The sequence below is a fragment of the Tardiphaga sp. genome, from assembly GCF_041424195.1.
Classification (GTDB): domain Bacteria; phylum Pseudomonadota; class Alphaproteobacteria; order Rhizobiales; family Xanthobacteraceae; genus Tardiphaga.
The window spans coordinates 1-45,336 of the sequence record NZ_JBGMOE010000172.1; the positions used below are offsets into that span (position 1 = coordinate 1).

At 61.6% G+C, this 45,336-nt stretch carries 39 protein-coding genes and 1 tRNA gene; 18 read left to right on the forward strand and 22 right to left on the reverse strand.

The window, feature by feature from the left end; translation table 11 throughout:
• Positions 1 to 69: 69 nt before the first annotated feature.
• Positions 70 to 624 (reverse strand): ActR/PrrA/RegA family redox response regulator transcription factor, encoded by a 555-nt coding sequence (locus ACEK02_RS23290; protein WP_371423911.1) that lies wholly within the window; start codon positions 622 to 624, stop codon positions 70 to 72.
• 215 nt (positions 625 to 839) lie between these two features.
• Here ACEK02_RS23290 and ACEK02_RS23295 point away from each other — a divergent pair, with 215 nt between their 5' ends.
• A complete protein-coding gene (locus tag ACEK02_RS23295; RefSeq protein ID WP_371423912.1) occupies positions 840 to 2,090 on the forward strand; it encodes an MFS transporter in 1,251 nt (416 codons plus the stop codon).
• A gap of 95 nt (positions 2,091 to 2,185) precedes the next feature.
• On the opposite strand, the gene ACEK02_RS23300 is transcribed toward ACEK02_RS23295, so the two are convergent.
• Positions 2,186 to 2,683, reverse strand: coding sequence for a VOC family protein (locus ACEK02_RS23300; protein ID WP_371423913.1), 498 nt, complete (start codon positions 2,681 to 2,683; stop codon positions 2,186 to 2,188).
• A 139-nt stretch (positions 2,684 to 2,822) separates the two neighbouring features.
• A complete protein-coding gene (locus tag ACEK02_RS23305; RefSeq protein WP_371423914.1) occupies positions 2,823 to 3,368 on the reverse strand; it encodes a carboxymuconolactone decarboxylase family protein in 546 nt (181 codons plus the stop codon).
• A gap of 178 nt (positions 3,369 to 3,546) precedes the next feature.
• Between ACEK02_RS23305 and ACEK02_RS23310 the strand changes: the two genes are divergently transcribed.
• Entirely contained in the window at positions 3,547 to 4,731 is a 1,185-nt protein-coding gene (locus tag ACEK02_RS23310) for an acyl-CoA dehydrogenase family protein (protein WP_371423915.1), read from the forward strand.
• Between the two features lie 163 nt (positions 4,732 to 4,894).
• Positions 4,895 to 6,031: an acyl-CoA dehydrogenase family protein gene (locus ACEK02_RS23315; protein ID WP_371423916.1), complete on the forward strand. Its 1,137-nt coding sequence runs from the start codon at positions 4,895 to 4,897 to the stop codon at positions 6,029 to 6,031.
• Between the two features lie 267 nt (positions 6,032 to 6,298).
• Here ACEK02_RS23315 and ACEK02_RS23320 read toward each other — a convergent pair whose 3' ends face one another.
• The 11 genes from ACEK02_RS23320 to ACEK02_RS23370 form a co-directional block, all read right to left on the reverse strand.
• A complete protein-coding gene (locus tag ACEK02_RS23320) occupies positions 6,299 to 7,339 on the reverse strand; it encodes an amino acid ABC transporter substrate-binding protein (protein ID WP_371423917.1) in 1,041 nt (346 codons plus the stop codon).
• An 82-nt stretch (positions 7,340 to 7,421) separates the two neighbouring features.
• Positions 7,422 to 8,024 (reverse strand): L,D-transpeptidase, encoded by a 603-nt coding sequence (locus ACEK02_RS23325; RefSeq protein WP_371423918.1) that lies wholly within the window; start codon positions 8,022 to 8,024, stop codon positions 7,422 to 7,424.
• A 160-nt stretch (positions 8,025 to 8,184) separates the two neighbouring features.
• Positions 8,185 to 8,283, reverse strand: a complete 99-nt coding sequence (locus ACEK02_RS23330; protein WP_371423919.1) for a DUF2474 domain-containing protein — start codon at positions 8,281 to 8,283, stop codon at positions 8,185 to 8,187.
• A gap of 50 nt (positions 8,284 to 8,333) precedes the next feature.
• Positions 8,334 to 9,335, reverse strand: coding sequence for a cytochrome d ubiquinol oxidase subunit II (cydB, locus tag ACEK02_RS23335; RefSeq protein WP_371423920.1), 1,002 nt, complete (start codon positions 9,333 to 9,335; stop codon positions 8,334 to 8,336).
• Complete coding sequence (locus ACEK02_RS23340) at positions 9,332 to 10,741, reverse strand: cytochrome ubiquinol oxidase subunit I (RefSeq protein ID WP_371423921.1); 1,410 nt, start codon at positions 10,739 to 10,741, stop codon at positions 9,332 to 9,334. Before ACEK02_RS23340 ends, cydB begins: the two co-directional genes overlap by 4 nt.
• An 80-nt stretch (positions 10,742 to 10,821) precedes the next feature.
• The gene (locus ACEK02_RS23345; protein ID WP_371423922.1) at positions 10,822 to 11,373 is read right to left on the reverse strand and encodes a thioredoxin family protein; all 552 of its coding nucleotides are present in this window, start codon (positions 11,371 to 11,373) and stop codon (positions 10,822 to 10,824) included.
• A 24-nt stretch (positions 11,374 to 11,397) separates the two neighbouring features.
• On the reverse strand, positions 11,398 to 12,087 hold the full coding sequence (locus tag ACEK02_RS23350; protein WP_371423923.1) for a cytochrome c biogenesis CcdA family protein: 690 nt from the start codon (positions 12,085 to 12,087) through the stop codon (positions 11,398 to 11,400).
• Between the two features lie 223 nt (positions 12,088 to 12,310).
• Positions 12,311 to 12,922, reverse strand: a complete 612-nt coding sequence (locus ACEK02_RS23355) for a sigma-70 family RNA polymerase sigma factor (protein ID WP_371423924.1) — start codon at positions 12,920 to 12,922, stop codon at positions 12,311 to 12,313.
• Positions 12,923 to 13,116: 194 nt separating this feature from the next.
• Positions 13,117 to 13,854 carry a response regulator gene (locus tag ACEK02_RS23360; RefSeq protein ID WP_371423925.1) on the reverse strand — a complete coding sequence of 246 codons (738 nt, stop codon included), beginning with the start codon at positions 13,852 to 13,854 and terminating at the stop codon, positions 13,117 to 13,119.
• Complete coding sequence (locus tag ACEK02_RS23365) at positions 13,851 to 15,605, reverse strand: DUF3369 domain-containing protein (protein ID WP_371423926.1); 1,755 nt, start codon at positions 15,603 to 15,605, stop codon at positions 13,851 to 13,853. Before ACEK02_RS23365 ends, ACEK02_RS23360 begins: the two co-directional genes overlap by 4 nt.
• Positions 15,575 to 17,602: an ATP-binding protein gene (locus ACEK02_RS23370; protein WP_371423945.1), complete on the reverse strand. Its 2,028-nt coding sequence runs from the start codon at positions 17,600 to 17,602 to the stop codon at positions 15,575 to 15,577. Before ACEK02_RS23370 ends, ACEK02_RS23365 begins: the two co-directional genes overlap by 31 nt.
• A gap of 414 nt (positions 17,603 to 18,016) precedes the next feature.
• Here ACEK02_RS23370 and ugpB point away from each other — a divergent pair, with 414 nt between their 5' ends.
• On the forward strand, positions 18,017 to 19,339 hold the full coding sequence (gene ugpB, locus ACEK02_RS23375; protein WP_371423927.1) for a sn-glycerol-3-phosphate ABC transporter substrate-binding protein UgpB: 1,323 nt from the start codon (positions 18,017 to 18,019) through the stop codon (positions 19,337 to 19,339).
• A 53-nt stretch (positions 19,340 to 19,392) separates the two neighbouring features.
• Here ugpB and ACEK02_RS23380 read toward each other — a convergent pair whose 3' ends face one another.
• The 4 genes from ACEK02_RS23380 to ACEK02_RS23395 all read right to left on the reverse strand — a co-directional run bounded on the left by ACEK02_RS23380 (position 19,393) and on the right by ACEK02_RS23395 (position 23,682).
• On the reverse strand, positions 19,393 to 20,235 hold the full coding sequence (locus ACEK02_RS23380) for a TonB family protein (protein ID WP_371423928.1): 843 nt from the start codon (positions 20,233 to 20,235) through the stop codon (positions 19,393 to 19,395).
• A complete protein-coding gene (exbD, locus tag ACEK02_RS23385) occupies positions 20,232 to 20,669 on the reverse strand; it encodes a TonB system transport protein ExbD (RefSeq protein ID WP_371423929.1) in 438 nt (145 codons plus the stop codon). Before exbD ends, ACEK02_RS23380 begins: the two co-directional genes overlap by 4 nt.
• A 3-nt stretch (positions 20,670 to 20,672) precedes the next feature.
• Entirely contained in the window at positions 20,673 to 21,473 is an 801-nt protein-coding gene (gene exbB / locus ACEK02_RS23390; protein ID WP_371423930.1) for a tonB-system energizer ExbB, read from the reverse strand.
• Between the two features lie 130 nt (positions 21,474 to 21,603).
• Positions 21,604 to 23,682, reverse strand: coding sequence for a TonB-dependent receptor (locus tag ACEK02_RS23395; protein WP_371423931.1), 2,079 nt, complete (start codon positions 23,680 to 23,682; stop codon positions 21,604 to 21,606).
• Between the two features lie 321 nt (positions 23,683 to 24,003).
• On the opposite strand from ACEK02_RS23395, the gene ACEK02_RS23400 reads away from it, so the two are divergent.
• The 8 genes from ACEK02_RS23400 to ACEK02_RS23435 all read left to right on the forward strand — a co-directional run bounded on the left by ACEK02_RS23400 (position 24,004) and on the right by ACEK02_RS23435 (position 32,464).
• Positions 24,004 to 25,623, forward strand: a complete 1,620-nt coding sequence (locus ACEK02_RS23400; RefSeq protein WP_371423932.1) for an ABC transporter substrate-binding protein — start codon at positions 24,004 to 24,006, stop codon at positions 25,621 to 25,623.
• 103 nt (positions 25,624 to 25,726) lie between these two features.
• Complete coding sequence (locus ACEK02_RS23405; protein WP_371423933.1) at positions 25,727 to 26,740, forward strand: ABC transporter permease; 1,014 nt, start codon at positions 25,727 to 25,729, stop codon at positions 26,738 to 26,740.
• A 10-nt stretch (positions 26,741 to 26,750) separates the two neighbouring features.
• A complete protein-coding gene (locus ACEK02_RS23410; protein ID WP_371423934.1) occupies positions 26,751 to 27,671 on the forward strand; it encodes an ABC transporter permease in 921 nt (306 codons plus the stop codon).
• A gap of 208 nt (positions 27,672 to 27,879) precedes the next feature.
• Entirely contained in the window at positions 27,880 to 29,721 is a 1,842-nt protein-coding gene (locus tag ACEK02_RS23415) for a dipeptide ABC transporter ATP-binding protein (protein ID WP_371423935.1), read from the forward strand.
• Between the two features lie 21 nt (positions 29,722 to 29,742).
• Positions 29,743 to 29,922 carry a DUF4089 domain-containing protein gene (locus tag ACEK02_RS23420; RefSeq protein ID WP_371423936.1) on the forward strand — a complete coding sequence of 60 codons (180 nt, stop codon included), beginning with the start codon at positions 29,743 to 29,745 and terminating at the stop codon, positions 29,920 to 29,922.
• Complete coding sequence (locus tag ACEK02_RS23425) at positions 29,912 to 31,327, forward strand: AtzE family amidohydrolase (RefSeq protein WP_371423937.1); 1,416 nt, start codon at positions 29,912 to 29,914, stop codon at positions 31,325 to 31,327. The genes ACEK02_RS23420 and ACEK02_RS23425 overlap by 11 nt, the downstream gene beginning before the upstream one ends.
• A 1-nt stretch (position 31,328) precedes the next feature.
• The gene (gene hpxZ / locus ACEK02_RS23430; RefSeq protein WP_092148911.1) at positions 31,329 to 31,727 is read left to right on the forward strand and encodes an oxalurate catabolism protein HpxZ; all 399 of its coding nucleotides are present in this window, start codon (positions 31,329 to 31,331) and stop codon (positions 31,725 to 31,727) included.
• Between the two features lie 50 nt (positions 31,728 to 31,777).
• Positions 31,778 to 32,464: a GntR family transcriptional regulator gene (locus ACEK02_RS23435; protein ID WP_371423946.1), complete on the forward strand. Its 687-nt coding sequence runs from the start codon at positions 31,778 to 31,780 to the stop codon at positions 32,462 to 32,464.
• 18 nt (positions 32,465 to 32,482) lie between these two features.
• Here the strand turns inward: ACEK02_RS23435 and ACEK02_RS23440 are convergent, their stop codons facing one another.
• Positions 32,483 to 32,893 (reverse strand): DUF3175 domain-containing protein, encoded by a 411-nt coding sequence (locus ACEK02_RS23440; RefSeq protein ID WP_371423938.1) that lies wholly within the window; start codon positions 32,891 to 32,893, stop codon positions 32,483 to 32,485.
• A 231-nt stretch (positions 32,894 to 33,124) separates the two neighbouring features.
• On the opposite strand from ACEK02_RS23440, the gene ACEK02_RS23445 reads away from it, so the two are divergent.
• The 5 genes from ACEK02_RS23445 (at position 33,125) to ACEK02_RS23465 (ending at position 40,487) form a co-directional block, all read left to right on the forward strand.
• Positions 33,125 to 34,603, forward strand: a complete 1,479-nt coding sequence (locus ACEK02_RS23445) for an MFS transporter (protein ID WP_371423939.1) — start codon at positions 33,125 to 33,127, stop codon at positions 34,601 to 34,603.
• Between the two features lie 10 nt (positions 34,604 to 34,613).
• The gene (gene otsB / locus ACEK02_RS23450; protein ID WP_371423947.1) at positions 34,614 to 35,429 is read left to right on the forward strand and encodes a trehalose-phosphatase; all 816 of its coding nucleotides are present in this window, start codon (positions 34,614 to 34,616) and stop codon (positions 35,427 to 35,429) included.
• Positions 35,430 to 35,587: 158 nt separating this feature from the next.
• Complete coding sequence (locus tag ACEK02_RS23455; RefSeq protein WP_371423940.1) at positions 35,588 to 37,060, forward strand: trehalose-6-phosphate synthase; 1,473 nt, start codon at positions 35,588 to 35,590, stop codon at positions 37,058 to 37,060.
• A gap of 223 nt (positions 37,061 to 37,283) precedes the next feature.
• Positions 37,284 to 37,373, forward strand: a tRNA-Ser gene (locus tag ACEK02_RS23460).
• A 915-nt stretch (positions 37,374 to 38,288) separates the two neighbouring features.
• Positions 38,289 to 40,487, forward strand: coding sequence for a hypothetical protein (locus ACEK02_RS23465; protein WP_371423941.1), 2,199 nt, complete (start codon positions 38,289 to 38,291; stop codon positions 40,485 to 40,487).
• Positions 40,488 to 40,856: 369 nt separating this feature from the next.
• Here the strand turns inward: ACEK02_RS23465 and ACEK02_RS23470 are convergent, their stop codons facing one another.
• A complete protein-coding gene (locus ACEK02_RS23470) occupies positions 40,857 to 42,503 on the reverse strand; it encodes an amidohydrolase (protein ID WP_371423942.1) in 1,647 nt (548 codons plus the stop codon).
• 244 nt (positions 42,504 to 42,747) lie between these two features.
• Between ACEK02_RS23470 and ACEK02_RS23475 the strand changes: the two genes are divergently transcribed.
• Complete coding sequence (locus ACEK02_RS23475; protein ID WP_371423943.1) at positions 42,748 to 43,131, forward strand: nitrile hydratase accessory protein; 384 nt, start codon at positions 42,748 to 42,750, stop codon at positions 43,129 to 43,131.
• Between the two features lie 110 nt (positions 43,132 to 43,241).
• Here the strand turns inward: ACEK02_RS23475 and ACEK02_RS23480 are convergent, their stop codons facing one another.
• Both ACEK02_RS23480 and ACEK02_RS23485 read right to left on the reverse strand, forming a co-directional pair.
• Positions 43,242 to 44,444, reverse strand: coding sequence for a serine hydrolase domain-containing protein (locus tag ACEK02_RS23480; protein WP_371423948.1), 1,203 nt, complete (start codon positions 44,442 to 44,444; stop codon positions 43,242 to 43,244).
• A gap of 197 nt (positions 44,445 to 44,641) precedes the next feature.
• The gene (locus ACEK02_RS23485) at positions 44,642 to 44,839 is read right to left on the reverse strand and encodes a hypothetical protein (RefSeq protein WP_371423944.1); all 198 of its coding nucleotides are present in this window, start codon (positions 44,837 to 44,839) and stop codon (positions 44,642 to 44,644) included.
• Between the last annotated feature and the right edge of the window lie 497 nt (positions 44,840 to 45,336).

Here is a 45,336-nt window from a genome sequence, read left to right on the forward strand (position 1 = left end):
AAAAACTACTTTGCCAACGCCGGATACGCTTCAATAAAAACGTGAAACGCTCTAGTTTTTAGGGAAGGCTCAGCGCGGCGCGCGCTTGGCGAGAATGCGCTGCAGCGTACGGCGATGCATGTTCAGACGACGTGCGGTCTCGGAGACATTGCGATTGCACATCTCATAAATGCGCTGGATGTGTTCCCAGCGCACGCGGTCGGCCGACATCGGATTGTTCGGCAATTCGGACTTGTCGTTGTCGATCGCGAGCAGGGCCGCAACGACGTCGTCGGCATCGGCCGGCTTCGACAGATAGTCGACGGCGCCCATCTTCACCGCGGTCACGGCGGTGGCAATGTTGCCATAGCCCGTGAGCACGATGGCGCGCGCATCAGGGCGTTGCTGCTTCAGTGCCGATACGACATCGAGGCCGTTGCCGTCACCGAGGCGAAGATCAACCACGGCAAAAGCGGGCGCCGATTTGCTGATCTGGGCAAGACCTTCGGAAACGGAGCCGCAGGAGGTGACCGTGAAGCCGCGCGTTTCCATCGCACGCGAAAGACGCTCCAGAAACGGCTTGTCGTCCTCCACGATCAGGAGCGAGCGGTCGGTCTGTTCAGTCACTTCGGCGAGCGCATTCACGGTTCAAAATCCTCCATATCCAATACCCTATCATATGGCGGCGCTGAATGCAGCTGCCAAGGGTGTGAAGATTTGAATGGCTTGATTGTGAAGTTAATCCAATCGCGATTTTCACCGGTAAAACGGGTGGTTAATTCCGATCAGGATGGTACATCAGCGCGGCGTGTTGTCGCACAGCGGCATCATGGAGGAAACGTAATGAAAGCAGATCCGGAATGGACGCGACTTCACCTGAGATAAATGACGAGACATCGGCTCGTTACGACGGCTGGCGTATCGTCGGTGTTTGTTTCCTGCTCGCAACATTTGGCTGGGCGCTCGGCTTCTATGGCCAGAGCGTCTATCTCGCGGAACTTCAGCGCGTGCATGGCTGGCCGGCCTCGACCATCGCAACGGCCACCACGTTCTTCTATCTCGTCGGTGCATTGCTTGTCGCATTTGTGAGCGAGGCGATGCGTGCGCTCGGGCCGCGCAACTGTTTGCTGGCCGGCGTCGGTGTGATGGCCTTTGCTACCATTCTGCTCGGACAGATCACGTCGCCGTGGCAACTCTACGCGGTGAATGTGCTGCTTGCATTCGGTTGGGCCGGCACCAGTCTCGGTGCGATCACCAATACGCTTGGTCTGTGGTTCGACAAGAAGCGCGGCATGGCCATCAGCCTTGCGCTGAATGGTGCCAGCTTCGGTGGCATCGTCGGCGTGCCCCTGATGGTCGCGGCAAGCAACGCCTTCGGCTTCGGCGGCGCAACCATCGCCGCAGCCGTCGCGATGCTCGTGCTGCTCGTCCCGGTGATCATCATCTTTGTCGGCCATCCGCCGCATCGCGCACTATCCGCTGCGCAGGGCGGTGCTGCCGCCACGGCCAATGCGCCATCGTCGACTCGGATTCGCGCGGAGGCGATACGCAACGTGGCGTTCCTGACGCTCACCACTGCCTTCGCATTCGGATTGTTCGCGCAGGTTGGCTTCATCGTTCACCTGATCTCGTTTCTCGATCCGGTGATCGGCCGCGAACGTGCGGCGGCCGCAGTATCGCTGCTGACATTGATGGCGGTGGTCGGACGCGTGCTGTTCTCCACGGTGATCGACCGGCTCAATCAGCGACTGGCCTCGGCGCTGTCGTTTCTCAGTCAGGGCGTTGCGCTCGCCATTGTCATCAATTCGCGCAACGAGGCGCTGTTGTTCTTTGCCTGCGCACTGTTCGGATTCTCGGTCGGCAATCTGATCACGCTGCCGGCGCTGATCGTGCAGCGCGAATTTGCTGCGCGGTCGTTCGGGGTACTGGTCAGCCTGATCACGGCGGCGACCCAGGTCACCTACGCTTTCGGTCCGGGCATCGTCGGCTTGCTGCGCGATCTTTCGGGCAATTATGCCGTGCCGTTCTACGTCTGCATGGCGTTGCAGGTGGCCGCCGCCATGTTGATCATGGTGCGGGGGCGGAAGAGCAAAGCTCTAACCTCATGGTGAGGAGGCGCGTAGCGCCGTCTCGAACCATGAGCTGCTTGGCACATCCTTCGAGACGCCGCGCGAAGGGGCGCGGCTCCTCTGGATGAGGACTGAGTTTATGTCTGCCGCTGCTTCAGCAGCTCCTCGACGTCCAGCCGCTTGGTGAACATCGCAATGTCGCCATTGGCGTCCCGCGGCCACTCTGCCTCGGGGCGATCCCAATACAGTTCGACACCATTCTGGTCGGGGTCGCGCAAGTAAAGCGCTTCGCTGACGCCATGGTCGCTGGCGCCATCGAGCTGAATGCCCGCCGAGAGCACGCGGTGCAGGGCGTCGGCCAGTGCCGCCCGGGTCGGATACAGGATCGCGGTATGAAACAGACCTGTCGTGCCGGGCGCCGGCGGATGACCCCCTTTGCTCTCCCAGGTGTTGAGGCCGATGTGATGATGGTAGTCGCCGGCCGCGATGAAGACAGCCTGATCGCCATAGCGCGCTTTGATCTGAAATCCGAGCACGTCGCGGTAAAAGCCGAGCGCGCGCTCAAGGTCGGCAACTTTCAGGTGAACGTGCCCGATCCGAGTACCTGCGGGGATCGGTCGGATTTGGTCGGGCATGGGAAGCTCCTGAGTGGCGTGACGCTCACGATGACTTAGTCACGCGATCGCAGGATGGGTAGAGCATCCCGGCGAAACCCATCGTTTCTGGAAGCTGGATTGATGGGTCTCGCTCCGCTCTACCGCATCCTGCGGGAACTTACGCAAGGTCGGAGACCTGCCCGTCCGGCAGGCCGAACTCGTAGGTGTTCAGCGTCATCGAGACCATCGTGTAATAGCCGCACAGGCCAATGATCTCGACGAGGCCCTGCGCGCCCAGTGTCTCATTGGCTTCGTCATAGAGTGGCTTGGAGAGGCCCTGCGCTTCGTGCAGCGATTTGGCGACATCATAGATCACCCGCGCCTTCTTCTCGCTGAAACTCGGCGTCCGCCGGTTCTTGATATCCTCGATGATGGCCGGATCGAGCCCGCCATCCAGCGCCATCTTCTTGTGCGCGTACCATTCGAAATGCGCGGTCCAGTGCCGCGCGGTGACGAGGATCGCCAGTTCGGCATGCGCCGGTGTCAGCGTGGTGTCATAGCGGAGAAAGGCGCCGAGGCGCGCCGCATGCCGCGCCATGTTCGGGCTGGCGAGCCAGGCCATCATCGGCTCCGGCGGGCGTCCGCGCTTGCTGGCGATCGACTCGTCATAGATCGACTTCTGATCTTCGGACATTTCGCCAGGCGAAAGCAGCTTGATGCGCATGTTGTTTCCTCGTGTGTTTTTGTTGGTTGTCCTTCCGCGATACACCGGAACGCCGGTGCTGGCCACACTCTCTGCGCCTTGCAGCAGGCCATTGAATTCCGCGAACTGGCGAGTAAGCTCGCCGGCAACAACAAAGCAGATGCGCCAGCATCCTGCGCCAAAGTGGATGGAAACCCTGATGTCGGATCTCGAACAATTCCGCAGCGATACCCGCGCCTGGCTCGAGGCCAATTGCCCGCCGGAAATGCGCAAGCCGATGAGCTCGGACGAGGATACGTTCTGGGGCGGCCGCCATGCGAAGTATTCATCGGAGCCGCAACGCATCTGGTTCGAGCGGATGCGCGACAAGGGCTGGACCGTGCCGCATTGGCCAAAGGAGTATGGCGGCGGGGGGCTCGACGGCGAGCAAACCAAGATCCTGCGGCAGGAAATGGCCGCGATCTCCGCCCGCCTGCCGCTGGTGTCGTTCGGCATTTCCATGCTCGGGCCGGCACTGCTGAAATACGGCACCGACGCTCAGAAGAAAAAGCATCTGCCGAAGATCGCCGCGGGCCTGATCCGCTGGTGCCAGGGTTATTCCGAACCCAATGCCGGCTCCGATCTGGCCTCGCTGCAGACGCGCGCCGAGAGCGACGGCGATGACTACATCATCAACGGCCAGAAGATCTGGACGTCCTACGCGAACTATGCCGACTGGATATTTTGTCTGGTGCGTACCGACGCATCCGGCAAGAAGCATGACGGCATCAGCTTCATCCTGTTCGACATGGCATCGAAGGGCGTTTCAACCAAGCCGATCCTTTTGATCTCCGGCAAGTCGCCATTCTGCGAGACCTTCTTTGACAATGTGCGCGTGCCAAAGTCCCATGTGCTCGGCACCGTCAATCGCGGCTGGGACGTCGCGAAATATCTGCTGCAGCATGAGCGCGCGATGATCTCCGGCATGGGTGAGCGCGGCGCCGGCCGGCCGCTCGGCCAGGTCGCTGCGGATTCGATCGGCTCGGACGCGCAGGGCCGTCTCGACGATGCGATGCTGCGCGGACAGATCGCCAGCTTCGAAGTCGATGAAGCTGCATTGGCGTGCGCAGCGGAGCGCGCGGTCGATCTGGCCAAAGCCGGGCAGGCGCATCCGGCCTTTTCGTCGGCGATGAAATATTACGGCACCGAGCTCAACAAGCGCCGCCATGAAATCCTGATGTCGTCAGGCGGCATCGATGCGCTGGAATGGGAAAGCCAGCGCTCGCATGAGGGGGCACGTCCACGCGCCTGGCTGCGCACCAAGGCGAATTCGATCGAAGGCGGCACCAGCGAGGTGATGCTGGGGATCGTTGCGAAGCGCATTCTGGATTTGCCGGGGGCGTAGAGCGCGATCCTCATCCTGAGGAGCCGCGCTCTTTGCGCGGCGTCTCGAAGGGTGAGCCAAGCGACTCATGGTTCGAGACGGCGCAAGACCGCCTCCTCGCCATGAGGCCTGCGAGTTTCACGTTATTCACGTCAGCAGTTACTCCGAACCACTGGGAATAAAAATGGCCCTCCTCCTCAACGAAGAACAGACAATGCTGCGCGACAGCGCCCGCGGCTTTATCGGCGACAAGGCGCCGGTCAGCCATTTCCGGCAGTTGCGCGATAGCAAGGATGCGACCGGATTTTCCCGCGACTACTGGCGCGCATTCTCCGAAATGGGCTTTGCCGGACTGCTGGTGCCGGAAGCCCTGGGCGGCAGCGGGCTCGGCGCTGTCGAGGCCGGCGTGGTGATGGAGGAAATCGGCCGCACGCTGATGCCGTCGCCATTCTTCTCCACCGGCGTGCTGGGCGTCTCGGCGCTGAAGGGCGGCAGCGATGCACAGAAGGCGGAATACCTGCCGAAGATTGCCAGGGGCGCGCTGCTGGCGGCACTGGCCATCGACGAAGGCGCGAAACATCGCCCACTGCAGACGGCGATGAAGGCCGCGCGCTCCGGCAACGGCTTCAAGCTGAACGGCGCGAAGGCCTTCGTCGTCGATGGTCACACGGCAGATCTCCTGATCGTCGCGGCGCGCAGCGCAGGTGCGCCGGGCGAGCGCGACGGGCTTACGCTGTTTCTGGTGGATCCGAAGGCCAAGGGCATCGCGCTGGAGCGCACAGCGATGGTGGACTCGCACAATGCAGCGCGGATCACGTTCGAGAATGTCGAGGTCACCGCTGACAGCGTACTCGGCGATGTGGATCAGGGCGGCGCATTGCTGGACAGCGTGCTGAATATCGGCCGCGGCGCGGTGGCGGCTGAGATGGTCGGCCTGTCAGACGAAGTGTTCGGCCGCACCGTGACCTATCTCAAGGAGCGCAAGCAGTTCGGCAAACTGATCGGTGAGTTCCAGGCGCTGCAGCACCGCGCCGCGCATCTCTATACCGAGATTGAAGTGACTCGTGCTGCGGTGCTGAAAGCGTTGCAGCTTATCGACGACGGCGCACCGACGGTGGCTGCCGCGATTGCTGTCGCCAAGGCCAAGGCCGGCACCACGGCGACGCTCGCTGTGCAGGAAGGCGTGCAGATGCATGGCGGCATGGGCATGACGGACCAGTTCGACATCGGCTTCTTCATGAAGCGCGCGCGGGTCTGCCAGGAATTGCTCGGGGACAGCAATTACCACGCCGATCAACTGGCGCGGCTGAAGAATTATTGAGGCGGTGCTCTTAACCTCTCCCCGCACTGCGGGGAGAGGTCGCCGCGTCTTCGCGGCGGGTGAGGGGCATGGCACACGCCTACCTCACACACGCTCCATCGGATCTCTCCGATCATGGGCGTTCACGTTTCCCGCGAAAATTCTTCGTTTCGAGAGTGTGCGATTGGCGCGGGCCCTGTGCCATGCCCCTCACCCGCCCCGGCGTCGCTGCGCTCTGCCGGGTCGACCTCTCCCCGCAAAAGCGGGGAGAGGTTAGAAAGAAGCAGCTTACCTGATCGGCGGCGCGTATTGGATGCCGCCGGCGCTCCAGATCTGGTTCAGGCCGCGCGGGATCTTCAGCTTCGAGCCCTCGCCGATATTGCGGTCATAGACTTCGCCGTAATTGCCGACATGGCGGATGATGCGTGCAGCCCAATCCTTCGGGAGGTTGAGGTCTTCGCCGTAAGCGCCTTCGGTGCCGACGAGGCGCATCACGTCGGGTTTTTTGGACTTCAGGGCCTCGTCGATGTTCTTCGAGGTGATGCCGAGTTCTTCCGCATTGATCATGGCGTAAAGAGTCCACTTCACAATCATCATCCAGTCGTCGTCGCGCTGGCGCACGACAGGCGCGAGCGGCTCCTTGGAAATGACATCGGGCAGGATGACATGATCGTCGGGCTTGCTCATGGTCAGGCGCAGCGCATAGAGCTGCGAGGCATCCGCCGTGAAGGTGTCGCACTGGCCGGAATTATAGGCCTTGAGGACTTCGTCCAGCTTGGGAAGCTTCACTTCGGTGTATTTGATGTTGTTGCTGCGGAAGTAGTCGGCGAGGTTCAGCGCCGTCGTGGTGCCGTCCTGGACGCAGACCTTGCTGCCATCGAGCTCCAAGGCGGAATCGATCTTGCGGGACTTCGGCACCATGAAGCCCTGGCCGTCATAATAGGAGACCGCGGGGAAATAGAGGTCGTAATTGGTTTCGCGCGACATGCTCCAGGTGGAATTGCGCGACAGGATATCGACCTTGCGGCTCTGCAGTTCCTTGAAGCGGTCTGAGGCGTCGAGCGGAACGAAGGTCACCTTCTTCGGATCGTTGAAGATCGCAGCGGCGACGGCGCGGCAGAAGTCGACATCGAAGCCGGTCCAGTTGCCTTGCGCATCCGGGGCCGAGAAGCCGGGCAGGCCGGTATTGACGCCGCACAGCACGGCGTCGCGTTTGACGGTGCGCTTCAGCGTCTTGGTGTCGTAGCGCTCATAGGTGATCGCAGCTGCGGCCACCGCCGTGGCAACCACCAGGCCGATGGCCAGCCCGGTCGTGAAAGTCCGCTTCATCCCCATGCGAAGTCCGCCCCGTAATCAGAGAAAGATATGTCAGTGAAAAACTGGATCGAAGAGTTGCGCAGTCCGCGCAGGATCAGATTTCAGGCTTCTGCCGCACGATGACCTTGGTGCCCACCGGGATCCGGTCATAGAGGTCGGCGACGTCCGCATTGACCAGCCGGAAGCAGCCGGACGATACGGCGGTGCCGATGGTGTCGGGCCGGTTGGTGCCGTGGATGCGATAGACGGTGGCGCCGAGATAGAGCGCACGGGCACCGAGCGGATTGCCGGGGCCGCCGGCCATGAAGCGCGGCAGATAGGGCTGGCGCGCTATCATTTCCGGCGGCGGCGTCCAGTCCGGCCACTCTGCCTTGCGCGAGATCTTCAAGAGGCCCTGCCAGGTGAACCCGTCGCGGCCAACACCGATCCCGTAACGTAGCGCACGCCCATTGCCTTGCACCACATAGAGATGGCGCTCGGCGGTGGCGATGATGATGGTGCCCGGCGCTTCGGTGGTGCGGTACAACACCATTTGCTTCTGGTATTCCGGCGGCAGTTCAACGCCATCATCAGCGATCAGGCCGGGCTCGTCGCCGACATCGGGGCGCTGCTGTTGGGCGACGCTGTGCGTGATCGACAACATCAAGCCGGCTACGACGGCAAGCTGAAGCCCAAGCAGGCGGCGGATGTTGATCATCGCAGGGATCTCCGGTTTCGCGTCCGTCAATTCTGTACCATCCCAGCCAAATCACGGGAACCACGAAATCATGGGGCACTGCAGCAGCGCTGCGCGTGCGCGTTGGGTTGTGCGTAGTCTTGCCGGCCGCGAGTGACGATTTGATTAAAAGCCGCTGTGTTTATTTCGACGCGATCCAGAGGCGCAGCGCATAGCTGACAAGCGTCACGCTCGCGACGCCGCCGAGCCACAGGGCAACGAACCACAGCAGGCGCTGCATCAGCGGGCGTTTATCCGAAGGAACAGGCTCTTGCTGCGACGCTGGTGTCATCAGTGATAGCCCGCGCCGGCGCGAACCTTGCCGCGAAACACGTAATAGGCCCAGGCGGTGTAGCCGAGGATGACCGGCACCAGCACGGCGACGCCGTAGCTCATGAAATGCAGGCTGTTGTCGGGGGACGCCGCCTGCCAGATGGTGATGCTGCGCGGCACGATATAGGGCCACATGCTGATGCCCAATCCCGCATAGGACAGCGCGAACAGTGCCAGCGACAGGAAGAACGGCCGATGATCCTGTTTGGCGGCGAGGCTGCGCATCAGCAGCGCGGTGATCGCGGCGACCGCGATCGGCACCGGCGCCGTCAGGAGCAGGTTGGGCCAGGCGAACCAGCGCCGCGCATATTCGGCATCCAGAAATGGCGTCGCAATGCTGACAAGGCCGATGGCGGCGAGCATGGCGAAGAGCAGCCACCAGCTCAGCCGATAGGCCTGGTCACGCAATGCGCCTTCGGTCTTCATCACCAGCCAGGTGGCGCCGAGCAGACCATAGCCGGCCATCAGCGCGAGGCCGGTCAGCACGCTGAACGGCGTCAGCCAGTCCCACCAGCCGCCGCCATAATGCCGGCCGTTGACGGTGATGCCCTGCAGGATCGCACCGAGCGCCACGCCCTGCGCCAGCGTGGCTATTAGCGAGCCGCCGGCAAAGGCGATGTCCCACAGATTGCGCTCGCGCGTGGTGCGCCAGCGAAACTCGAAGGCGACACCGCGAAACACGAGGCCGAGCAGCATCACGATCATCGGCGTGTAGAGCGCCGGCATCAGCACCGCATAGGCCAGCGGAAACGCTGCCATCAGCCCGCCGCCGCCGAGCACCAGCCAGGTCTCGTTGCCGTCCCAGACCGGAGCGACCGAGTTCATCATGACGTCGCGGTCTTCCTTTTTCGGAAACAGCGGAAACAGCATGCCGAGGCCGAGGTCGAAGCCGTCCATCACGACATAGACGAAGACGGCAAAGGCGATGATGAAGGCCCAGATGACGGCGATATCGATCATGACGCGTGCCCCGATGCGGCTGCGCCGACGGCCGGTGTGATGCCCGCCGCACGGCTCGGGACGTCGCCGGCCGGGCCCTGCTCACCATGATGCGGTGGCGCGGCCATGAGTCGCAGCATATAGATCGTGCCGGCGGCGAACACCGCGAAATAGACAATAGCAAATGCAATCAGCGACGACGCAACGGCAGGTGCCGCCAGCGGCGAGACGGAGTCGCTGGTCCGCAGCAGGCCGAATACCGTGAAGGGTTGCCGCCCGGTTTCGGTGGTCACCCAGCCGGCCAGCACAGCGATGAAGCCGGCCGGTCCCATTGCGAGGGCGAAGCCGTGCAGGAACCGCGACTCATAGAACTTGCCGCGGAAGCGCATGAACAGGCTGAGCAGTCCCAATCCCAGCATCAGGAAGCCGATGCCGACCATGATGCGGAACGACCAGAAGGTCACCGGCACCGGCGGCCAGTTTTCGCGCGGAACAGTATCGAGCCCGGCCATCGGTGCATTGAGATCGTGCTTCAGGATCAGGGATCCGAGCTTGGGGACTTCGATGGCGTAGTTCACCTTGCCTTCGGTCTGGCTCGGGATGCCGAACAGGATCAGTGGGGCGCCGTGAGGGTGGCTCTCGAAGTGGCCTTCCATGGCCATGATCTTGGTCGGCTGATGCTCAAGTGTGTTGAGGCCGTGCTGATCGCCGGCCAGAATCTGCAGCGGGGCGACCAGCGTGGCCATCCACATCGCCATGGAGAACATCACGCGCGGGCCCGGCAGACGCGAGTCCTTGAGGAGATGCCAGGCGCCGACTGCGCCCACCACGAAAGCCGTGGTGAGATAGGCCGCCAGCACCATATGTACGAGCCGATATGGGAAGGACGGATTGAAGATCACCTTCCACCAGTCGGCCGCAACGAACTGACCCGCGTCGTTGATGCTGTAGCCGGCCGGCGTCTGCATCCAGGAATTGGCCGAGAGAATCCAGAACGCCGAGAACAGCGTGCCGATCGCAACCATCAGTGTGGCAAGGAAATGTAGCTTGTGACCGACACGTTCGAGTCCGAACAGCATGACGCCGAGAAAGCCTGCTTCAAGGAAGAAGGCGGTGAGGACTTCATAGGCCATCAGCGGCCCGATGATCGGCCCGGTCTTGTCGGAGAAGGCCGACCAGTTGGTACCAAACTGGTAGGACATCACGATGCCCGAAACGACGCCCATGCCGAAAGCGATGGCGAAAATCTTGAGCCAGTAGTTGAACAGATTGATGAAGACTTCGCGCCCGGTCCACAGCCATAGCGCTTCCAGTACGGCGAGATAGCTCGCAAGTCCGATCGAGAACGCCGGGAAGATGATATGAAACGATACGGTGAACGCGAACTGCGCTCGGGCTAATATGACAGGGTCAAAGCCTTCGAACATTTGCATCCGTCCAATTTTAGCTACTGGACGGATGCTATCATGCGGTTCTGGTTACGCCTACACGGCAATAATTTCGCGCGTTAGCTGCTCGCGCTCAGCAACTTCTTGATAATACTATCCATCTGCTCATATTGGCCCTCGCCGTCGTGCTGGTAGACAATTTGTCCACTCTGGTCGACGATGTATTGCGCAGGCCAATAGCGATTGCCGTAGGCGTTCCAGGTCCTGGACTCATTGTCCTGCGCTACCGGATAGGTGATGCCGTGGCGTTTCAACGCGTTCTGCACATTGCTGGCGGATTTCTCGAAAGGGAATTCCGGCGTGTGAACGCCGACAATGACGAGGCCGCGGTCGCCGTATTTGGCGTGAAGCGCCGTGACATGCGGCAGCGTGTTGACGCAGTTGATGCAGCCATAGGTCCAGAAGTCTACCAGCACGACCTTGCCGCGCAGGTTCTTGATATCGAGCGGCGCGGAATTGAACCAGTTGCTGATGCCGGTGAAATTCGGCGCGCTGCCTTGTACGGCTGCGATCTGCACCGGTGCGGTTTCGGCGCCAAATCCCGGCGCCGTCGCACCAAACAGGCACAGCATGATCAGTGAGGCCGATGTCGCGAGCGAACGTATCGTCATGGCAATCTCCGTTGTCTCAGGGTGTCAAAGGCCGATCTGGCCGCTTGGGTAAAATCCTGTCAGCCACGCGACGATCAGCGTGTCGTACTGAAAATAGGAGGCGATCGCGAAGCCGATCACGACGACGCCGAAGGCCTGCTGCAGCCGCGGCGTGATGCGGGCGAGGCTGCGCACGCGCGTCGTCACGGCCTGTCCGCCATAGGCGATGATGAGCATCGGAATGGCGGCGCCGATCGTATAGGCAATGAGGAGGATACTGGCCCAGACGACGTCCTTCGACGTGGCGATGATGGTCAGGATCGAACCCAGCACGGGGCCGGCACAGGGTGTCCAGACAAGACCCAGCGTTGTGCCGAGCACGAAGCCGCCGAAATTGCTGAGATCCGTGCTGGTGGAATTGCTGGTGAGCCCGCCGATCCGGCCCGTCAGCCATTCGAACGGCGTCGGGAAGATCATCAGCAGTCCGAAGCCGAGCAAGAGCACTGCGGCAGCGGTCCGCAGGATATTCGGATCGAAGTCGAAGATCTGCGTCAGCCCGCCGAGCAGTAGCGCAACGGCCGAGAACGATACCACAAAGCCGAACGCGATCAGCGCCGGGCGAATCCGGCTGGTCTGGCCCACAGAGGATCCGAGCAGGATCGGCAGTACCGGCAGCGTGCAGGGTGTCGCGATCGTTACGATACCAGCGAGCACAGCGAGCAGAAGATTGAGCATTGGTCTCATCCATCCAGCGCCGGCGATCAGGCCTGTTGGCATGACGCGCGCTTGATGGTCTTCGGCTGATGCAGGACGGATGTTACGCGGCGGGCGTCACGTGTTCGTGTTCTCGCTTATAGGACCAGACAAAGAACGGCCCGGAAGGGGCATCCCGTCCGGGTCGTTGGAGGCTGGAGGTTTAACGCGAAATCGGGGTCGGAAACGGGGAGCGAATACGGGTTTACGCTGCGATGCTGTCGATGCCGGCGGTCTTCAGGAGGTCGGCGAGCTGCTTGCGGGCGTAGAACATGCGGGTCTTGACCGTCGATGCGGGGATACCGATCATGCTGGCGACCTCTTCCACCGACTTCTCATGATAGTAGACGAGGTTGACGATCTCGCGATGCGCCGGCGACAGCTTGGCGACACAAGCGCGGAGAATGGCGCTGGTGCGGCTGCGATCGAGCGAGGCTTCCGGCGTGTCCGCATGGTCGGCGATTTCCATGACATCGTCCTGATCGATGTCCTCATATTTGCGCTGGCGCAGCGCGGTCAGCGCCTTGAAGCGCGCGATCGACAACAGCCATGTGGAAACCTGCGAACGGCCCTCGAACTGGCTGGCGGTCCGCCACACGTCGAGGAATACTTGGCTGACCAGATCTTCTGCCGCCGACGTGTCACGCAGCATGCGGAGAACGAAGCGATAGACCCGCACATTGTGCCGGGCATAAAGCGTGTGCATCGCCGAGCGGTCGCCGCCCGCGATATTCTCAAGCAGCATCTCGTCCGAGGTGGCGCGGGCCGTAATGATACCCTGCTGACCGGCGGCATTGAGGGCGATGACGTTCTGCATGACTAGCTCCCGTAAGAGACCGCGTTGCGGCTTCGTTGGGAGGATTGTTAAGGAGCCCGGGTTTCAGGACGTCTGCTCCAAAAGCGGAAAATGGTTTCATGGAACCGGAGAATTGTTTCGTCGCAGGATGAGCGACGAAACATTCAGAGGTGAAATGCGTGCAATTTGAATGAGATAGATTCTAAAAAACGGGCTCAGGCCTTCTCGCCCACGGGGGAGAACAAATAACCCCCGCCGCGAATTGTACGGATCACGGCGGGTTTCGTCGGATCGGGCTCGATTTTGCGGCGGATTCGCATGATCCGCAGGTCGACCGCCCGGTCGAAAGCCTCGGCATCCCTGGCATTGGCCAGTTCGAGCAGCCGTTCGCGCGAGAGCACGCGCTTCGGGTTGGCGGCGAACACCTTGAGCAGGCCAAATTCAGAGGCCGTCAGCGGATGTTCGTTGCCTTCATCATCACGCAAGGCCTGCGCTTCCAGATCGAGCCATTTCGTGCCGAAGCGCACGAGATGGTCCCTGTTCTCCTTGGCAGGCGTCGCATCGGCTGCCGTGCCCTTCGCTGGCGTGCTTCGACGCAAGACCGAGCGGATGCGCGCCATCAATTCGCGGAGTTCGCAGGGCTTGGCGATATAATCGTCGGCGCCGAGTTCGAGGCCGACGACGCGGTCGATCGGGCTTGCGGTGGCAGTCAGCATGATCACCGGCACATTGATGCGGCTCTTGAGGTCACGGATGATCGAGAGCCCGTCCTCTTCCGGCATGTTGAGGTCGAGCACCACGAGATCCGGCACCTTGGTCTCGATCTCGCTGCGCAGGCTCTTGCCGCCGTCGCACAGGGTCACGGCAAAGCCGTGCATCTTGAGATAGTCGCCCACCATTTCGCGGGCGGGCGCTTCGTCGTCGACAATGATGATATGCGGGCTCTGGCTCATGACAGGCCCTCACTGGTGGCTGGCAGCAGGATGGTGAAGGTGGCGCCCTGGCCTGGGCCGGGACTATGTGCGTTCACTTCGCCGCCATGCATTTCGATGATGCGCTTGACGATCGACAGGCCGAGGCCGGTCGAGCTTTCGCCGCCGGTCGGCTTGGCTGACAGCCTCTGGAAGCGGCCAAACAGCCGGTCCAGATCTTCCGGCGACAGGCCGGCACCTTCATCGCTGATGCTGATGCGGACATAACCGGCCTCGTCCGTGATCAGCAGCGCGATCTTGCCGCCAATCGGGCTGTATTTGATGGCGTTGCTGACGAGGTTGTCGATGGCCTCGCGCATCCGGTCGGCGTCGCACATGGTGAGATCGTGGTGGGCGGGCGCGGAGACGGAGAGATCCTGCTGCTTGTTCATGGCAGACGGCCGGTTCGCTTCCGCGACGTCCCGGACCAGTGTCGCCAGATCCACCGGCTCGCGGCGGATGGTGATATCGAAGGCGTCCGCCATGGCGTCGGAGATCAGGTGATCGACCATCGCGGTCAGTCGCCTGGTGGCGTCCCGGATGTGATCGACCTGCGCGGCGATATTCTCCTTCGGCGATCCTGCCGATATCAGCTCGGTCAGCATCTCGGTGCGGCCGAGGATCACGCCGAGTGGATTCTTCAGGTCATGGGCGACGGTGCCCAGAATCTCGTTCTTGAAGCCGTTGGCGCGTTGCAGCCGCAGCCACTGCGCAGAGAGCCGGCGATTGGCCTGCATCAGCGCGCGGGTGCGCTGTGCCACGCGATCTTCCAACTGTGTATTGGCCTCATGCAGTTGCTGATAGAGGATCACATTGTCGAAGGCGATCGACAGCCGGCTGCCGAAGATCTCCACCAGCGAACGATCGGTCTCCGACAGCGGCCGCTCTGCCTGCAGCAGCACGACAACCTCGCGGCCGCTTCCGGTGCGGATATAGAGCGCGGTCCGATGGTCGGCGAAATCATGCTTGCGGCGCCTGAAGGCCTCTTCAACCATCTGGCGCAGGTCCGGGTCGAGCGAATGCGAGGTCGCGGTGCCCATGAAGCGGCTGTAGCAGCCCGATCCGGCGAGCACGGCATAGTCGTCACCGATGGCGCCGCCGTCGCGCAGCACCAGGATGCCCGCACAATCCACATTCAGCAGCGACGCCATCTGCGTCAGCACGCCTTCGGCGAGCCGCTGCATCGATTTGAAATCGTACAGCGTCGAGGCAGCGTCGATAATGATTTCGAGGCCGCGCCGGGTCTGCACCATGCGTTCGAGCTGCTGATAGCTGCGCAGCGCCGCCGTCAGCGAGGTGAACAGCTTGTCGGCGGTCAGTTCGGTCTTCGCCTTGTAGTCGTTGATGTCATAGTCGACGATGACGCGGCGCTCCGGCGCCTGACCGGGCTGGCCGGTGCGCAGGATGATGCGCACCGTTTCGTTGTGCAGTTCGTTGCGGATGAACTCGACCAGTTCGAGGCCGGCCGCGTCCGTCTCCATGATGACGTCGAGCAGCACGGCCGCGATATCCGGATGCGCGCGCATCAGGGCCTGGCCTTCCGCGGCGGAATAGGCCGACAGGATTTCCAGCGACTGGCCGTTCAGCGTGTAGTCGCTCAGGGCGAAGCGCGTGCCTTCATGCACGGCCTGGTCATCGTCGATGACCGCGATCTTCCATTTTCGGTTATTGGATTCTTCCGGAACGTCGCCGGAGTCTTCAATCAGGTAGAGGACATCGTCCTGGTCGGCCATTGCGTCGTCCCGTCAAATGATCCCGCGGCGCCAGTGGCGGCCCGCGGCATGATAATGCGAAATGTCGTGCCTTGTCCCAATCTTGACTCCAGCATCATCCGGCCCCCCAGCTGCTGGGTCACCAGATTGTAGACGATGTGGAGGCCAAGGCCGGTGCCGCCTTCGTTGCGGCGCGTGGTGAAAAACGGATCGAAGGCCTGCCGCTGCACGTCCGGGCTCATGCCCGCGCCGTTGTCGGAGAAGCTGATCTCGATATCGTCGGCGCCGCGCGGCTTGGCGGTGATGGCAATGGCGCCGGGCTTGCCGTCCGGGAATGCGTGATTGGCCGCATTCAGGAACAGGTTGGTCAGGATCTGGCCGTAGGAACCGGGATAGCCATCAATCATCAGCCCGTCCGGTACATCGACTGTCAGCGTGATCGGCGCCTTCTTCAGGACCGGGCGCAGGCTGGCGATGATCTGATCGGTGGCCTCGGAGAGGCTGAACTGCCGCCGCTCGGCATGGGAACGATCGACGGCGACCTGCTTGAAGGACTGAATAAGTTCGCCGGCACGATGCAGGTTGGCGACCAGTTGCTGCGCCGCATCGCGCGACGTCTTGACGAACTCTTCGAGTTGCGAGCGCCGCAGCGGGGCATTGGAGCGCAGCTCCGCCTCGAACATCTCCGTGCGCCGTGCAAAGCTGGAGGCCACGGTCAGGCTGATGCCGATCGGATTGTTGACCTCATGGGCGACACCCGCGACCAGCCCACCAAGGGCGGCCAGCCGTTCGGCATCGATCAAATTCTGCTGGGCGGCATTGAGCTCGAGCAGGGCGCTCTCGGCCTTCTCCTTCGATGCGCGCAGCTCGTTCTCGGCTTCGCGCTTGGCGACAGCATTCTCGCGGAACACTTCCACGGCGCGGGCCATGGCGCCGACTTCGTCCTTGGCGGCGGTGCCCTGGACCTTGCGATCATAGTCGCCCGAGGTGATCGCGCGCATCGAGGCCATGATCTGCTGCAGCGGCAGCCGGATGCTCAACGCGATGATGATGCCGGCCGTGATGATCAGCCCGAGGAATGCCGCGGCGATGACCATGACATTGCGGGAAATCGCCGTCAGCGTGCGATCGAAGGTGGCCTGCGCGGACTGCTCGCGCTGCCGCATCTTGACGGACAGGCCATCGATGGCCGCGATGGTGTCGGCCTGGCTCGCGTCGATTGAATTGCGCAGCAAATCCGTACGGCCGGAGAGCTGCTCGGACAGTTTCGCGAGCCCCTGGCGCAGTGCAACTGCGCGGCCCTTGAGCCGCTGCAATGCGATGCGCTGCAGGTCATTGTCGGCGAGATCCGTCATGACCGGGATGGTGCGTTCGATCGTTTCTGTGTTGCGCCGCGCATCCTCGGCCGAGGCGGATGCCAGCGACAGATAATAGGCGTTGGCGGCGACCAGCATCGCGGTGAATGCCTCACGCGATTTGCCCAGCGCAGGCCAGATCAGCGCGTCGCGCTGGCCGGTGGCGCCTTCGATGATCGAGTACAGCCCCGCCATATCCTTGGCAGGCCCGAGCACCTGTTCCTCATAGGTCTTGGCGATGGTGGTCTGAAGCGTGCGCAATTCGCCGAAGCCGCTGAGGAAGCGCTCGGTGACACGCTCGAGCTCGGCAACGGAACCGGACAGCATGGGGTCGGTCGAGGCGCGGGTGTTCAACGTGCCGAGCACAGCCTCGCGGAGCAGCAGGATTTCCGCGAACAGTTCGGGGCTGGGCTGATTGATATAGCGATGGATCAGGTTCTGCAGCCGGCCGGTCTCGCTCTCAAGCAGGGCCAGAACCTGATCGGATTGGCGAACCTGGCGCACATCGTCCCAGGCGGAGGACAGCACCCGCGAGCCGCTCCAGATCAATCCGGCGAGGACGAGGACGACCGCCGAGTTCAACGCTGCGATGGACAGAATGCGCCAGCGGATCGGAATCGCACGGACAGCCGCAACGATGCCGGTCCGGCCTCGCGCCGCCAGCTCGTCCTGTCCTTCAGCAACTCCGTTGTGCGGGCTCGTCACCACAGGTGTGTCATTTCGCCTTGCGAAAGGTTCAATCGGTGAGGAAGCCGTGCGTCACAACCCGGCAACTCCATTTTTATAGTCCGAAAGAGTTTCGTTGAGGTTGCGAGACAGTTCAATGTAGCAAATAGCGGTGTTGCTGGCTATTGATCTGCAACGACTGGTTGAATGGCGGCCGGCCCGATTGAACCGACCGTCGCGCAGACGCAACAGAGTGCTGTGGCAAACAGTGCCCGGTGCACGCCGCTGCGCGGGGCTATTCAATCAAAACGATAGTGGAATCATTATTTTATTGGGTGGAGACGTTTTGTCTCCCAATAAGACTGATCGCACAGCAGGCCGGCAGCCGACGGCATTGAAGGGCAGGATGAGATGAAGTTGAAGGCGGTGCTCGGATATCTCGCGCTTGCGGTGACGGTCAGCCAGGTGGCGACGCCTGCATGCGCCACCGACATCCAGTGGTGGCACGCGATGTCCGGAGAACTCGGCCGGCATGTCGAAAAACTGGCCGCGGATTTCAACGCCACACAGACGGGCTACCGCATCGTTCCGGTCTACAAGGGCAACTATACCGAGACCGTCACCGCGGCCATCTTTGCCTTCCGGTCGCGGAGCCAGCCGGCCATCGTCCAGGTCAATGAAATCGCGACTGCCACTATGATGGCCGCGAAAGGGGCGACCTATCCCGTCTATGAGCTGATGCGCGATCAGGCGGAGGCGTTCAATCCATCGGCCTATCTGCCGGCCGTTACGGGTTACTACACCGATATGGCCGGCAATATGCTGTCGTTCCCGTTCAATGCGTCGACGCCGATCCTCTACTACAACAAGGATCTGTTCCGGGCTGCCGGGCTCAACCCGGACGAGTCGCCGCGGACCTGGCCCGAACTGGGCGCCGCTGCCCAGCGATTGCGGACGGCAGGCGCAGTTTGCGGTTTCACGACGGCGTGGCCGTCATGGATCAACGTCGAGAACTTCTCGGCATTCCACAACATTCCGGTGGCGACCCGGTCCAATGGTCTCGGCGGTCTGGACGCGGTCCTGACCTTCAACAATCCGCTGATGGTGCGGCATATTACGCAACTCGCCGAATGGCAGAAGACCAAGGTCTTCGATTACAGCGGTCGCGCGACAGCGGCTGAACCGCGCTTTCAGAAGAGCGAATGCGGAATCTTCCTGGGCTCGTCGGGCACCCGCGCCGACATTCTCGCCAATGCGAAATTCGAGGTCGGCTACGGCATGATGCCGTATTGGCCCGATGTCACGGCCGCGCCGCAGAATTCGATCATCGGCGGCGCAACGCTCTGGGTACTGCGCGATCGCCCACGCGAAGAATATAAAGGCGTGGCGAAGTTCTTTGCGTTTCTGTCGCAGCCCGAAGTGCAGGCGACCTGGCATCAGAAGACGGGCTATTTGCCGATCACGCGCGCCGCCTATGAACTCACGCGCCAGCAGGGCTTTTACGACCGCAACCCCGGCACCGTGAAATCCATCGAACAGATCACGCTCAAAACGCCCACGGAAAACTCGAAGGGATTCCGCCTCGGCTCGTTCACGCTGATCCGTGACGCCATCGAGGATGAGCTGGAGCTGGCCATTAGCGGCAAGAAACCCGCGCAGGAGGCACTCGATGCAGCAGCAGAGCGCGGCAACAAATTGCTGCGCCAGTTCGAACGCGCCAATCCGGTGCAATGACGAAGGCAAACGGGCGCGCCGCTGTATAGAAAGGGGGCGATCTTCGCGAGCTGCTAACGAAGGTCATATCGCAGCGGAACGTTGAACGAATCCGTGCCACCGATCTTTTCCGGTGGAAATGGTGGAAAGGGCTGTGCCCGGCGAACCATGGCCAGTGTTTCGGCATCGAGCGCTTGATTTCCGGAGGATCCCAGAAGGCGAGAAGACACCACGCGACCGCCGCGATCGAGTGTAAAGGCAATCCTGACAATCGCCGTGCCTGACTGACCGGTGCGGGCACTCTGGGGGAATTGCTTGAAGCGTTGCAAGTGTGATTGAACGAGCTGATTGTAAGACGCAGACGCTGCCCTGGAGGCACCGGCCGCTGCCGCCGATGCTGCCGGCGCGATACGCTCAGCGCGCGGCGCTGCAGTGGTCCGCGGTGCAGCCGGCGTATCGCTTGGTTTCTTTTTGACCTCGGCGCGTACCGGTTTCGGCCTGGGTTTCTCAGGCGCCGGCTTGGGCGGATCGGGGGCAATCTTGGCGGGCTCCGGCGCCGGCTCGGCCTTCTGCTCGGGCGGTGCCTCGACGACCGGCTTCTCCATCAGCGGCGTCGGCGGGATCTGCTCTTCTGCCTGCTTCTGCTGAACCGGTTCAGGCGGCGGCTCGGACGGCGCTTCCGACTGCTGCATCTCGGGGCCGGGTGCGACGTCGAGCGGCTGTGTTTCCGGCGCAGCAGTCGCCGGCGCCATGTCGATCATGATGGCGGGAATTGCGACGCCCGGCGGGTTTGGTTGACGATACCACCAGATCCCGACGGCGATCAGGCCGGCATGGATCGCGATAATGGCCATGGCCGAACCAGCCCAACGAAGACGGACGCTGTCGGTCGGCGCATGCAGCGCAAAGACGTTCATGGTGCAGAGGTTCGTCCGTCGAGGCCGACCAGTGCGACCTTGAGATAACCTGCATTGCGCAACAGGTTCATCACGTCCATCAGGTCGCCATAGCTCACGACCTTGTCCGCGCGCAGGAAGATGCGCTCATCCTTGTTGTTCTTGGTCGCAGCATCCAGCGTGCCGCTCAGCGTATCGCGCGGGATGATGTCTTCGCCGACGGCGATTGTGAGGTCGGGTTTGACGGTGACGAAGACCGGCTTGTCGGGACGCGGCTGCGGTTCTACGGCGCTTGCCGGCAAATCGACACCGAGATCGACCGTCGCCAGCGGCGCTGCCACCATGAAGATGATCAGCAGAACCAGCATCACGTCGATGAAAGGCGTCACATTGATTTCGTGATTGACCTCGAGGTCATCACCGCCGCTTGGGCGTCCACCCAGTCTCGTCGCCATGATCTATTCCGCCGCGCGCGAGATCGGCAGGCCGCGACGGCCATGATCGCGGCTGATCAGCAGCATGACTTGCGCCGAGGCGTCACCCAGGAGTGCGCGATAGGTCGTGATGTTGCGGACGAGCTGGTTGTAGATGATCACCGCCGGAATGGCCGCAACGAGACCAAGCGCCGTCGCCAGCAACGCTTCGGCGATGCCAGGCGCGACGACCGCAAGGTTGGTGGTCTTGGTTTCCGAAATGCCAATGAAGGCGTTCATGATGCCCCAGACCGTTCCGAACAGGCCGACAAAGGGCGCAGTCGCACCAATCGTTGCGACTACGCCGATGCCGCGGGCGATACGCCGCGACATCGCCTGCTCGACGCGCTCGAGCCGGAGTGCAATGCGCTCCTTGAAGCCGTCATCGAACAGTCCGTGGGATAGCGCAGTCTCGCGAACCGCCGAATGAATCAATTGCGCCACGGGATCGCGGGCATCGGCGCTGTCGCGCTCGACCTGTGCCAGTGTCGTGTCGCTCTCGAGTATTTCGAGGCGCCGCTTGGCGAAGCGTGTTTCGCGGCCGAGTTCGATGGTCTTTGCGAGCCAGACCGTCCAGGTCACCAGCGAGGCGATAGCAAGACCGATCATGACGGCCTTCACCACAATGTCGGCATTCATGAACATGCCCCATGGGGACAGGTTATGTGGCAGCAAATTGTGTGGCAGCAATGCTTCCGCGGTCGCGGCCATGGCAGCCTGGGGAACAGCTACAGTTCCGAAAACCGCGACGAATGCAGCAGTGAGGAGAGATCGGTATGTTGTCATAGAGGCTGCATTCCGTCGGTGGAAGTTTGCATTTGTGGGCTGCTGATCCAGAATAGCTTTGCGGGCGAAGGATGTCGCCCTCCGGGGGCGAGTTGAGGCCTAAACTGGAGCGATTCCAAGGTCATTGGGCTCAAAATCTCATACTCGTGAAGAGCCGCACGCCGCGTCCGGGCTGCAGCACCTCCGCCTTCTTGAAGGAGATGTGGTTGCGGACCTGCTCGTCGAGCAGATTGTCTCCGGTGACGCCGAAGGTGATGTCTCGCAGGCCACCGTCGACCTTCGCGAATATGTGGGTGTAGCTCACCTCCGCCTTCAGCAAGTTGTAGCCGGCGGTCGACGTTTCATTGAGCGCAATGTCATCCTGCGTGAATGCATGCAGGACACCCAGACGTGCATACCATTCGGCGCTACGCCACCAGATGCCGCCGCCAACGCGCATCGGTGCGATGCGCGGAACATTGCTGCCATCGGCAAAGGTCGCGCGGACCACGTCGAACTGGGTATCGATCCCGAACATGCCGTCGCTGAGCGGCGTCACATCGAGTTGGGCCATCAGCTCGGCGCCGCGAAAATTCGCATTCCGCTGGCCATAGGCCACTTGTAGCAGCGGGCCTGTCGCGCCGCAGCTTGCGAAAGTATCGGTGCAGAAATTGCCGGTCACCTGTTTGAAAATGAAATCGAGATAGCGCGTGTAATACAGGCTCGCCTCAAAACGAAGCTGGCCGGTGCTGCGCCTCAGGCCGACTTCGACCGATTCTGCGGTTTCGATTTTCAGATCCGGATTACCGATGACGAAGGTGCCGGATGCGCCGTCGGAGCCGCGCGAATAGAGTTCCGGCGCGGCCGGTGCGCGCTGCGCTCGCTGGACACTCAGATTGGCGACCATGTCCCAGGGCAGTGATTTCAGTAGCCCGAAGCTGAAGCTCTTCGGCGTGAAATCGCGCGTCGCTGCGGTTTCGGAGAATGTGTCGGGCGGGGGCAGGAAATTGCCGGGGAAAATCGGCGCCATGCCGGACACCGAAAGATGTTCGATGCGGCCGGCGGCCTGGAATTTCAGGGTGTCCGAGAGCTGCAATTGTTCGAACACGAAGCCCGCAGCCGTGTCTGTATTGGTGGGCGCAAGCAAGCCGCCGAGCAGGCCGGCAGTGCCGAGCTTGCGATTGCTGGCCTGCACGCCCCAGTTTCCGGTCAATGCACCGAGCGGCGTTGCGACCGCGGCGTGGTCCAGTTCGAAGCGGCCTTCGACTTCCTTGTTGGTGATGGTGTTTTGCACGCCATCGACGCCATTGCCGCCGATGCCGAGCTCGTTATGCTTGTAGTCGCTGACGCCGAACGTATAGCGGATCGCAGCGATGCCTTCGGTCGGCGCACGCCATTCGCCCTTGCTGGTCACCTTGGTCTGTTCGAGATCGACGCGAGTCCGCGACGCGGATTCGGCGATGCCGGGGATATGATACAGGCTGGTGATGTGCTGGATCGCGGTGCCGATATAGCCGCCATCGAAGATGTAGGAGCCGCCGACCGATTGGCCCTCCGAGCGGAGTCTCGTATTGGCCTGTACGCCGCCGCCGGGAATTCTGTAGTCGCCGGCGCTGCGGCCGAAGGCGTCGACGTGAATGGCGACGTTGTTGCCTGACGCATCGATGCTGGCTGCGCCGTCGATGCTGCTATCCACCGAGGAGCCGCCGCCCTTGATACGTGCGCTGAAATTGTCGGGGACCAGGTTTTCCGGAATGCGGTTGTTGCTGGCATTGACGACACCGCCGATGGCCTGATTGCCGTAGCGCAACGTCGCCGGACCGCGGATCACCTCGATCTTGTCGGCGGACAGCGGATCGACCGGGACCTGATGGTCCTGGCTGAAATCCGACGCGTCCTGGCTGCCGATGCCGTTCTCCTGGATGCGGACGCGATAGTCGTCGAGGCCGCGAATGTTCGGCCTGCTTGCGCCCGGCGCAAAGGTCGATGCCGCGATGCCGGGCTGGGTCGCCAGCAGGTCGGCGATGGACGCCGAGGTCGTGCGCTGCAGGGCGTCGCCGGTCAGCAGGGTGGTGGACTGGAAGCCGTCAGCTTCTTTCTGCCGCTCGGCGCTAACCACGATTTCCGACAGCGTTTGCCCTTCCTGGGCCTTTGCCTCGCCAATCCAGACCGCTGAGAGGCACGCCGCCCCCGTGATCGATGCCGTCGACCCCCACCACTTCAAACTCACGCCATTCCCCAAATGTTCTGATCTGATGCAAATGCTAATGCGAACTATTCGCATTAGTGAGTTGGAACCGGTGTATGTCAAGCCGTAGATCGATCGAGCAACGATGAGGCAGGAGCTCAAGAGAGGCCATAAAATGTGCAAGGCCATATCTTTGTATGCAATTTCAAGCTCCGCCTGAGTAGGCGGGTCGTGAGGGCATGCTGGAAAAATATCAGTCTAATCAGTCGCATAAATGGAGATTAGGCCTTCGTTAAGCTCTGGCACGAAGTTTGCGATGTCTGTTCCCAAACCGATCTGTTCGCGCCTTTTGGGAGAGCAAAAATGAAGCGTCGTGATTTTCTGAAAACCGCCACAGGCGCCGCGGCCGGCGCCATGGTCTCCGGTCCGGCGATCTTTTCGCCAGCCAGGGCGGATGCCCGGTCCGAAACCCTGCTGATCGTTTCCGAAAGCGGACCCAACAATCTCGATATCCATGGCGTCGGCACCAACGTGCCCGGCTATGAGGTATCGTGGAACTGCTACGACCGTCTGATCGGCCACGAGATGAAGGCAGGCCCCGGCGGGGTGCCCTATTACGACCGCGACAAGTTCAAGCCCGAACTCGCCGAGGACATGACCATCAGCGACATGTCGGCGACCTTCAAGCTGCGCAAGAACGCCAAGTTTCACGACGGCACGCCGGTGACGGCGAAAGACGTGAAGTGGTCGCTGGATCGTTCGGTCAGCGTCGGCGGTTTTCCGACCTTCCAGATGAGCGCCGGCTCGCTGAAGAAGCCCGAGCAGTTCGTGATCGTCGACGATCACACCGTGCGGGTCGATTTCGCGACCAAGGATCGCCTGACGATTCCTGATCTCGCTGTCATCGTGCCCTGCGTCATCAATTCCGAACTGGTGAAGAAGAACGCCACCGAGAAGGATCCGTGGGGGCTCGAATACACCAAGATGCAGACAGCCGGCGGCGGCGCCTACAAGGTGACCAAGTGGACCGCTGGCACCGAAGTGGTGATGGAGCGCAATGACGACTGGGTCTGTGGTCCGATGCCGAAGATCAAGCGCGTGATCTGGCGCATGGTGCCACAGGCCGGCAACCGGCGTGCGCTGCTGGAGCGCGGCGATGCCGACATGTCCTATGAACTGCCCTACAAGGACTTCCAGGAGATCAAGGCCAACGGCAAGCTCGATGTCGTGTCGCTGCCGTTCTCCAACGGCATCCAGTATATCGGCATGAATGTCACCAAGCCGCCCTTCGACAATCCGAAGGTGCGCCAGGCGGTGGCCTATGCGCTGCCCTATCAGAAGATCGTCGATGCCGTGTTGTTCGGTCTCGCCAATCCGATGTTCGGTGCATCGGCCGACAAGCCCACCGAAGTCGCGTGGCCGCAGCCGCACAAATACAACACCGACATGGCCAAGGCGAAGGCATTGCTCGCGGAGGCCGGCTATCCCAACGGCTTCGAGACCACGATCTCGTTCGATCTCGGCTTCGCCGTGGTGAACGAGCCGCTCTGCGTGCTCGTACAGGAAAGCCTCGCGCAGATCGGTATCAAGACCACCATCAACAAGATCCCCGGCGCCAACTGGCGCACCGAGCTGAACAAGAAGGAGATGCCGCTCTACACCAACGTGTTCTCCGGCTGGCTCGATTACCCCGAATACTTCTTCTACTGGTGCTATCACGGCGACAATTCGGTGTTCAACACCATGAGCTACAAGTCGCCGGAGATGGATAAGCTCATCAACGGTGCGCGCATCGCTGCCGCAACCGGCGACAAGGCAGCCTATGATGCCGACGTGAAGGGCTTCGTCGATCTCGCTTTCACCGACATGCCGCGGATCCCGCTGTACCAGCCCTATGTCAACGTGGCGATGCAGAAGAACATCTCGGGCTACCAGTACTGGTTTCACCGCCGGCTCGATTACCGGGCGCTGGTGAAGGCGTGAGCGGGCGCGTAGCAAATGGGGAGTAGCGAATAGTGACAGAAAACATCCTGGCTCCATTCGCCATTGACCATTCGCCATGCGCGCGAACCGACGGGAGCTCCGCATGCTGAGCCTGATCGGCAAACGCCTGATGTTCGCGATCCCCTCCCTGATCGGTGTCGTGATCGTCACGTTTCTGCTGACGCGCGCGCTGCCCGGCGATCCCGCGGCCTATTTCGCAGGGCCCTCGGCGGACAAGCAGGCGATCGAGGAAATCCGCAAGAAGCTCGGCCTCGACAAGCCGCTGATCGAGCAGTTCTTCCGCTATACGGCGGACCTCGCCAAAGGCGATTTCGGCAATTCGCTGACCACCGGCCAGCCGGTGGCCACCGAAATTCGCAATCGCCTGCCGGCCTCGGCGGAGCTGACGCTGCTGGGCCTGTTCGTCTCGGTCGTGATCGCCATTCCGCTCGGCATTCTCGCGGCCACCCGGCCGGGCTCGTGGATCGATCACCTCTGCCGGGTGACGACGACGGCCGGCGTGTCGCTGCCGGTGTTCTTCACCGGCCTGGTGCTGGTCTATGTGTTCTATTTCAGGCTGGGCTGGTCCCCGGCGCCGCTCGGACGACTGGATGTGTTCGCATCGACGCCTCCCAATGTGACCGGCTTCTATCTGATCGACAGTCTCATCGCCCGTGACTGGGAAGCCTTCAGGTCCGCCTTCAACCAGTTGATCCTGCCGACGGCGACGCTGGCGATCTTCTCGCTGGCGCCGATCGCGCGCATGACCCGCGCGTCGATGCTGGCGATCCTGTCGTCCGATTTCGTCCGTACGGCCCGCGCCAGCGGTCTGTCGCCGCGCGCCGTGATCGTCACCTATGCGTTCCGCAACGCCATGCTGCCGGTGATCACGACGCTGTCGATGACGTTCTCGTTTCTGCTCGGCGCCAATGTGCTGGTCGAGAAGGTTTTCGCCTGGCCGGGTATCGGCTCATACGCGGTGGAGGCCCTGATTTCGTCGGACTTCGCGCCGGTGCAGGGCTTCGTTCTGACGATGGCCGTCATGTATGTGCTGATCAACCTGTTCATCGACATTCTCTACGGCGTGATCGATCCCCGCGTGCGGCTGGAAGGCTGAGGTGTAAACCATGAACGCTGTCACGCCTGTCGATTCCGAAGCCGTTCTCGCGCCGAAGCCGGCGCCCGCAAAGCGCACATCCGGCCTTGCCGCGACGCTCTCGCACACGCGCTACATTCTCGGCGAGAATCGCGTCACGGCTTTCGCCTTCGGGCTGCTGGTGCTGATCGTCTTCGCCGCGCTGGTCGGTCCCTACATCGTGCCTTACGATCCGCTCGCCAGCGACACGGCGCAGGCGCTGACGGCGCCGTCGGCGGCGCACTGGTTCGGCACCGATCAGCTTGGCCGTGATATTTTCAGCCGCGTCGTCGTTGCGACCCGGCTCGATTTCTTTATTGCCATTGCCTCGGTGGCCCTCGTCTTCGCCATGGGCGGTCTTGCCGGCATCGCCTCGGGCTATTTCGGCGGCTGGACCGATCGCATCGTCGGCCGCATCGCCGATACGATCATGGCGTTCCCGCTATTCGTGCTGGCCATGGGCATCGTCGCTGCGCTCGGCAACACCGTGCAGAACATCATCATCGCCACGGCCATCGTGAACTTCCCGCTTTATGCGCGTGTCGCGCGCGCCGAAGCCAATGTCCGCCGCGAGGCCGGCTTCGTGCAGGCGGCCCGGCTGTCAGGCAATAGCGAGCTGCGCATCCTGCTGGTGCATATCCTGCCCAACATCATGCCGATCATGATCGTGCAGATGTCGCTGACCATGGGTTACGCGATCCTCAATGCCGCTGGCCTCTCCTTCATCGGTCTTGGTGTCCGCCCGCCGACCGCGGAATGGGGCATCATGGTCGCCGAAGGCGCGTCCTTCATGGTCTCGGGCGAATGGTGGATCGCGCTGTTTCCCGGCCTCGCGCTGATGATCGCGGTGTTCTGCTTCAACCTGCTGGGCGACGGTCTGCGCGACATCGTCGATCCGCAGCGGAGGACGTGACGATGCAAGCACCCTCCGTTCGCTTTCTTAACCTCTCCCCGCTCTGCGCGGGGAGAGGTCGACGCTCGCGTAGCGAGCGGCGGGTGAAGGGCAGGGCACTGACCTCGCCATCAATGCGGGTGTTTGCGGATCGCAAGAGCCCCTCACCCCAACCCTCTCCCCGCAAGGGCGGGGCGAGGGAGCCTACCGCGCACGTGGAGACATCGGCATGACCGCTCAACCGCTTCTCGACGTGAGCGATCTCACTGTCGAATTCGCTACACGACGCGGCATCGTCAAGGCCGTGCAGCACGTCAATATTTCCGTGGCCAAGGGCGAGACGCTGGGCATTGTCGGCGAATCGGGTTCGGGAAAATCCGTGACGTCCTATGCGGTGATGCGCATTCTCGACCGCGCCGGCAAGATCGCCGAAGGCTCGGTGATGTTCTCCGGCGTCGACATCAAGGGCGCAACCGAGAACCAGATGCGCGATCTGCGCGGCCGCGAAATCTCGATGATCTTCCAGAATCCGCGTGCGGCGCTGAATCCGATCCGCAAGGTGGGCGATCAGATCGAGGACGTGCTCCGTCAGCATGCACAGGCGGGCAGCGGCACCCGCGCCGAAAAGGCTATCGAAGCTCTCGAACAGGTCAAGATCGCACGTCCGCGCGAGCGCTATCATGCCTATCCGTTCGAACTTTCGGGGGGCATGTGCCAGCGCGTGGTGATCGCTCTGGCGCTGGCCTGCAATCCACAGCTCCTGATCGCCGACGAGCCGACCACCGGCCTCGATGTCACGACGCAGAAAGCGGTGATGGATCTGGTCGTCGAGCTCACCAGGAGCCGCGGCATGTCGACGATCCTGATCACTCATGATCTCGGTCTTGCCGCTGCCTATTGCGACCGTGTCGTGGTGATGGAGAAGGGCAGGGTGGTGGAGACGGCGCTGTCGGCCGATATCTTCGCCAATCCGCAGCACGCCTATACCAAGAAGCTGATGCAGGCGACCCCGCGGCTCGGCGTCTCGCTGCGCGATCTGCTGCCGGCCGAAGAACGCGCGGCGATGCCGGTGTTCACCGCAGCGGGCACCTCCTTAACCTCTCCCCGCTTGCGGGGAGAGGTCGACGCGCGCAGCGCGTCGGGTGAGGGGGAGCCGGCGAGTGAATCTCTGACGCTCCCTCACCCGAACCCTCTCCACGCAAGCGGGGAGAGGGAGCAGATTGCCGCTGACGCCGCACCTCTCCTCACCGTCGAAAACCTGGTCAAGGAATATGCCCGCCAGGGCGCGACCGCCTCACTTGCCAGACTGTTCTCGCGCAAGCCGCCGACCGAGCCCGATAAGTTCCGCGCGGTTGACGGCATCAGCTTCACGGTCGGACATGGCGAGAGCGTCGGTCTTGTCGGGGAATCCGGCTGCGGCAAGTCGACGACGTCGATGATGGTGATGCGGCTGATCGATAAGACCTCGGGTCGTATCTCGTTCGACGGCGATGAGATCGGTGAGATCGCCCCGAATGCCTTTGCGCGGTTGCCGCTGCGCAAGAGCATCCAGATGGTGTTTCAGGATCCCACCGACAGCCTCAATCCGCGCTTTACGGCTGCGCGGGCCATCGCCGACCCGATCATGCAGCTCGGCGATATCAAGGGTTCCGATGCGCTGCGTGCAAAATGCGAGGACCTCGCGCGCCAGGTCGGCCTGCCGCTCGAATTGCTCGATCGCTTTCCGCACCAGATGTCCGGCGGCCAGAAGGCGCGCGTCGGCATCGCCCGCGCCATTGCGCTGCAGCCGAAGCTGATCATCCTGGACGAGCCGACCGCCGCGCTCGACGTGTCCGTGCAGGCAGTGGTGCTGAACCTGCTGCAGGACCTCAAGCAGTCGATGGGGATGAGCTATTTGTTCGTATCGCACGATTTGAATGTGGTGCGTTTGCTGTGCGATCGTGTCATCGTGATGCGCACGGGGCGGATCGTCGAGCAGGGCCTGACCGAGGCCGTGCTGGATGCGCCGCAGGATAACTACACGAAGGAACTGCTGTCGGCGATCCCGCATCCGCCGCTGCCGGTTCATTGAGACGAGATCGAGAGAGGGACCGTGGCCGAACCGCTTGATGATTATATCGACGCCGTCGCCGAGGCGTTGGGACTGCCGATCGAAGACGCGTGGAAGCCGTCCGTCCGTGCCAATCTCGCGGTGACGCTGAAGATGGTCGGCATGGTCGATGAATTCCCGCTGCCAGATGAAACCGAACCGGCGAGCATCTATGCAGCTTGATCCCGTTATCACCTCCGAAGGCGATTGGCGCCCGGCGTCGGACATCGCGCAGGCAGTCGCCGCAAAGAAAATCCGGGCACTCGCGGTCACTGAAGCGGCGCTTGCGCGGATCGCGCAGCATAATCCGGTCCTGAACGCCTTCACCGACGTGACTGCCGACCGCGCGCGCGCCACGGCGAGGGCGCTGGATGCCGCAATTGCCGCGGGCAAAAATGTCGGCCCGCTCGCGGGCGTGCCATTTGCGGTGAAGAACCTGTTCGATGTCTCCGGCCTGCCGACCCGCGCCGGCTCCAAGATCAATCGGGATCGCCCGGCCTCGACCCGTGATGCGACGCTGGTCGAGCGCATGGAGGCCGCCGGCGCCGTACTGGTCGGCGCGCTCAACATGGGCGAATACGCCTATGATTTTACGGGCGAGAATATCCACGACGGGCCGTCGCGGAATCCGCATGACGTGACCCGGATGACCGGCGGCTCTTCGGGCGGCTCCGGCGGCGCGGTCGGCGGCAGTCTCGTGCCGATTGCCCTGGGGTCGGACACTAATGGCTCGATCCGCGTGCCGTCGTCGTTCTGCGGCATCTTCGGCCTGAAACCGACCTATGGCCGGCTGTCGCGCGCGCGCTCGTTTCCGTTTGTCGCGAGCTTCGACCATCTCGGCCCGTTCGCGCGATCGGTCGAAGACCTCGCGCTGGCCTACGACGCCATGCAGGGACCCGATGCCGAGGATGCCGCGTGTTCAACCCGCGCCATCGAGTCGGTGACGGCGCTGCTGGCCCAGGACATCGGCGATCTCAGAATCGCTCCGGCTGGCGGGTACTTCCGCAAGAACCTGTTTCCGGAAGCTCGGGAAGCCGTTGCCCGCGTCACCAGAGCGCTCGGCGTGACACGCGACGTCGAATTGCCCGAGGCCGCGCGCGCGCGTTCCGCGGCCTATGTCATCTCGACCGTTGAGGGCGCCTCACTGCATCTGGATCGCCTGCGCACGCGGCCCAATGATTTCGATCCCGCGGTGCGTGATCGGTTGCTGGCCGGCGCCATGGTGCCGGCGCCGCTGGTCGACCGTGCGCAGAAATTTCGTCGCTGGTACCGCGCGAAGGTGCTCGACCTGTTCAAGGACGTCGACGCGATCATCGCGCCGGCAACGCCCTGCATCGCGCCGAAGCTGGGGCAGGCGACTTTCCTGCTCGACGGCGTCGAGCTGCCGGTGCGCGCCAATATCGGCATCCACACCCAGCCGATTTCCTTCATCGGCCTGCCCGTCGTCGCCGTGCCGGTGCCGCTCGATCCGATGCCGATCGGTGTGCAGATCATCGCGGCGCCGTGGCGGGAAGACATCGCGCTGCGCGTCGCTTATGCATTGGAGCGGGCCGGCGTCGTCGCCGCTCCATCAGCAAAAGGGTTCTGATATGGAAATTGATCTGCCGGACGTGATCGCCGAAGTGGGCGCAGCTTTCGCACGTTATGAAAAGGCGCTGACGACCAATGATACTGCGGTGCTCGGCGAGTTGTTTCGCAACGATCCGCGGACGATCCGTTACGGGATGGGTGAAAACCTCTACGGCTATGACGAGATCCAGGCCTTTCGGGGTGCACGCTCGCCGGTCGGTCTGATGCGACGCACCGCACGCACCGTGATCTCATCCTATGGCCGCGACACTGCGGTCGCCTCGACGCTATTTTATCGCGACACGGCTCCGGGTAAGGTCGGCCGACAGATGCAGACGTGGATCCGCTTTCCCGAAGGCTGGCGAATCGTTGCGGCCTCTGTCAGCCTGATCGACGAACCGCAGGGCGCCAAGGGATGAGCTTCGACGACATGCTGATCCAGCCGGGCAAGCCACGCCGCAAGGCGGGCATGACCGGGCCGGTCAGCCGGGTTGATCGCGCTGGTGCGACCACCGGCAAGATGACGCGGGCCGAAGAACTTCGCTTGCAACTGGCCGACGAGATCGTACGCGGCGTGCTGGCCCCCGGCGCCTCTCTCGACGAGACGGATCTGGCGCAACGTTTCAATGTCTCGCGGACGCCGGTTCGCGAGGCGCTGCGCCAGCTCACGGCAAGCGGACTTGTCGACGCGCGCGCGCATCGCGGTGCCGTCGTGGCGCAGCCGTCGGTCGATCGTCTTACCGGGATGTTCGAGGCGATGGCCGAACTCGAAGCGCTGTGTGCCGGGCTTGCAGCCGAACGGATGCCGGCGGTGCAACGTCACGGGCTCGAGGCGATCCATGAAGAGCTGCGGGTGCTGAGCTATGATGGCAACCCGGATCGCTTTCACGAAGTGAACGAACGCTTTCACAACGCGATCTATGCGGGCTCCCAGAACGAATATATCGCGGAGATCACCCTGGCGACGCGGGTCCGCGTGCAGCCGTTCCGGCGCGCCCAGTTCCGCAATCTCGGCCGTCTCGCCAAGTCGCAGGCCGAGCATGATCGCGTCGTCGTCGCCATCATGCGCGGCGATCGCAGCGGCGCGGCGGCTGCCATGCGCGCCCATATCGAACTGGTGCGCGGTGAATACGAGCATTACGCGGTGTCGCTGTAGTCTCGCTTTGGCCGCCGGTCATGCGCGGCCGAATTGATGCTTCAGCTCGGCCTTGGCGCGTTCGAGCCGTCCGAGCTGGGTCTTCGGCAGGTTCTTGCCGGCGCGGTTGATATAGAAAGTCAGCATCGACAGCGCCGAGCGATAGGCACCGGCCTTGCGGCGTGTGCTGTGCTCCGCCGAGCGCTTCAGGGAGATCGCGATCTCTTTCGGATCGCGAAGTTTGAACACGCCATGTTTCAGATCAAGCGCATCGCTTGTGTCGGTCACATGCTGCGACCAGCGCTTCGGCGATTTCGATGATCCCGCCTGTTGCCTGGCTGGAGTTCTGCGCGAAGCGGTCTTTCTTGCAACCTTCTTCTTTGCGGTTTTCGCTTTCGATGCCTTTCGTGTGCCTGTCTTGGGCGATGACACTTTGCGACGATCGGCCATGATGATCTCCTCAGATCGGCATTTTTCCCGTCAACGGGTGCAGGCGAGACGCGTTCCCGCAGGCAAGGCGGAACCATCGGCGACGCCGGTGGTTTATTCAGGGTGAGTTTAAACCGCCGGACACCTGGAGCCCGTGCCGGAAAGCGTCGGGATGTTTGGCGTTTTCAAGCCATGTTTTAAGGTCTTGCCACAGCCGAGGGGCCCCAACACCATGCTTCAGGCCAGTGCGGCATGCCCCGTATAAGCAGCGCGGCCATCCTGGCGCCCGAGACGGCAGCCAATGAAAATCGCATTGTCGAGACGGATATTCCTTCGCGTCTCGACGCATTGCGATGGAGCGGCTTTCACACGCGTGTCGTTCTGGCCCTGGGCATCACGTGGATCCTCGACGGTCTTGAGGTGACGCTGGCGGGCGCGCTGTCCGGCGCGCTGAAGGAAGATCCGGCGCTGAAGTTCTCGAACTTCGATGTCGGCTTTGCCAACAGCGCCTATCTCGCTGGCGCCGTGATCGGCGCCTTGGGATTTGGCTGGCTGACGGATCGTATCGGTCGGAAGAAACTGTTCTTCATTACGCTTGCGCTTTATCTCACGGCGACGGCCGCGACGGCGCTGTCATGGAATCTTGTGAGCTACGCCCTGTTTCGATTCCTGACGGGCGCCGGCATCGGCGGCGAATATACCGCGATCAATTCGACGATTCAGGAGCTTGTCCCGGCGCGTTATCGCGGCTGGACCGATCTGGTGATCAATGGAAGCTTCTGGCTGGGCGCTGCCATGGGCGCCGTTTGCGCCATCGTGTTGCTGGACCCCGCAGTGATCTCGCAATCCTATGGCTGGCGGCTGGCCTATTTCACCGGTGCTGTCCTGGGCCTCATCGTGCTGTTCATGCGGATGTGGATTCCGGAAAGCCCGCGCTGGCTGATGATCCACGGTCAGCCGCAGCGCGCCGAAGAGATCGTGGCCGATATCGAAACCTCCGCGGACCAGAAGGCCAAGCCATCTGCTCTGTCCGTGCTGCCGAAGATCAGGCTGACGATGCGCCATCATACGCCGCTGAAGGACGTCGCACGGACGCTGTTCGTCCTGTATCGCCAGCGGTCGCTGGTCGGACTTGTGCTGATGGCGTCACAGGCGTTTTTCTACAACGCGATCTTCTTCACCTATGCGCTGGTACTGACGGATTTCTTCGCCATCCCGTCCAACCATGTCGGCTGGTACATCCTGCCCTTTGCCGCAGGCAATTTTCTCGGGCCGCTGCTGCTTGGCCGGCTGTTCGATACGCTTGGGCGCCGCTTCATGATTGCAGTCACCTACGGTGTGTCGGGTGTGTTGCTCGCGATCTCCGGCTATCTGTTCTCGATCGATGTCTTGAGCGCGCAGAGCCAGACCATCGCCTGGATGGTCATCTTCTTCTTCGCATCGCCGGCGGCGAGTGCGGCCTATCTCACCGTCAGCGAGACTTTCCCGATCGAGGTCCGCGCATTGGCGATCGCTCTGTTCTACGCCATCGGTACCGGGATCGGCGGCGTTGCCGGGCCGGCGCTGTTTGGCGCGCTGATCGACACCGGGTCCCGCAACAGCGTGTTTGCCGGCTACCTTTTTGGCGCTGTCCTGATGATCGCGGCTGCGATCGTCGGCTGGCGCTATGCCATCGCAGCGGAACGCCAGCCGCTTGAATCAGTTGCACGGCCGCTGGCCGTAGTGGAGTAGTCTTATGAACATGCCTCAGAAAATTATCGAAATTCCTGTCGACGATGCGCCGCATTCCGAAGAGGTGCTGTATCCGGGTGCGGAATTGCCGCGGCTCAGCGATTGCGCGCTGCTGCTCGATATCGACGGTACGCTGCTCGATCTGGCGCCGACGCCGCGTGAGGTTTGGGTGCCGCCGGATCTGGCGACGTCCATGGGCAAGCTGCTGCAGCGCACGAATGGCGCCATGGCGCTTGTCTCAGGCCGTTCGATCAACGACATCGATCTGATTTTCGCGCCGATGCAGTTTCCGGCGGTCGGTGGTCATGGTGCCGAGATGCGACTGTCGGCAGAGAATGAATCGGTTGCGGCCGGTGCGCCGCCGATGGACAAGGAATTGAAGCGTCGCCTTGCTGCCATTGCGAAGTTGAGCCCGGGGATTCTGCTCGAGGACAAGGGCTATGCGCTCGCGCTGCATTACCGCCTCGCGCCGCATGCGGAGAAGGCGATCTATGATGCGGTCTCCGCAATCCGTGCAGACCTGCCGAATGCGCCGATTGAAGTGCTGCCCGGCAAGGCTGTCTGCGAGATCAAGCCGGCTGGTGTGACCAAGGCGACGGGCGTGATCGAGTTGATGACGCACGAGCCGTTCAACGGGCGTCGTCCGATCTTTATCGGCGATGACGTTACCGATGAATCGGTATTTGCGATCATGCCCGGCATGAATGGTCTCGCATTCTCCGTCGGCCGCCGTGCGCAAGGTGTGTCGGGTCACTTCGACGAGCCGCGCGATGTGCGTGCGTGGCTTGCACGTTTGTTGATCGACGATGCAGCGAAATCGAAATAGCGGCGCGCAACGCCACCCATGCTGACGTGAATGGAACCCGTTGAAAGGGTGGTTCCATTGTCGCATGCCCGAATTTGGTTTCAATTGGGTCGAATGGTGACGAGGAACCATATTGATGAACGGACGTTTATCAATGTGTGCAATCAGGAGGGGACCCTGTGAATCTCGTCGTCGTCTCAAACCGTGTATCGCGCGCCTCGGCGAATGAGCCGATGACCGGCGGTCTGGCAGCAGCGTTGTTGCCTGTGGTGGAGAACTCTGGCGCGATTTGGGTGGGTTCCAGCGGTCGTGTGCGCGACGGCGCGCAAAAGGAGCCGTTTGCAGAAATAGAGGCGCTGGGCGCCGGTGCGCTGGCGATGCTCGATCTCCCGGCAGCACATTATGGCGGTTACTATGAAGGCTTCGCGAATTCAGCGTTGTGGCCGGCCCTGCATTCCCGCACCGATCTGATCCGGACCTGTCACGACGATTATCAATCCTATCGCGAAGTGAACTCGTTTTTTGCACGCGCGCTGCTGCGGTTCCGCAAGCCGGATATCGCGTTCTGGGTTCAGGATTACCATTTCCTTGCGCTCGGTGCAGAATTGCGCGCGCTTGGCGTGACGCATCCGCTTGGCTTCTTCCTGCACACGCCCTGGCCAACGCGCGACATTTTCGGCGGCGTGCCGCATCATCGCGAACTTGTCGAGGCGATGCTCGCTTACGATCTGATCGGCTTCCAGACCGAAGGCGATCGCGACAACTTCCTGTCCTATGTCGATGGCGAACTGTGCCTGGACACGACCGGTGGCGTGGTGATGTCGCGCTATGGCGCGTCGCGCTGCGCCGTGTTTCCGATCGGTATCGATCCCGCAAAGTTTGCTGCGCATGCCGCCAAGGCGGCGTCGCATCCCGATGTGTCGCGTCTGCGCCGCAGCCTGAACGGCGAGAAGCTCGCCATTGGCGTCGACCGCGTGGATTATTCAAAAGGTCTCGTCAATCGTATCGAGGCGTTCGACCGCATGCTGGAGCTGCAGCCGCAGTTGAAGCGCACGGTGTCGTTGCTGCAGATCGCAACGCTGTCGCGCGGCACGATCGAGGCCTATGGCGATCTGCAGAGCCAGCTTGCGAAACTGGTGAGCGATGTGAACGGGCGCCACGGTGAAGTCGACTGGACGCCGATCCGCTATCTCAACAAGGGCTTCAGCCAGACGGTGCTCGCTGGCCTCTATCGCACCGCGCAGGTCGGTGTGGTCACCCCGCTGCATGACGGCATGAATCTGGTTGCCAAGGAATATGTCGCTGCGCAGAATCCGGTCGATCCCGGTGTGCTGGTGCTGTCGAAATATGCCGGTGCCGCCCACGAACTCGACACGGCCCTGCTGGTCAATCCGCATGACGTTGACGGCATGGCGCGCACCATCGCGACTGCGCTGTCGATGCCGTTGCTGGAGCGCCGCATGCGCTGGGAAGCCATGATGGCGAAACTGCGCGCCAGCACCATTCAGGACTGGTTCGCCGATTTCGTCCATGCGCTTCAGCAGGCCCATGCCGCCAATGACAAGATGCCGGTGGATACGCTGCCGGTCGAGCCGCCTGTCCTCTGGCCGGTGCGGTCGCTGGGCGCCGGGGCCGGGAGCCGATTCCACTGATCGGCTGGGCCGGTCTGCCAGACAATGCGGTCCTTCGTGGTCTGCTGGCGCCCGGATTGCTGCGCCGACGCGTCCCAGGCCGATTCGCCGCTCGCCAGGGCGGCCAGGCCGCCCCCAGACTCCTCCGAATTCCCTATATCCTTCAATAATTTGAGAAAAACCGCCCGGGCAACCCGGCGGTCCCTTGCAAATCTCGCTCCAGCCCGTCATGAGAAGGCGCGCCGGAGAGATGGCCGAGTGGCTTAAGGCGCACGCTTGGAAAGCGTGTGTGCGGGAAACCGTACCGTGGGTTCGAATCCCACTCTCTCCGCCAGTTACTCTCCATATCTTATTGAAAGTGTTGATGTAATTGTCCCTTGTTTCAAGGGCGTGCCAGATTATAACCACCCCTCCTTTTCGGCTGACATTCGATTTATCTCCCCTCAAATAAATCGAATAGGCGAATTGCGGAGATTCAGGCCGTGCAGGCGAGCCCTGTACTGGCATGTCCCTCAGATTAGAACGGGGGCATGAGCAAACGCCCCAGAGGTCGGCCGAAAGGGTCAACCGGAAAAGCAGCCTTACTCAGCTCTGCCCAAGTTCGAGACGCGCTAGTATGTGCCCGGCGTTACGGAAGGCACGCCAGCCGGCCGAAGTCGCTCTAACGCTTTCGATCGAATTGGGCCTGTGGGCGATCGAGTTGGCCGCACTGACGTTCGGAGACGTGTATCGTCCAGAGGGCGAGTTCGCCCCACGATCTCGATCAAGCCGGCTTACTCGGCGACTGAAGCGAGCATCATCCATATCGACATCGATTCGCCGAAGCTTCGCGGGCTTCTTGCTGACTATCGCGAGAAGGAATTCGGCAGTCACGGAGGAGCTGATTGCGTCCCGCTCTTTCGATCTCAACGCGGTGGGTGTCTGACAGCAGCGTCAATGGCACGGTTCATAACTGGGCTTTACCATCGAGCAGGAATTGCGGCTGGAAGTTCTCGGTCGGGTCGGCGGACACTGTTAGATCGACCTAATCGATGAGTGGTCGGCACGAGCTCCCGCGCTGCAAGGCCAGCACTACGCCGTCGGTTCTTCCTGTCCGCAATGCGACGCCTGACTTGGACGTCCATTCGAATTGCATCAAGATATTTAAGTTAGCGATTGCGGGGATCTGAGTTTCTCAATACTACCTGAGGTAGGGGATTGGCGAAAGCTCAAGTCGTTCTGCCAATATTAACGTTCTGGGGGGGGCGGAATGCCAATTAAGTTGCCGTTAACGGTGCGTGTTTCAAAGTCGATCTTTATTGCGACAATCGTATTATTTCCAACCGTTTCTCTATCCCAAGACTTCGGGGGGATTGCCGGTGCCCTAATTCATGGTGCAATTAACGCTCAACGTCAGCAGCAGTATCAAAATCAGCAGCGACGCCCGCGACATCGTTCGAACGAAAACGATGAAGCCGTTTCTCGAGTAGAAAAAAACAAAAAGAGTGACGGGAAAAAAGCTGAGGCTCAACAGGAGCGCGAGGCATTTTTAAAAATAGTACCCGCGGTGAAGGATTTGATCGAAGACGCATCGACGTTCGTCAAACAAAATCCCACCAATCCGAAGCTTGTCACTTTTGTTAAAAAGATCAGCGGATTAAATTCGGCCCTTGCCGCTGAAAATCTGCCGAAGCTTAAGCCGCTTATGGAAGACCTCGTCGGCGACCTGAGGCACGAGCCCGGTTACGAAAAACTAGAAGCAGCTAGAAGCGAACAGAAACGAATGGAGGCTGCTCGCTATCTGCCGGAGCTGACAAAGACTGCCAAGCAACAGCAGGCTTTCATCCGTTACTACATTACAAACAATCCGACCGCACAATCTACGAGCGCATTCATTCCGCTGCTTGATGCTTTTGACCAAAATCTCAAGTCGCCCGATCTTGAGAAACTAAAGGCCTTGACCAGCAAGGTCGATGTTTCGATCCGCGAAGCCTCTCTTCAGGACGATTTTGTTAAATCAAAGAATGTTCTTGTAGACCAGGCCGCGCAGCCGACAGAGCAGCAGGATCAGCTTAAGTCGCCTGACCAAGGCCTGTCCAAGTCAGCGAAAAACACGATCGACGAGAACGTGCTTCGAAAGACCGCAAAAAATGCATTCCTCGTTGATGGGGATCCGCGGGACTTTGTCTTTCTTTATAACTCTTCGCCTCAAGCGCCGCATCTCACGAAGAACTTGAGTGGCGGAGTCGTATTCGAAAATGACCAGGCCGCAGCTTGTTTGTACGAACCGAATTATGACAGTGCGCAGAGCGCCCTATTGAGACAAAGACTGCTTTCCAAGTATGGCTTGCAGAAGCTGAGCATCGATGCGAGCGAGTGCCCCAGAAATCGCCTGTCGGCATACGATATCGTTGCCGTCGAGCGCGGCCGCTTTCTGCAATTTTCGCCGGAAATCAAGATCGCCTTGTATGCCGAAATTGAGAATGGCTATTTCAGGCACCTTGAAACAGTGACTGCGGAGCAGTTGGCCGCGTACATGGCTGATAAGAAGAAAGCTCAAAATAAAATCATAGCCGACATCGAAAACGGTTCCGGCGGGGGTTATGGCATCGTTTATGGCAGGACCGCTGTGAGCGCGATATGCCTTGTCATTAAAGACATGGAAAGCGGTCATCGGCAGCTGTTGCAAGACAAGGTTGAATTGACGACCGCCGAAATTACCCTGAAGCCGACGCTCGATGACGCTTTTAAAACGTTTCAGCGCGATGGGTGCCAGGCGATCTATTCCTCGAGCGTCACACTTAAAACGCTCGTGACTGCATTAAAGAACGACAATACCGAATACTCCATTTCCCCCCTTTGGAACAGCGACGAAGAAATTCAGCAGGCCGACAATACTGCGCAAAACAAGAAGGAAGTTGCTGAGAAGGAAAGGGTGATTCGCGAAAACAAGCGGAAAGCTGATGAAGATTTGAGACGGACAACGAGCGCGGAGCGAAGCGCAACAGCGAAAAGCCAGCAAGAGGCATTGCAATCGCAGTTTGGAAAAATTGCGGCCGCTACGTCAGCTGCGATTGCTCAGGACGTTCGCGATTCCACCGATGGCCGGGCCGACTGGCAACAAGGCAAGGCATATGCTGCCTTTCCAAAATTTGTAGTGTCTTATCAAAACATGCTTCGGAATCATTGGGAACTGCAGTCCTTCAACTCTGAGATATCCGATTACGGGCGAGCGGTTTGGCAAGGGAGAACCATGGAGGCGGGTTTCTCGATCATCAACATTCGACTTCGAAATCGAATTCTTGGCGAATACACGGATGTGTGCCGTATTTTTGGCCAGTTGAATGACGCGGAATTCAATATGCAGAGGGATCCGGTTGAGATGAGCTGCGACCAGGCCGCTCAACTGACCTCATGGAAAAAGGCCCGAGATTTTCAAAGCCAATGGCTCGTACAGCCGCGATCTTGAACTTGGTCACGCGGTGGAGCCGTTCGTCTTTAGCCGATGTCGACGGTCGCAAGATGCGCCTCGATCTGCATGTGCCAATCCATCGGGTGCAGGTGCGAGGGGGACCCATCGTGGACAATTTCACGATTTGACCTACGCCTGCGGCGACCGCCGCATCGATCAGGGCGATCTCGTTGGCAACCTGCCGAGGGGACGTGCCATGAGCCAAAAACAGCCTGTCGGCGCCACGCAGAGCTTCGTCGAGGGTGGCTAGCGCATCGAAATCGACTGCCGCGATGGTAGCGCGAACGGATATCCCCCTATGCGTCTGGCGCTTCAGCTCGATGTCGAGATCCGCACGATTGCACGGCGCAGCATTTCGCGCGCTCCCTATTCGGCTGCCACCGCGATCTGACCGAGCCTGTCGAAGACGACGTCGCCACCCAGAATGGTGAGGTCGCAGCGGGTGTCCGTCTCGACCTCCTCGGGCGCGCAGGTGAAGACGTCGTGGCTGAGCACGGCGATGTCCGCGAGCTGGCCCGGCACAAGGCGGCCGACACGCTCTTCGGCGAATTGCGTATAGGCACCGAAATAGGTGTAGGCGTGGATGGCTTCTGCCATCGACAGCTTCTGCCCTTCGCCCAGCAATGTATGGCGGTTGGACATGCGCGTGGTCATCGTGAACAGGTTCTTGAACGGATCGGTGGTGGAGACCGGCGCATCCGAGCTTGCTGCCGGATGCAGACCTGCGTCGAACCACTTGCGCATGGGATAGGCGACGTCGGTGCGGGCCTGGCCGAGATTGGTGATGTAGAGATCGCCGAACTCATACATGAACACCGGCTGCGGCACCGGATCGATGCCCGATGCAGCCATGCGTGCGATCTGGCCGTCGCTGAGGAAGCCGCAATGTTCGATGCGATGGCGGCGGCCGAGGATTGGCTTCTCCGCCGTTGAGGCTTTCTCGATCCCTGACAGAACCTGCTCGATGGCGGCGTCGCCGATGGCGTGGATGGCGAGCTGGTAGCCGAGATTGTGATAATGCGCGAGATAGTCGTGCATTTCCTTGTCGGTGTAGCAGAAGATGCCGCGGTTATCGGGATCACCGACCAGATACGGCTCGCTCATCGCGGCGGTGAGGCCGCCGGCGCTGCCGTCGCCGAACACTTTCATCGCGCCGTAGCGCAGCATGCCGACCTCGCGCCCGAAGCGATAACCCGCGGCGTGTGCCTGATCGCCGATGCCGTCGGTGTTGCCATAGATGCAGACCCAGGTGCGGATCGGCAGCGCGTTCGATTTCGCGAGATGCTCATAGGCATCGATCTCGTCCATGCCTGCGGACATGCCGACGGCGGCGTCCATCACGCTGGTGAAGCCCTGCGACAGCATGAAGCGGCCGGCGCGGTCGATCGCGTCGCGCAGGCGCTCGGCGCCCGGCTTCGGAGCGGCATCGACGATCAGGCGCAGCGCGCGTTCCGCGAGCAGGCCGGTGAGCTTGTTGTCGCGGCGCTCGATCATGCCGCCATCGGGCTGCGGCGTGTTGTGGCCGATGCCGGCCGCGCGCATCGCCTGGGTGTTGATCACGGCGACATGGCCACAGGTGCGCTTGAGATAGACCGGATTGTTCGGTGCAACCTGATCGAGCTCTTCGGCAGTGGGGTGGCGCTTTTCCGCGAGTTCGTAATGGTCGTAGCCGCGGCCATTGATCCATTCGCCGGGCTTGGCGGTCCTGGCCTGTTCGGCGACGCGGCGCAGGATCTCGCCGATGCTGTTGGCACCGGTCTCCGGCCGCAGGTTGATTTCGGTCATGGTCAGGCCGAGCGGCAGCAGATGCATATGCGCATCGTTCAGGCCCGGGATGGCGGTGCGGCCGGCGAGTTCGATGATGCGCGTCCCCGGGCCGGCAAGCTCGGCGATGGTCGCTGCGCTGCCCGTGGCCAGTACGCGTCCCGATGCGATCGCGATGGCTTCGACGAAACCTTCGTTGAGACCACAGAACACGCGTCCTCCGGTCAGGATGAGGCTCGGCTTTTCCATTGCTACTCTACCTTTTATTCACGGAATCGATTGCAGCGACGGGTACGCCAGAAATAATCGGCGGAGCAAGATCGCAGATTGTGCAGTGTGAGCCTGCAGACGGTGCAACCTGCGGCATATCGCGCTTTATGCCGGAATTTTTCTCGCAGGACAGGAATTGGACACCTGCCATGCGCGTCACGCAGCGACATTTGCGTGAGGCGCGTGTCGGTGTAGGGTTCTCCGAATGTCCGGAGTCGATGTGATGACGACCAATACTCAAGCTGCAACCCGTGCGACGGTCGAAATCCCGAGCATCCCCCGTGACGCCGAGGGTCCGGTGTTTCGCGAGCCGTGGGAGGCCCAGGCCTTTGCCATGGCCGTGACGCTGCATGAGCGCGGCGTGTTCACCTGGACGGAATGGGCTGCGGCGCTGGCTGCCGAGATCAAGCGCGCCCAGGCCGGTGGCGATGCCGACACCGGCGAGACCTATTACCGACACTGGCTGGCGACGCTGGAAAATCTGATCGCCGAGAAGGGCGTGACGACGGCGGATGCGCTGCATCGCTATCGCGATGCGTGGGATCACGCCGCCGATCGCACGCCGCATGGCCAGCCGATCGAGCTGACGCCGGCGGATTTCCACTAGCGCGCAGGATGGGTAGAGCGCAGCGAAACCCATCGATTCCCTGCGCGACAGTTGACGGGTTTCGCTTCGGCGCTGTGCGCCTGCGCTCTCCCCATCCTGCGCGCTGAAGACTACGCCAGCGCCTTCACCAGTGCATTGAAGAACGCATTGTCCGCCACCGCCGGGTTCACCATCGTCGGTGGCTTCGACCGCGCGCTCAGCACCACGCAGATCACGCGATGCCTGGGATTGATATACATCAGTTGCCCGAAGATCCCGCGTGCGGTGAAAGCGCCGTCATCGAGCGCGCCGTCCGCGCCCGGTACGATCCACCACATATAGCCGTAATCGACGCGCTGGCCGTTGATATCACGCGCGGTGCCGGCCGCACGCATCCAGCCTTCCGGCAGCACGCGCTCTCCATCAATCACGCCGTCATCGAGAATGAAGCGGCCGAAGCGTGCATAGTCGCGCAGGGTGGCAAACATCCCGCTGCCGGCGACTTCGAGGCCATCAGGGGCTTCCAGCCACCAGCATCCATCAGCTTCCATGCCGAGCTTCGACCAGATCTTCTCGGAAAGATAGTCGCTCAGCCATTTGCCGGTGGCCGCCTTCACCAGCGCGCCGACTACATGGGTGTCGCCGGTCGAGTAGCACCATTGCGTGCCGGGCGCCGCGGCGCGCGGACGCTCCGCCATGTAGCGCATGATGGCGCCGGGCTGCTGGGCCACCTGCAATTCGAGCATCTTGCGGCGTTCGGACTGTGCGTCGGTCTGATCGTCGCTCCAGCGCACGCCTGACGTCATCTGCATCAGCGTCTTCACGCTGACACCCTCGAAGGCGGTGCCGGAAAATTCGGGAAGATAAGTCACCAGCGGATCGTCGACGCTCTTGATGTACCCGTCCTGGATGGCAGCGCCGATCAGTGTGGTGCTGAAAGATTTCGCCATCGACATCGACAGCCAGCGCGTCGATGCCTCAATACCGAGATCGTAATGTTCGAGCAGAACCTCGTCGTCCTTCATCACCAGAATTCCGGCGACGCGGTTGCGCGAGACATAGTCGTAGATGTCGTAACTCGCGCCATTGGAGACGATCGGAAAGTCAGGCAGCGTGTGCTTGCTATAGATCAGCGGCCGCACCGGTGCGCGCGCCTTGATGGTGCGCGTCGCGAAATTCATCTCGGGTGTGACGAAGGTCCGCAGGTGATCAATCGGCATCGACTTGCCGGCATAGGATCTGACGATCGCGTCGGTTGCAGTCGGGGTCTCTGTCGCGGAAGCCCGACGAATGGTGCTGCCGGCTTCGCCTGCACCCGGCGCCTCATGTGTCACAGTCAACGGTCTGTCCTGTATCCTCGGGCGCGTCGATACGCCTGCAGATTTACTATGGCAGGGCAGGGGGGCTGTCGAGGGTGCAGAGGTTGAAACGCGCGGTGCGCCGGGATCACCGGCGAGTCCCGTTTGATCCCGGGATCACCTGCGCATCACGCTGATTTACGTCAAACCGTTCCGGGATGCTGATGCGACAATCAGCGGACCGCCGTCGTGTTCGAACTGGTGAGCGCGGTCGGCTGGCCGGCCTTGATGATCCGGGCCGTCTGGGTGCCGTCGCTGGTGCCCGTGCGGGCGGCGATGCCGAAAGCTGCCACCGCGATGCCGGCAACCAGGGCGACAACGACGATCTTCAGATGCGTGCTGCGGTCTGCGCTGTGGATCGAGTGGTTCATGGCGGCCTCCTGCCGTCTACGCGGCTACCTGTTGCGTGGAGGTGTAGTCCCGGCCGGTTTCCAGCCGATGGCGTCCATGTAGAAAATTGTTTCGTGGATGCGGAGATTTGTTTCGTCGCGTAACCGGATACGTACGAACAGGGCGTTTCAGGTCGCTCGGCGGTACTGCGTCACCCCTATTATTCGATGCCGGGAACGACGCGTATGGCCGGGATCGCCGCAAACATTTTTTCCTATTCTAGTTGACAAAATACTCATACTGATTATTTTCCCCTTGTCCTGCCCCACCGAGAGGGGCGATCGCGATCGTCACGATTGCGGGGCGGGATGCGGTGGACGCCGGAGATGCGGCGTCACGGGATGTGTGGGTACCGGCTGTCTGCGGGCAGGCCGCATCGCCTGTGGTCAGGATACCACTGGGACAGGCGGCACGGCTTGCCTTCGGATGGAACGGGCCTGCGGATCAAGTGACGGACGACCAGATTCGAAACGCGTCC

Coding starts and splice junctions, on each gene's coding strand:
- ACEK02_RS23415 (WP_371423935.1), top strand. CDS start 27,880: ATGACCGCTCAACCGCTTCTCGACGTGAGCGATCTCACTGTCGAATTC.
- cydB (WP_371423920.1), bottom strand. CDS start 9,335: ATGATCGATATCGCCGTCATCTGGGCCTTCATCATCGCCTTTGCCGTC.
- ACEK02_RS23405 (WP_371423933.1), top strand. CDS start 25,727: ATGCTGAGCCTGATCGGCAAACGCCTGATGTTCGCGATCCCCTCCCTG.
- ACEK02_RS23410 (WP_371423934.1), top strand. CDS start 26,751: ATGAACGCTGTCACGCCTGTCGATTCCGAAGCCGTTCTCGCGCCGAAG.
- ACEK02_RS23425 (WP_371423937.1), top strand. CDS start 29,912: ATGCAGCTTGATCCCGTTATCACCTCCGAAGGCGATTGGCGCCCGGCG.
- ACEK02_RS23470 (WP_371423942.1), bottom strand. CDS start 42,503: ATGGAAAAGCCGAGCCTCATCCTGACCGGAGGACGCGTGTTCTGTGGT.
- otsB (WP_371423947.1), top strand. CDS start 34,614: ATGCCTCAGAAAATTATCGAAATTCCTGTCGACGATGCGCCGCATTCC.
- ACEK02_RS23435 (WP_371423946.1), top strand. CDS start 31,778: ATGACCGGGCCGGTCAGCCGGGTTGATCGCGCTGGTGCGACCACCGGC.
- ACEK02_RS23340 (WP_371423921.1), bottom strand. CDS start 10,741: ATGTTCGAAGGCTTTGACCCTGTCATATTAGCCCGAGCGCAGTTCGCG.
- ACEK02_RS23380 (WP_371423928.1), bottom strand. CDS start 20,235: ATGAACGTCTTTGCGCTGCATGCGCCGACCGACAGCGTCCGTCTTCGT.
- exbD (WP_371423929.1), bottom strand. CDS start 20,669: ATGGCGACGAGACTGGGTGGACGCCCAAGCGGCGGTGATGACCTCGAG.
- ACEK02_RS23305 (WP_371423914.1), bottom strand. CDS start 3,368: ATGCGCATCAAGCTGCTTTCGCCTGGCGAAATGTCCGAAGATCAGAAG.
- ACEK02_RS23355 (WP_371423924.1), bottom strand. CDS start 12,922: ATGCAGAACGTCATCGCCCTCAATGCCGCCGGTCAGCAGGGTATCATT.
- ACEK02_RS23315 (WP_371423916.1), top strand. CDS start 4,895: ATGGCCCTCCTCCTCAACGAAGAACAGACAATGCTGCGCGACAGCGCC.
- ugpB (WP_371423927.1), top strand. CDS start 18,017: ATGAAGTTGAAGGCGGTGCTCGGATATCTCGCGCTTGCGGTGACGGTC.
- ACEK02_RS23365 (WP_371423926.1), bottom strand. CDS start 15,605: ATGGCCGACCAGGACGATGTCCTCTACCTGATTGAAGACTCCGGCGAC.
- ACEK02_RS23485 (WP_371423944.1), bottom strand. CDS start 44,839: ATGAACCACTCGATCCACAGCGCAGACCGCAGCACGCATCTGAAGATC.
- ACEK02_RS23475 (WP_371423943.1), top strand. CDS start 42,748: ATGACGACCAATACTCAAGCTGCAACCCGTGCGACGGTCGAAATCCCG.
- ACEK02_RS23445 (WP_371423939.1), top strand. CDS start 33,125: ATGCCCCGTATAAGCAGCGCGGCCATCCTGGCGCCCGAGACGGCAGCC.
- ACEK02_RS23345 (WP_371423922.1), bottom strand. CDS start 11,373: ATGACGATACGTTCGCTCGCGACATCGGCCTCACTGATCATGCTGTGC.
- ACEK02_RS23330 (WP_371423919.1), bottom strand. CDS start 8,283: ATGCAGCGCCTGCTGTGGTTCGTTGCCCTGTGGCTCGGCGGCGTCGCG.
- hpxZ (WP_092148911.1), top strand. CDS start 31,329: ATGGAAATTGATCTGCCGGACGTGATCGCCGAAGTGGGCGCAGCTTTC.
- exbB (WP_371423930.1), bottom strand. CDS start 21,473: ATGACAACATACCGATCTCTCCTCACTGCTGCATTCGTCGCGGTTTTC.
- ACEK02_RS23300 (WP_371423913.1), bottom strand. CDS start 2,683: ATGCCCGACCAAATCCGACCGATCCCCGCAGGTACTCGGATCGGGCAC.
- ACEK02_RS23320 (WP_371423917.1), bottom strand. CDS start 7,339: ATGAAGCGGACTTTCACGACCGGGCTGGCCATCGGCCTGGTGGTTGCC.
- ACEK02_RS23465 (WP_371423941.1), top strand. CDS start 38,289: ATGCCAATTAAGTTGCCGTTAACGGTGCGTGTTTCAAAGTCGATCTTT.
- ACEK02_RS23400 (WP_371423932.1), top strand. CDS start 24,004: ATGAAGCGTCGTGATTTTCTGAAAACCGCCACAGGCGCCGCGGCCGGC.
- ACEK02_RS23325 (WP_371423918.1), bottom strand. CDS start 8,024: ATGATCAACATCCGCCGCCTGCTTGGGCTTCAGCTTGCCGTCGTAGCC.
- ACEK02_RS23350 (WP_371423923.1), bottom strand. CDS start 12,087: ATGCTCAATCTTCTGCTCGCTGTGCTCGCTGGTATCGTAACGATCGCG.
- ACEK02_RS23310 (WP_371423915.1), top strand. CDS start 3,547: ATGTCGGATCTCGAACAATTCCGCAGCGATACCCGCGCCTGGCTCGAG.
- ACEK02_RS23360 (WP_371423925.1), bottom strand. CDS start 13,854: ATGAGCCAGAGCCCGCATATCATCATTGTCGACGACGAAGCGCCCGCC.
- ACEK02_RS23440 (WP_371423938.1), bottom strand. CDS start 32,893: ATGGCCGATCGTCGCAAAGTGTCATCGCCCAAGACAGGCACACGAAAG.
- ACEK02_RS23295 (WP_371423912.1), top strand. CDS start 840: ATGGACGCGACTTCACCTGAGATAAATGACGAGACATCGGCTCGTTAC.